This window comes from Streptomyces sp. NPDC001450, from assembly GCF_053597295.1.
This window is the reverse complement of sequence record NZ_JBSFHY010000004.1, coordinates 1-54,349: the sequence shown is the minus strand read 5'-3', so window position 1 is coordinate 54,349 and position 54,349 is coordinate 1. Positions and strand designations below refer to the sequence as shown.

55 protein-coding genes and 2 pseudogenes (1 of these 57 cut by a window edge) are annotated in these 54,349 nt (G+C 72.5%); 29 read left to right on the top strand and 28 right to left on the bottom strand.

Annotation, left to right across the window (positions count from 1 at the left end; genetic code table 11):
- Window positions 1-634 carry the 3' portion of a DUF2470 domain-containing protein gene (locus ACWC5O_RS05200; RefSeq protein ID WP_450582393.1) on the top strand. It extends 95 nt beyond the left edge of the window, so 634 of the gene's 729 nt are visible here — the last part of the coding sequence; the start codon falls outside the window, past its left edge; the stop codon is at window positions 632-634.
- Between the two features lie 64 nt (window positions 635-698).
- Here the strand turns inward: ACWC5O_RS05200 and ACWC5O_RS05195 are convergent, their stop codons facing one another.
- From ACWC5O_RS05195 to ACWC5O_RS05170, 6 genes and pseudogenes are all read right to left on the bottom strand, one after another.
- A complete protein-coding gene (locus ACWC5O_RS05195; protein ID WP_450582391.1) occupies window positions 699-1,850 on the bottom strand; it encodes a lactonase family protein in 1,152 nt (383 codons plus the stop codon).
- Window positions 1,851-2,061: 211 nt separating this feature from the next.
- Window positions 2,062-3,135 (bottom strand): hypothetical protein, encoded by a 1,074-nt coding sequence (locus ACWC5O_RS05190; RefSeq protein WP_450582389.1) that lies wholly within the window; start codon window positions 3,133-3,135, stop codon window positions 2,062-2,064.
- A 47-nt stretch (window positions 3,136-3,182) separates the two neighbouring features.
- Window positions 3,183-4,436, bottom strand: coding sequence for an FUSC family protein (locus tag ACWC5O_RS05185; protein ID WP_450582387.1), 1,254 nt, complete (start codon window positions 4,434-4,436; stop codon window positions 3,183-3,185).
- Window positions 4,437-4,527: 91 nt separating this feature from the next.
- Window positions 4,528-4,710 carry a hypothetical protein gene (locus tag ACWC5O_RS05180; protein ID WP_450582385.1) on the bottom strand — a complete coding sequence of 61 codons (183 nt, stop codon included), beginning with the start codon at window positions 4,708-4,710 and terminating at the stop codon, window positions 4,528-4,530.
- 3 nt (window positions 4,711-4,713) lie between these two features.
- On the bottom strand, window positions 4,714-5,208 hold the full coding sequence (locus ACWC5O_RS05175) for an FBP domain-containing protein (protein ID WP_450582383.1): 495 nt from the start codon (window positions 5,206-5,208) through the stop codon (window positions 4,714-4,716).
- A gap of 98 nt (window positions 5,209-5,306) precedes the next feature.
- A pseudogene (locus ACWC5O_RS05170) lies at window positions 5,307-5,459 on the bottom strand (diguanylate cyclase); the annotation flags it as partial.
- Window positions 5,460-5,646: 187 nt separating this feature from the next.
- On the opposite strand from ACWC5O_RS05170, the gene ACWC5O_RS05165 reads away from it, so the two are divergent.
- Together ACWC5O_RS05165 and ACWC5O_RS05160 are read left to right on the top strand one after the other, a co-directional pair.
- Window positions 5,647-6,618, top strand: a complete 972-nt coding sequence (locus ACWC5O_RS05165) for a phosphotransferase family protein (protein ID WP_450582381.1) — start codon at window positions 5,647-5,649, stop codon at window positions 6,616-6,618.
- A 92-nt stretch (window positions 6,619-6,710) separates the two neighbouring features.
- A complete protein-coding gene (locus tag ACWC5O_RS05160; RefSeq protein ID WP_450582379.1) occupies window positions 6,711-8,000 on the top strand; it encodes an ROK family protein in 1,290 nt (429 codons plus the stop codon).
- A gap of 102 nt (window positions 8,001-8,102) precedes the next feature.
- Here the strand turns inward: ACWC5O_RS05160 and ACWC5O_RS05155 are convergent, their stop codons facing one another.
- Window positions 8,103-9,137 carry a PHP domain-containing protein gene (locus tag ACWC5O_RS05155; RefSeq protein WP_450582377.1) on the bottom strand — a complete coding sequence of 345 codons (1,035 nt, stop codon included), beginning with the start codon at window positions 9,135-9,137 and terminating at the stop codon, window positions 8,103-8,105.
- A gap of 117 nt (window positions 9,138-9,254) precedes the next feature.
- On the opposite strand from ACWC5O_RS05155, the gene ACWC5O_RS05150 reads away from it, so the two are divergent.
- Window positions 9,255-9,500, top strand: coding sequence for a hypothetical protein (locus tag ACWC5O_RS05150; protein WP_450582375.1), 246 nt, complete (start codon window positions 9,255-9,257; stop codon window positions 9,498-9,500).
- 12 nt (window positions 9,501-9,512) lie between these two features.
- Here the strand turns inward: ACWC5O_RS05150 and ACWC5O_RS05145 are convergent, their stop codons facing one another.
- A complete protein-coding gene (locus tag ACWC5O_RS05145; protein WP_450582373.1) occupies window positions 9,513-10,745 on the bottom strand; it encodes a ricin-type beta-trefoil lectin domain protein in 1,233 nt (410 codons plus the stop codon).
- 325 nt (window positions 10,746-11,070) lie between these two features.
- Here ACWC5O_RS05145 and ACWC5O_RS05140 point away from each other — a divergent pair, with 325 nt between their 5' ends.
- The 7 genes from ACWC5O_RS05140 to ACWC5O_RS05110 are packed head-to-tail and all read left to right on the top strand — an operon-like array spanning window position 11,071 to window position 15,869.
- Window positions 11,071-11,253 (top strand): hypothetical protein, encoded by a 183-nt coding sequence (locus ACWC5O_RS05140; RefSeq protein ID WP_450582371.1) that lies wholly within the window; start codon window positions 11,071-11,073, stop codon window positions 11,251-11,253.
- Entirely contained in the window at window positions 11,250-11,702 is a 453-nt protein-coding gene (locus ACWC5O_RS05135; RefSeq protein ID WP_450582369.1) for an MrpF/PhaF family protein, read from the top strand. The genes ACWC5O_RS05140 and ACWC5O_RS05135 overlap by 4 nt, the downstream gene beginning before the upstream one ends.
- 36 nt (window positions 11,703-11,738) lie before the next feature.
- Window positions 11,739-11,999 carry a Na(+)/H(+) antiporter subunit B gene (locus ACWC5O_RS05130; protein WP_450582368.1) on the top strand — a complete coding sequence of 87 codons (261 nt, stop codon included), beginning with the start codon at window positions 11,739-11,741 and terminating at the stop codon, window positions 11,997-11,999.
- Window positions 11,996-12,736 (top strand): MnhB domain-containing protein, encoded by a 741-nt coding sequence (locus ACWC5O_RS05125; RefSeq protein ID WP_450582366.1) that lies wholly within the window; start codon window positions 11,996-11,998, stop codon window positions 12,734-12,736. Before ACWC5O_RS05130 ends, ACWC5O_RS05125 begins: the two co-directional genes overlap by 4 nt.
- A gap of 10 nt (window positions 12,737-12,746) precedes the next feature.
- Complete coding sequence (locus tag ACWC5O_RS05120) at window positions 12,747-13,094, top strand: sodium:proton antiporter (RefSeq protein WP_450582364.1); 348 nt, start codon at window positions 12,747-12,749, stop codon at window positions 13,092-13,094.
- Window positions 13,094-14,860, top strand: a complete 1,767-nt coding sequence (locus ACWC5O_RS05115) for a complex I subunit 5 family protein (protein WP_450582362.1) — start codon at window positions 13,094-13,096, stop codon at window positions 14,858-14,860. The genes ACWC5O_RS05120 and ACWC5O_RS05115 overlap by 1 nt, the downstream gene beginning before the upstream one ends.
- 55 nt (window positions 14,861-14,915) lie before the next feature.
- The gene (locus ACWC5O_RS05110; protein ID WP_450582360.1) at window positions 14,916-15,869 is read left to right on the top strand and encodes a ribose-phosphate diphosphokinase; all 954 of its coding nucleotides are present in this window, start codon (window positions 14,916-14,918) and stop codon (window positions 15,867-15,869) included.
- A 27-nt stretch (window positions 15,870-15,896) separates the two neighbouring features.
- Here the strand turns inward: ACWC5O_RS05110 and ACWC5O_RS05105 are convergent, their stop codons facing one another.
- Window positions 15,897-16,277 carry an anti-sigma factor antagonist gene (locus ACWC5O_RS05105; RefSeq protein ID WP_450582358.1) on the bottom strand — a complete coding sequence of 127 codons (381 nt, stop codon included), beginning with the start codon at window positions 16,275-16,277 and terminating at the stop codon, window positions 15,897-15,899.
- A gap of 165 nt (window positions 16,278-16,442) precedes the next feature.
- Between ACWC5O_RS05105 and ACWC5O_RS05100 the strand changes: the two genes are divergently transcribed.
- Both ACWC5O_RS05100 and ACWC5O_RS05095 read left to right on the top strand, forming a co-directional pair.
- Window positions 16,443-16,601: a hypothetical protein gene (locus ACWC5O_RS05100; protein WP_450582356.1), complete on the top strand. Its 159-nt coding sequence runs from the start codon at window positions 16,443-16,445 to the stop codon at window positions 16,599-16,601.
- A 279-nt stretch (window positions 16,602-16,880) separates the two neighbouring features.
- On the top strand, window positions 16,881-17,726 hold the full coding sequence (locus ACWC5O_RS05095; protein WP_450582355.1) for a hypothetical protein: 846 nt from the start codon (window positions 16,881-16,883) through the stop codon (window positions 17,724-17,726).
- A 4-nt stretch (window positions 17,727-17,730) separates the two neighbouring features.
- Here the strand turns inward: ACWC5O_RS05095 and ACWC5O_RS05090 are convergent, their stop codons facing one another.
- The 4 genes from ACWC5O_RS05090 to ACWC5O_RS05075 all read right to left on the bottom strand — a co-directional run bounded on the left by ACWC5O_RS05090 (window position 17,731) and on the right by ACWC5O_RS05075 (window position 22,122).
- Window positions 17,731-18,294, bottom strand: coding sequence for a TetR/AcrR family transcriptional regulator (locus tag ACWC5O_RS05090; RefSeq protein WP_450582353.1), 564 nt, complete (start codon window positions 18,292-18,294; stop codon window positions 17,731-17,733).
- Window positions 18,291-18,653, bottom strand: coding sequence for a DUF1304 domain-containing protein (locus ACWC5O_RS05085; protein WP_094218939.1), 363 nt, complete (start codon window positions 18,651-18,653; stop codon window positions 18,291-18,293). Before ACWC5O_RS05085 ends, ACWC5O_RS05090 begins: the two co-directional genes overlap by 4 nt.
- 319 nt (window positions 18,654-18,972) lie before the next feature.
- Window positions 18,973-20,601 (bottom strand): amidohydrolase, encoded by a 1,629-nt coding sequence (locus ACWC5O_RS05080; protein WP_450582351.1) that lies wholly within the window; start codon window positions 20,599-20,601, stop codon window positions 18,973-18,975.
- Between the two features lie 18 nt (window positions 20,602-20,619).
- A complete protein-coding gene (locus tag ACWC5O_RS05075) occupies window positions 20,620-22,122 on the bottom strand; it encodes an APC family permease (RefSeq protein WP_450582349.1) in 1,503 nt (500 codons plus the stop codon).
- Between the two features lie 125 nt (window positions 22,123-22,247).
- Here ACWC5O_RS05075 and ACWC5O_RS05070 point away from each other — a divergent pair, with 125 nt between their 5' ends.
- Both ACWC5O_RS05070 and ACWC5O_RS05065 read left to right on the top strand, forming a co-directional pair.
- On the top strand, window positions 22,248-22,967 hold the full coding sequence (locus tag ACWC5O_RS05070) for a TetR/AcrR family transcriptional regulator (protein WP_450582347.1): 720 nt from the start codon (window positions 22,248-22,250) through the stop codon (window positions 22,965-22,967).
- 65 nt (window positions 22,968-23,032) lie between these two features.
- Entirely contained in the window at window positions 23,033-23,497 is a 465-nt protein-coding gene (locus ACWC5O_RS05065) for a pyridoxamine 5'-phosphate oxidase family protein (protein WP_450582345.1), read from the top strand.
- Window positions 23,498-23,672: 175 nt separating this feature from the next.
- On the opposite strand, the gene ACWC5O_RS05060 is transcribed toward ACWC5O_RS05065, so the two are convergent.
- The 3 genes from ACWC5O_RS05060 to ACWC5O_RS05050 form a co-directional block, all read right to left on the bottom strand.
- A complete protein-coding gene (locus tag ACWC5O_RS05060) occupies window positions 23,673-23,975 on the bottom strand; it encodes a DUF4235 domain-containing protein (protein ID WP_450582344.1) in 303 nt (100 codons plus the stop codon).
- Between the two features lie 28 nt (window positions 23,976-24,003).
- A complete protein-coding gene (locus ACWC5O_RS05055) occupies window positions 24,004-25,020 on the bottom strand; it encodes a glutathione S-transferase family protein (protein ID WP_450582342.1) in 1,017 nt (338 codons plus the stop codon).
- A 286-nt stretch (window positions 25,021-25,306) separates the two neighbouring features.
- Window positions 25,307-25,756, bottom strand: coding sequence for a nitroreductase family deazaflavin-dependent oxidoreductase (locus tag ACWC5O_RS05050; RefSeq protein WP_450582340.1), 450 nt, complete (start codon window positions 25,754-25,756; stop codon window positions 25,307-25,309).
- A 231-nt stretch (window positions 25,757-25,987) separates the two neighbouring features.
- Here ACWC5O_RS05050 and ACWC5O_RS05045 point away from each other — a divergent pair, with 231 nt between their 5' ends.
- Window positions 25,988-26,446, top strand: coding sequence for a nuclear transport factor 2 family protein (locus ACWC5O_RS05045; protein ID WP_450582339.1), 459 nt, complete (start codon window positions 25,988-25,990; stop codon window positions 26,444-26,446).
- Between the two features lie 12 nt (window positions 26,447-26,458).
- Here the strand turns inward: ACWC5O_RS05045 and ACWC5O_RS05040 are convergent, their stop codons facing one another.
- A complete protein-coding gene (locus ACWC5O_RS05040) occupies window positions 26,459-27,091 on the bottom strand; it encodes a LysE family transporter (RefSeq protein WP_450582337.1) in 633 nt (210 codons plus the stop codon).
- Window positions 27,092-27,384: 293 nt separating this feature from the next.
- On the opposite strand from ACWC5O_RS05040, the gene ACWC5O_RS05035 reads away from it, so the two are divergent.
- Both ACWC5O_RS05035 and ACWC5O_RS05030 read left to right on the top strand, forming a co-directional pair.
- Complete coding sequence (locus ACWC5O_RS05035) at window positions 27,385-28,614, top strand: cytochrome P450 (RefSeq protein WP_450582336.1); 1,230 nt, start codon at window positions 27,385-27,387, stop codon at window positions 28,612-28,614.
- Window positions 28,615-28,626: 12 nt separating this feature from the next.
- A complete protein-coding gene (locus tag ACWC5O_RS05030; RefSeq protein ID WP_450582335.1) occupies window positions 28,627-28,827 on the top strand; it encodes a ferredoxin in 201 nt (66 codons plus the stop codon).
- Between the two features lie 68 nt (window positions 28,828-28,895).
- Here ACWC5O_RS05030 and ACWC5O_RS05025 read toward each other — a convergent pair whose 3' ends face one another.
- Window positions 28,896-29,495 carry a TetR/AcrR family transcriptional regulator gene (locus tag ACWC5O_RS05025; protein ID WP_450582333.1) on the bottom strand — a complete coding sequence of 200 codons (600 nt, stop codon included), beginning with the start codon at window positions 29,493-29,495 and terminating at the stop codon, window positions 28,896-28,898.
- Window positions 29,496-29,605: 110 nt separating this feature from the next.
- Here ACWC5O_RS05025 and ACWC5O_RS05020 point away from each other — a divergent pair, with 110 nt between their 5' ends.
- Together ACWC5O_RS05020 and ACWC5O_RS05015 are read left to right on the top strand one after the other, a co-directional pair.
- Window positions 29,606-30,064 carry a nuclear transport factor 2 family protein gene (locus tag ACWC5O_RS05020; RefSeq protein ID WP_450582332.1) on the top strand — a complete coding sequence of 153 codons (459 nt, stop codon included), beginning with the start codon at window positions 29,606-29,608 and terminating at the stop codon, window positions 30,062-30,064.
- Window positions 30,065-30,073: 9 nt separating this feature from the next.
- Window positions 30,074-30,607, top strand: a complete 534-nt coding sequence (locus ACWC5O_RS05015) for a flavoprotein (RefSeq protein ID WP_450582330.1) — start codon at window positions 30,074-30,076, stop codon at window positions 30,605-30,607.
- A gap of 25 nt (window positions 30,608-30,632) precedes the next feature.
- Here the strand turns inward: ACWC5O_RS05015 and ACWC5O_RS05010 are convergent, their stop codons facing one another.
- The gene (locus ACWC5O_RS05010) at window positions 30,633-31,484 is read right to left on the bottom strand and encodes an endo alpha-1,4 polygalactosaminidase (protein WP_450582328.1); all 852 of its coding nucleotides are present in this window, start codon (window positions 31,482-31,484) and stop codon (window positions 30,633-30,635) included.
- 121 nt (window positions 31,485-31,605) lie between these two features.
- Here ACWC5O_RS05010 and ACWC5O_RS05005 point away from each other — a divergent pair, with 121 nt between their 5' ends.
- Entirely contained in the window at window positions 31,606-32,574 is a 969-nt protein-coding gene (locus tag ACWC5O_RS05005) for an aldo/keto reductase (RefSeq protein ID WP_450582326.1), read from the top strand.
- A gap of 24 nt (window positions 32,575-32,598) precedes the next feature.
- Here ACWC5O_RS05005 and ACWC5O_RS05000 read toward each other — a convergent pair whose 3' ends face one another.
- Window positions 32,599-33,408, bottom strand: coding sequence for a phytanoyl-CoA dioxygenase family protein (locus ACWC5O_RS05000; protein ID WP_450582324.1), 810 nt, complete (start codon window positions 33,406-33,408; stop codon window positions 32,599-32,601).
- Window positions 33,409-33,478: 70 nt separating this feature from the next.
- Between ACWC5O_RS05000 and ACWC5O_RS04995 the strand changes: the two genes are divergently transcribed.
- Together ACWC5O_RS04995 and ACWC5O_RS04990 are read left to right on the top strand one after the other, a co-directional pair.
- Entirely contained in the window at window positions 33,479-34,372 is an 894-nt protein-coding gene (locus ACWC5O_RS04995; RefSeq protein WP_450582323.1) for a helix-turn-helix domain-containing protein, read from the top strand.
- Window positions 34,373-34,649: 277 nt separating this feature from the next.
- A complete protein-coding gene (locus ACWC5O_RS04990) occupies window positions 34,650-36,482 on the top strand; it encodes a ricin-type beta-trefoil lectin domain protein (RefSeq protein ID WP_450582322.1) in 1,833 nt (610 codons plus the stop codon).
- A 33-nt stretch (window positions 36,483-36,515) separates the two neighbouring features.
- Here the strand turns inward: ACWC5O_RS04990 and ACWC5O_RS04985 are convergent, their stop codons facing one another.
- From ACWC5O_RS04985 to ACWC5O_RS04965, 5 genes and pseudogenes are all read right to left on the bottom strand, one after another.
- The gene (locus ACWC5O_RS04985) at window positions 36,516-36,875 is read right to left on the bottom strand and encodes a universal stress protein (RefSeq protein ID WP_450582320.1); all 360 of its coding nucleotides are present in this window, start codon (window positions 36,873-36,875) and stop codon (window positions 36,516-36,518) included.
- 98 nt (window positions 36,876-36,973) lie between these two features.
- Window positions 36,974-37,069 (bottom strand): annotated as a pseudogene (locus ACWC5O_RS04980) (SLC13 family permease); the annotation flags it as partial.
- 16 nt (window positions 37,070-37,085) lie between these two features.
- Window positions 37,086-38,327 (bottom strand): hypothetical protein, encoded by a 1,242-nt coding sequence (locus tag ACWC5O_RS04975; protein WP_450582318.1) that lies wholly within the window; start codon window positions 38,325-38,327, stop codon window positions 37,086-37,088.
- Window positions 38,328-38,517: 190 nt separating this feature from the next.
- Window positions 38,518-39,204, bottom strand: coding sequence for a DUF4232 domain-containing protein (locus tag ACWC5O_RS04970; RefSeq protein ID WP_450582317.1), 687 nt, complete (start codon window positions 39,202-39,204; stop codon window positions 38,518-38,520).
- Window positions 39,205-39,362: 158 nt separating this feature from the next.
- Window positions 39,363-40,751, bottom strand: a complete 1,389-nt coding sequence (locus ACWC5O_RS04965; protein WP_450582315.1) for a serine/threonine-protein kinase — start codon at window positions 40,749-40,751, stop codon at window positions 39,363-39,365.
- A 59-nt stretch (window positions 40,752-40,810) separates the two neighbouring features.
- Between ACWC5O_RS04965 and ACWC5O_RS04960 the strand changes: the two genes are divergently transcribed.
- Complete coding sequence (locus ACWC5O_RS04960; protein ID WP_450582313.1) at window positions 40,811-41,347, top strand: RNA polymerase sigma factor; 537 nt, start codon at window positions 40,811-40,813, stop codon at window positions 41,345-41,347.
- Window positions 41,348-41,380: 33 nt separating this feature from the next.
- Here ACWC5O_RS04960 and ACWC5O_RS04955 read toward each other — a convergent pair whose 3' ends face one another.
- Entirely contained in the window at window positions 41,381-43,756 is a 2,376-nt protein-coding gene (locus ACWC5O_RS04955; protein WP_450582311.1) for a SpoIIE family protein phosphatase, read from the bottom strand.
- Between the two features lie 264 nt (window positions 43,757-44,020).
- Between ACWC5O_RS04955 and ACWC5O_RS04950 the strand changes: the two genes are divergently transcribed.
- Window positions 44,021-47,119, top strand: a complete 3,099-nt coding sequence (locus tag ACWC5O_RS04950) for a glycoside hydrolase family 2 TIM barrel-domain containing protein (protein WP_450582309.1) — start codon at window positions 44,021-44,023, stop codon at window positions 47,117-47,119.
- Between the two features lie 81 nt (window positions 47,120-47,200).
- On the top strand, window positions 47,201-49,099 hold the full coding sequence (locus ACWC5O_RS04945; protein ID WP_450582765.1) for a glycoside hydrolase family 9 protein: 1,899 nt from the start codon (window positions 47,201-47,203) through the stop codon (window positions 49,097-49,099).
- Between the two features lie 24 nt (window positions 49,100-49,123).
- Here ACWC5O_RS04945 and ACWC5O_RS04940 read toward each other — a convergent pair whose 3' ends face one another.
- A complete protein-coding gene (locus tag ACWC5O_RS04940; protein WP_450582307.1) occupies window positions 49,124-50,755 on the bottom strand; it encodes a multicopper oxidase family protein in 1,632 nt (543 codons plus the stop codon).
- Between the two features lie 95 nt (window positions 50,756-50,850).
- The gene (locus tag ACWC5O_RS04935; RefSeq protein WP_450582305.1) at window positions 50,851-51,567 is read right to left on the bottom strand and encodes a 2OG-Fe(II) oxygenase; all 717 of its coding nucleotides are present in this window, start codon (window positions 51,565-51,567) and stop codon (window positions 50,851-50,853) included.
- Between the two features lie 137 nt (window positions 51,568-51,704).
- Here ACWC5O_RS04935 and ACWC5O_RS04930 point away from each other — a divergent pair, with 137 nt between their 5' ends.
- The 3 genes from ACWC5O_RS04930 to ACWC5O_RS04920 form a co-directional block, all read left to right on the top strand.
- Window positions 51,705-51,944: a hypothetical protein gene (locus tag ACWC5O_RS04930; RefSeq protein ID WP_450582303.1), complete on the top strand. Its 240-nt coding sequence runs from the start codon at window positions 51,705-51,707 to the stop codon at window positions 51,942-51,944.
- A gap of 3 nt (window positions 51,945-51,947) precedes the next feature.
- Entirely contained in the window at window positions 51,948-52,325 is a 378-nt protein-coding gene (locus ACWC5O_RS04925) for a toxin Doc (protein ID WP_450582302.1), read from the top strand.
- A gap of 514 nt (window positions 52,326-52,839) precedes the next feature.
- Window positions 52,840-54,349 (top strand): RICIN domain-containing protein (locus ACWC5O_RS04920; protein WP_450780922.1); only part of this gene is annotated, 1,510 nt, incomplete at its 3' end.

Below are 54,349 nucleotides of genomic sequence, written 5' to 3'. Positions count from 1 at the left end.
CGGTGCCCGCGAGGAGTACGTAGGCGCGCACTCCGTGACCGAGGACGGCGGGGTACTGCTCGACGTGCCCGAGGACAGCGCCCTGCTCGCGGCCGCGCTGTGCGCCCCGCGCGGGGAGCCGTCGGCCGTGCTGGAGTTCGCCGACGTGGCCCCCGTCCCGGTACGGCAGCGCATCCGCGCCAGGCTGTGGCTGGCCGGCTGGTTCGCGCCCGTCGACGACGGCTCGCTGCTCTTCCGGCCCACGCGGGTGGTGCTGCGGCAGCCGTCCGGTGCCGTGCTCGTCGACCTCGACGAGTTCGCCGCCGCCCGTCCCGACCCGCTGGCACTCGCCGAGGCCCGGCTGCTGACCCACCTCGCCGACGCCCACCCGGACGCCGTCGAACGGCTCACCCGGCTCGTGCGGCCCGAGAGCCTGCACGCCGCGACCCGGGTGACGCCCCTCGCCGTGGACCGGCACGGCCTCACCCTGCGCATCGAACGCACCCGCGCCCACGGTGACGTACGCCTGACGTTCCACACCCCCGCCGACGACGTCACCCAACTCACCGAACGCATGCACGCCCTACTGGCCCAGGCGAGCGCCGCGGCCTGCCCTCGCGCGCTGCAGCGGCAGCGTGCGGAGGGTGACGGGTGATGCGAACGGCTGGTCTGTGGGGCGTAGTTCACCCCGTATGGCAGCCGCGGTCCGCCCCGGTGCGCTACAGCGGCAACGCGCAGACCGCGACGGGTGATGCGAACGGCTCGCCCGCCAGGCGTAGTTCACCGTGCTCGGGGTCCACATGGAAGACGCTGACCGTGCCGGAGCGCTGGTTCGCCGCGAACAGGAGTCGGCCGTCCGGTGAGAAGGCGATCTGACGGGGGAAGTCCCCGGCCGCCGGCACCGTGCCGAGCAGCCGTAGCCGGGCTCCGTCCGCCTCGACGGCGTACCGGGCGATGCTGTTGTGGCCGCGGTTGGCGAGGAAGGCGTACGAGCCGTTCGCGGTCACCAGGATCTGGGCCGGGTAGTTGGTGCCGGATTCCGAGCCCGTGGGCTGCGGGTCGCCGATGGTCAGGCGCCCGGTGGCCGGATCGTAGGCGCAGACGGTGACGGTGTCGTCCACCTCGTTGGCCAGGTAGGCGTACCGGCCGCCCGGATGGAAGGTCAGATGGCGCGGGCCCGCGCCCGGCCGGGTGTGCGCCTGGGCCGCCTCGGTGAGCGTGCCCTTCGCCTGGTCGAGGCGGTAGGTGTAGACGGTGTCGGTGCCGAGATCGACGGCGAGGACATGGCCGCCGTCGGGGCACGTGATGAACTGGTGGGCGTGCGGGCCCTGTTGGCCCGGGCCGGGTGCCGGCGTGCCGTGCGTGACCAGGTCGGTGCGCTCGCCGAGGGCGCCCGAGGCGTCGATGGGGTGCACGGCGACGCTGCCCGACTGGTAGTTGGCGCTCAGCAGCCAGCGGCCGCCCGGGTGGACCGACAGATGGCAGGGTCCCGCCCCGCCCGTGCTCCGGCTGCCGAGGATCCGCCGGTCGGCGAGGCGTACGGCGGTGACCGCGCCGTCCTCGCGCTCGTCGACCGCGTACAGCGTGCGGCCGTCCGGGTGCAGTGCCAGGTACGACGGGTCGGGTACTCCGGTGAGCGTTCCCGAGCCGGTGATCCGGCCCGTCGCCGGGTCGTACGTGGCCAGCCCGATCCCGGTGCCGCCGCCCTCGACGGAGGTGTAGGTGCCGAGGTGGAGCGGGTGAGGGCGGGGGTCCTTCCGGGACGGCCGAGCGGCCGGCCGCGTCGCCGGTCCCTTGGCTGCCGCCGGTGCGCTGTCCGCCGGCGGGGCCGCCGGTGAGGGCACCGCCACCACGACGGCCGTGCCCGCCACCGCTCCGACGAACCGGCGCCTGGTCCAGCTTCCCCCAGGCTCTCGGCTTCGCTCGAGCAGGGGGGACTCCCATCGCGTCGCCCGCGCGTCCCTGTCCATCCCGCACCTCAGGTCTTCGGTTGCCCCGCTCGTGACAGCCACCTTGGCGTGGATCCATCGTCAAAGGCAAGAACGGCAACGGGTGTTGCGCAGGGTGCAATGCCTGTCCCGGCTACCACTCCCCGTCGTCGACCGGCTTGCCCGGCGCGTCCTTCAGCGGTGTCACCTGGCCCGGGTGCGGCTCCTGCCAGGGGTCCAGGTCGTCCCCGAGCCAGTCGCCGACCGGCTTGACGCCCTCCAGGGTCTCCGTGGGGGCGAGGTCCTCGGCGTCCTCGTCGTAGTAGTCGAACCAGGGCAGCCCCGCGCTCGTGTAGGCCGCCCGGTCCACCGGTGACGGCGGCGGCGCCTCGCCCGTGATGCGACGCCACTCCGGGGGCGTGACCAGGTGGACGAACACCCGCCCGGAGGGAGTCCCGGACCAGTCCGTGAGCGGCCGTTCGTCCTCGTAGACCTCCTGGCGCATCGAGCCGCCGACACCCAGGCCCATGGCCGCCGCGCGCCGCGGGGGAGCCGTGGGCGGTCCGCCGGGTGCGGCCGGGGCGGAGGGAGGCGGCAGGGGCCCGCCGGGTGCGGCGGCGGCCATGGGGAGCGGCGGGCCGTAGCCGTGGACCTTCCCGGCCGCCCGCGCCCTCCGCTCCCGCTCCCGCTCCAGGCGCCGCCACTCACCCAGGGCCTCGTCCGTCAGCGGGAACGACTGCAGCTGTACGCCGCCCCACACCTCCTCGCCGGTGACCTGTCCCTCCACGGTCGCACCGAGACCGAGCGGCACGGCGACGAACTGGCGGACCGTCCCCTTGCCCGAGTTGATGCCGTCCAGCCAGGGCTGGCGGGGCAGCACCACGTAGTTCTGCGGGTCACGGGAGAGCCGGTCGCGCCACGGCTTCCCGGAGACGGCGCACACCTTGCCGACGCCGACCTGGAGGGCGGCCGGCTCCGTCGTACCGGCGAAACTCAGCCACATCGCCTCTCGCAGATACACCGGCAGCATCACGCCACCACGGGCCCGCCACTCCTCGGGGACCCGGTCGGCGTAGTCGGACACCCGCCGGACCGGGAACTCACCGAGCCCCGGCGGCAGCGGATGCGTGCCCGTCTCCGGCAGCCGCAGCGTGCGGATGAACCGCACCGCCACCCCGCCGGGCAGCCGCAGCGTGTTCCCGTCGATCCGTACCCCGGTGTCGGCCATAGGCCCGCTCCCTCGCCTTTCGGCGCCGGCCCCGCCCCGGCGCTCCCTCACCGAGAACGCCCGCTGACCCCCGTCCGGTTCCGCCACAGCTCCTCCTGGACGCCGAGGCGCTCGCGCAGCCGGTTCATCCTGGGCAGCTTGGCCCGGTGTTCCCGGGACACCCGGTCCAGCTCCTCGAGCAGGCGGCGGGCGCGGTGCTCGGTGTCGAGTTCGTCGATGATCCGGTTCACCTCGGTCAGCACGGCGCCCATCAGGTGCCAGTTGGTCGAGTCCTCGCGGATCTCCTCGCCGAGCAGCTCGGCGAGCCGGTCGCGGGTGGCGGCCGCCGTGGTCAGCTCGGCCGCCAGGCGCGCCTCAGCCGATTCGGCGTTCTCGCTCAGGTGGGTGGTCACCAGCACCGCGAAGCTGACCACGGCGTCGCCGATCTCGGACAGCAGCTGTTCCACGGTCGCCCCGACCCGGGGCGGGAACATCTCCTCTGGGCCGCGGGCCTTCGCCAGGTCCGTGAAGGAACGGGCCAGCACCCGCAGCACGACCGTGCAGATCTCCAGCGTGTCCAGTCCGGTGCGCAGCACCACCCGGTGCAGCAGGCCCTCCTTGACGCGCGGATTGAGCCGCAGGCTGTCCTCGGCCTGCCGCAGCGCCGCGTCCACCTGGACGATGTCGTGGTCCAGCCGGCGCGCTTCGTGCAGCCGCTCGGCCGCCCGCTCCCAGGGTGTACGGCCCGCGGCCTCCTCGCCCATGCGCAGCATCAACTGCCGTACCCGGCGCGCCAGGCCCTCGATCGACTGGCCCGCCTCGTCCACCCAGACCGGGGGCGGGAGCAGCAGGTTGCAGGCCATGCCGACGACCGCGCCGATCAGCGTCTCCACGATCCGCGCCCAGGCGGTGAAACCGACGGTGGTGACCCCGAGTACCAGCATGGCGCTGATCGCCACCTCGGCCACGTACTCGTCTACGCGCACCAGGTGTCCCACGGCCAGCGAGGCCACGATCAGCAGCGCGAGGCTCCACCAGGTCAGACCCACGAGCAGGCTGAAGGCGATGGCGACCAGCACCCCGGCCACCACCGAGTTCACCCGGCGGATGCCGTTGGTGAGCGTGGCGTAGAAGGTGACCTGGACGACCAGCAGGGCGGTCAGGGGCGCGGTCAGCGGGGCCGGCTCGGGGCTCAGGCGCAGCGCGACGACGTAGGCGATCGTGGCCGCGGCGGCCGACCGCAGCGTCTGGACGACCACCGGTTCCCCGCGGCGTCCCACCAGGCGCAGGAGTGGCGCGCTCCACTTGCGTACGTCGTGCATCCCTTGGCCTGTTCCCGTTCCGGAGGTGCGTCGAACGTGATCGTTCGAGGACCGGATCTGTCCGCAACGACTTCTACATTGATCTCGCCGGTCAAGGGAAGACGTGCGGAGGAACCCGGGTGCCCTGGCTTCGCTCGAGCCGGGGGACCCCCACCGGACCGCCGAACCCGGCGGGCACGATCTCCTCGCGCAGGAAGGCGCCCTGCATCTTCGGGCAGTGGGCGGGGTCCATGGTCTCGTAGGCGACATGCGCGTCGTGGGCGGACAGCAGCACCCGTCAGACGTAGAGCCTGTCGACGAAGGCGGACAGGTTGCCCGTCGTACGGGCGATCTGCTCCTCCAGGGTCAGGCTCTCCTCGAACCGGCTCCCGGACTCCGGCACCTTCTTCCCGCGCACGTACAGCGAGCACGCCAGGTCCGTGCACATGTACACCCCGACCGAGTTGCCCTCACGGCCCGCCGCGCCCGCCTTCCGGGCGGTCATCAGTGACACCCCGCCGCCGGGATGCGTGGTCAGGCACACCGAACACATGCTGCGGTGCAGGAAGCCGCGCTGCGAGGCCGGGAAGCGCAGCGCGACACCCACGAACCGGCCCTCCCGCTCGGTGACCAGATAACTGCGATCGGGCGCCCCGGGATCCCGCCAGCCGAGGAAGTCCAGGTCGTCCCACGGGCGTTCACCGAGGTCGCGCGGGACCGCCAGGCGCTTGGCCTCGCCCTTGGAGCAGTTGACGAAGGAGTCGCGGATGTCCTGCTCGGTGAGGGATTTCATGGGAGGCCTTCCGGATTCGATGCCATGAACCTAGGGTGTCTAGGTTCATGGCTAGCCTAGGCAGTTGAAGGGAGGGTGGGCGAATGGTTTTCCTCGCACTCGCCCTGGACCCGCAACGTCACCAGCAGGGCCGGTGTCTCGTCCGCGCTGTCGCTCACCGGGTCCGCCGTCAGCTCGCCGTACCGCTCGGCCCAGCCGGGGGAACACCAGCACACCGACACCTGGTGGCGCGAGCGGTGCCACTGTCGCAGACGCGACCGGTACGGAGACGGAGTGCGTGGGGCGTTCCGTACCCTGTACCGGGAACGGACTCCCGGAACGGACTCTCGGCGCCGACGAGACGGCCGCCGGGCGGGGGCTCGACTCGCTGATGGCGGACGGGCGTTACGTCGAGGACGTGTACGCGGCGGGCTGGCCGCCGCGGGAAGGGGACGCACGATGGGGGAGCCGGAGGGGCGGGCCCGGCGGGTCCTGGCCGCGGCGGGCATCGACCCCGGCCGGCTGGCGGGGGTGCGCCCGCTGGGCGGCGGTACGTACAACACGGTCGAGGAACTGCGGCTCACCGACGGCACCCGCTGCGTCCTGAAGGCCGCGCCGACGGCACCCGGCCTGCGCTACGAGGTCCGGCTGCTGCACTCCGAGGCGGTGTTCAGCCGCGCGGCCGAGGAGGCCGGCGTTCCCGCACCCCGCACACTCCACGCCGACGACGGCCCCGAGGTACGGCACCTGCTGCAGACCGCCTGCCCCGGCACCCCCTGGGGTGACTCCCTCACCGACGCCGAACAGGCCGACCTGCGCGGGGAGCTGGGCCGTCAGGTCGCCCGCCTGCACCAGGTGACCGGGCCCGCCTTCGGCTGTCCGTCCGGTGCCCTCGGCCCGCTCGTCCCCGACTGGCGGACGGCGTTCACCGCGATGTTCGACGCGGTCCTGGCCGACGCCCGCCACTACCGGGCCCGGCTGCCCCGCCCCGCCGACGAGGTGGCCCGTACCGCCCGGGCCGTGTACGACGCCCTGGACGAGGTCACCGTCCCGCGCCCGGTCCACTTCGACCTGTGGCCCGGGAACATCCTCGTCGACCGCACGGCCGACGGCCCCCGCGTCGGCGGCCTGATCGACGGCGAGCGGATGTTCTGGGGCGATCCCCTCGCCGACTTCGTCTCCCTCGCCCTGCTGGACGACATCGAGAAGGACGAGGCCTTCCTCGCGGGTTACCGGCAGGGCGGCGGCCGCGCCATGCTCGGGCGCGCGGAACGCCTCCGGCTCGCCCTCTACCGCGCCTACCTCTACCTGATCATGCTGGTCGAGACGGTCCCGCGAGCGGCCGACGAGGGCCACGCCCGCTGGGCCCAGGAGGCCGTCGCCCCGGAACTCGTGGCCGCGCTGGACGAGATCAAGGCGGCCCACGCTTAGCTCAGCACATGAAATAAGGGTTGTCCGAAAGTCGCGTGCAGCCTGTTCCGAGGGGTATGTTGCAGGTCGGGACATGGTTCGAAGGGAGCCACATGGCGGGGCGGAACGGGCGAACGGTACGCGACCTCAGACGGGGCAACCGCACGGCCGTGCTGCAGCGGCTGTACTTCGACGGCCCGCTCAGCCGCTTCGAACTGGGCCCGGTCACCGGACTGAGCTCCGGCTCGGTCAGCAACGTGGTCGCGGATCTGGTCGCCGACGGACTGGTCGAGGAGGCCGGCAGCGTCGATTCCGACGGCGGCCGCCCCCGCACCCTGCTGCGCGTCTCCCCGCACAGCGGCCAGATGATCGGCGTCGACGTCGGCGAGACCCGCGTCCGCGTCGAGCTGTTCGACCTGGGCCTGACCGAACTCGCCCGCACCGAACGCCCGCTGACCCAGCAGGGCTACGACGTCGACGTGATCGTCGGCCACATCCGCGACGGCATCGCCGAGGTGCTCCAGGCCGAGGAGGCCTCGCCCGAGCGGCTGCTCGGCGTCGGCGTCGGCGTCCCGGGCATCGTCGAGCACACGGCGGACCGGGGTGCCGTCGTGCACGGACAGACCATCGGCTGGGACGCGGTCCCGCTGGAGCGGCTGCTCCGCTCGACCTCCCGGCTGCCGGACACCGTGCGCTACTTCATCGACAACGGCGCCAAGACCCTGGGTCAGGCCGAGATGTGGTTCGGCGGCGGCCGCGGCGCCCGCAACGCGGTGGTCGTGCTCTTCGGCTCCGGTGTCGGTGCCTGCCTGGTCACCCCCGAGGTGGAGCACGGGCGGGCCGTCGAATGGGGCCATCTGACCGTACGGGTCCGGGGACGCCGCTGCCGGTGCGGTGCGCCGGGCTGCCTGGAGGCCTACGCGGGTGCCGAGTCGCTGCTCGCCCGCTGGCGCGAGGAGGGCGGACGGCCGCCCGAGGGTGCCGACGAGGAGACCGCGCTCACCGCGATGCTCGCCGCCGCCTACCCGACCGAGGGCAGGGAGCCCGACCCGGTCGCGCTCGCCGTCCTGGAGGAGACCGCCGAGTACCTGGGCGCCGGCCTGTCCGACCTGATCAACCTCTTCCAGCCCGAGCGGATCCTCATCGGCGGCTGGGCCGGGCTCCAGCTCGGCACCCGGTTCCTGCCCGCCGTACGGCGTCACGCGAGGACGTACGCCCTGCGGTACCCGGCCGACAAGGTCGGCATCGAGCTCGGCCGGCTCGGCCCCGACGCGGTCACCGTGGGCGCGGCGATCCTGCCCCTGGCCGACTTCTTCGCACGCGGCGGCCGCCGTGCCGAACAGGCCGCCGAGGACCGGCACCCCGCCTGGCGGGCCGCACTGGAGGAACGGACACCACGCTGACCGGCGTGACGCGCCTCGCGGACGCCGGCAGGAACACCACAAGGTGGTTGCCTGTTGAATCACCCGCCCCGGCCGTGATCCCCCGTCACGGCCGGGGCCTTCTCATGACGCCCGGGCCGGCGTACGGCCCTCCCGCGACCAGGCCAGAAGCTCGTCGGCCGGCCAGGTGGTCACCACCCGTTCGGCGGGCACCCCGCACTCCTCGGCCCGCGCGCAGCCGAGGATCTGCCAGTCCAGCTGGCCCGGCGCGTGCGCGTCGGTGTCGATCGAGAACAACGCCCCGGCCGCCACGGCCCGGCGCAGCAGCCGCCGCGGCGGGTCCAGCCGCTCGGGACGGCTGTTGATCTCCACGGCCGTACCCGACTCGGCGCAGGCGGCGAACACCTCGTCCGCGTCGAACTCCGACTCCGGCCGGCCACGGCCCGCGACCAGGCGTCCCGTGCAGTGGCCGAGGATGTCCGCGTGCGGATCGCGTACGGCGGCCACCATGCGGCGGGTCATCGCGCGGGCGTCCATCCGCAGCTTGGAGTGCACGGACACCACCACGACGTCCAGCAGCTCCAGCAGCTCGGGCTCCTGATCCAGCGAGCCGTCCTCCAGGATGTCGCACTCGATGCCGGTGAGCAGCCGGAACGGCGCCCACCGCGCGTTCAGCTCGGCCACCGCCTCCAGCTGCTCGCGCAGCCGCTTTGGACTGAGGCCCCGGGCCACGGTCAGCCGGGGGGAGTGGTCGGTCAGGGCCGTCCACTCGTGGCCGAGCCGGGCCGCCGCACGTCCCATCTCCTCGATCGGGCTGCCGCCGTCCGACCAGTCCGAGTGCGTGTGGCAGTCTCCGCGCAGCAGCGCCCGCAGCTCGCTGCCGCCCTCGGCGGTGAGCGGCCCGCCGCTCTCCTCCTCCACCGTGCGCAGATAGCCGGGCACCTCCCCGGCCAGGGCCTCCCGCACCACCTGCGCGGTCTTCGGCCCGACGCCCTTCAGCGACTCCAGCGTCCCGGCCGCCGCCCGCGCGGCGACCTCGTCCTCGGGCAGCGCGGACAGCACCCGGGCGGCGGTCCGGAAGGCCCGCACCCGGTAGGTGGGCGCCAGTGACCGCTCCAGCAGGAAGGCGATCCGGTCCAGGGCCGCGACGGGATCCATGGGCACCTCCAGCGCGCGATGCCCCTCCAGGGTTCCCCAGCCGGACCCACCCCGCACGCCCGCTGGCCGGCTCCGCGGACGAGTCGTCGGCCCCGGTTGCGTTCTACGCTCTATTGCATGACCGAACAAGCAGTGCCCTACATTTCCCATCCACGGGTCCTGGTGCATGGCGTGTGTCCGGGCAAGCCCGGCGAGCCGCCCTTCCGGGTGGTGGAGATCGACGGTCGGGTGGTCGGCCGGGCCACGACCGCGACCGACGTGCTGGAGGTCGCCGCCACCCACGGCATCACGATCCACGACCTGAGCGACCCGGACGCGGTCCGCTGGGTGGGCGGCGGCCAGTACCACTGGACACCCCTCTGATCCGGAGGCGGCTCAGCCGACCGTCCACTTCTGGTTGCCGCCGCCGGTGCACGTCCAGATCTGCAGCCGGGTGCCGTTGGCCGAGTTGTTCCCGGTCACGTCGAGGCACTTGTTCGCCTGCGGATTGACGATGTCGTGCGCCGCCGAGACGGCCCACTTCTGGTTGGGGCCGCCCGTGCAGTCCCACAGCTGGACGGTCGAGCCGTCCGCCGTACCGTTGCCGGTGACGTCCAGGCACTTGCCGAGCGCCCGGATCGTGCCGTCCGAACCGACCGTCCACTGCTGGGCGCCCGTGCCGTTGCAGTCGTAGAGCTGGACCGGGGTGCCGTTGGCGGAGTTCGCGCCGGCCACGTCCACGCACTTGCCCGCCAGGCCCCGGATCGGGACACCGGCCGCGCTGTCGCTCGTCGTCACCGACACCGAGTCGACCACAAGCTGCTGCGGGAACTGCGTGGAGCCGTCCGGGTCGCCCGGCCAGTAGCCGCCGACCGCCAGGTTCAGGATCAGGAAGAACGGCTTGTTGAACACCCAGGTCTTCCCGCCGAGGTCGGCGGGCGTGCGCCGCTGGTAGACGTTCCCGTCCACCGACCAGGTGATCGAGTCGGGCGCCCAGTCGACGGCGAAGGTGTGGAACGCGTCCGCGAAGGCCTGCCCGTTCGCCAGGGTGTAGCCGGCGCCTATGCCGCCCGAACCGGAGTAGCCGGGGCCGTGGATGGTGCCGTGCACGGTCGAGGGCTCGAACCCGACGTTCTCCATCACGTCGATCTCACCCGAGTCCGGCCAGTTCACCGGAGTGCCGAGCATCCAGAACGCGGGCCACATGCCCTGCCCGCGCGGGATCTTCATCCGCGCCTCGACATGTCCGTACTGCGCGTTGAACTTCCCGGCGGTGTTCAGCCGGGCCGAGGTGTACTGGCAGCTGCCGTACCAGCACTGGTAGCCCGCCGGGTTCTCCTTCCGGGCCGTGATCACCAGATGCCCCTGCCCGTCCAGGGCCGCGTTCTTCGTCTCGGACGTGTAGTACTGCCGCTCGTGGTTGTTGACGTTGTCGCCGGTCTCCAGCGTCCACTTCGAGGAGTCGGCCCCAGCACCTGCGGGCCCGTCGAAGGTGTCGGAGAAGGTGGTCACGGCCGCGGCCGCCGGGGTCGCGGTCTGCGCCCGGGCGGGACCGACGGCGGCCGAGCCGACCAGTGCGGCGGACAGAGCGGCGAACAGGCATCTGCGGAGCAGGCGTGGGGAGGCCATGGCTCTCCGTTCGGCGTGGGGGATGAGATGTCTCTTGATTTAAGAAGTGAGATAAGAGGCCGTCAATACCTTGGTACGGACCTGTCTGGCAATCGCTCGGCCGACGAGTCCGGTCAACTTCCGTGGGCCGCAGGGCGGTTACGCGGGATGACGTCATCCGGACCGTGTCGGATGCCGGCCCGCCGTTTCGGCTCGCGCTCCCGGGGCACTCGCTGCGGGCCCGCGTGCCGCCGCCGATGACGGGCCAGGCGGTGCTTGGATGCCCCGAGCGGCGCATCGGGCAAAGCCTTGCAGAGCGGTGCAGAGCGGACTGAGGAGGTGGCGGATGACCGGCCGTACGGCCCTCCTGGCCGCGGGCGAACTCCTGGCCTGGTGGGCCGGGCTGGCCCTGCTGTGGCTGGTGTTCATCAGCTCGGTCGACACCCTGGAGCGGATCGTCGGCGCGAGTGCCGCCGCCGTGGGGGCGCTGCTGGCCCGGGCCGGACGGCGGGCGGTGACCTGGCGGTGAACGGCTGGATCCTCGCGGCGACCGTCGAACTCGGCGGGGCAGGGGCGGCCGCCCTGTGGGGGACGGCCACCGGCCCGCTGCCCCGGCGGGTCATGGCCCAGAACCTGGCCACCTCCGCGGTCTGCCCGGCCCTGCTGCTGCTCGCGCAGGGCTACGGCCGCCCCGCCTACGTCGACCTCGCCCTGCTGATGGCCCTGCTGGGCCCGGTCGGCACCCTCGTCTTCGCCCGTCTGCTCGCCGACGAACCGGCGGACGACCGGCCGAGCGCCTGGGCGCTGACCTGGGCCGCCGCCGGCCTGGCCACGACGGTCGTGGTGGCGGTGTGCGTGGCCACCGGCCCGAGCCGGGCGATGGTGAAACTGCTGGTGATCGGAGCCTTGCTGATCGGCGGCAACGTCATCGCGGCGCGGGCCCTGGCGGGTGGCTTCCGGGCGGTGCGGGGTGCCTGACGGGGGGAGCGGTGCGGGGTGGGAGCGAGGTGCGGCATGGCCGATGCCGTGATCGTCGTGGCCCTGCTGCTCGTGGCCGCCTCCGCCACCGCCGCCGTGGCCCAGCGCGAACCGGCCCGGCAGGCCCTGGTGCTGTCCGTGCTCGGTGTCGTCCTGGCCGTCCTGTTCACCGTGCTCCAGGCCCCGGACGTCGGCCTGTCGCAGCTGGCCGTGGGCTCCGCGCTCACCCCGCTGCTGATCATGCTGTCGGTGCGCAAGGTCAGACGGCGGGGCCGCACGAAGGACCGCGCGCGATGACCCGGCGGCTGCGGCTGTGGCTGCTCGCCGTGGGCGGCGCGGGGGTGGCAGCCCTGCTGGTCGCCGCCGGCCTCGACCTGCCCGCCTTCGGCGGCCGGTGGCACCCGTACGGCGAGCGGGCCGTCCGCGCCTCCCTCGCCCGGCACACCGCGAACACGATCGCCTCCGTCAACTTCGACCAGCGCGCCTACGACACCCTCGGCGAGACGAGCATCCTGTTCGCCGCCGTCCTCGGCTGCCTGGTGCTCCTGCGCCAGGCCCGCGACGAGCACCCGGCACAACCCCAGCCCGCCGAAGTGGCCCGGCCCGTCCGGCGCTACGCACTGATCGTGCTGCCCGTCGCCCTCCTCACCGGCCTCTACGTCATCGCCCACGGCCAGCTCAGCCCCGGCGGCGGCTTCCAGGGCGGGGTCGTCGCCGCGACCGCGCTGCACCTGCTGTACCTCGGCGCCGACTACCGCGCCCTGGAACGCGTCCGCCCCCTCGGCGTGTTCGACGTCACCGACGCGCTCGCCGTCTGCGCCTACGTCGTCCTGGGCCTGGCCGGACTCCTCGCGGGCACCGCGTTCCTGGCCAACACGATGCTGCCGTACGGCACCTTCAACACGCTGTCCTCCGGGGGGACCGTCCCGCTGCTGAACGCGGCCGTCGGCATGGAGGTGGCGAGCGCGGTCGTCCTCCTGCTCGCGAGTTTCCTGGACCAGGCCGTCGAGATCGAGGAGGAACGCGGGAGTTGAGAACGCCGTGATGCACGTCCTTCCCTACCTGGTCGCCGCCTACGTCTTCCTGACCGGCTGCTACGGCCTCGCCACCAGCCGCAACCTGATCCACACCGTGGGCTGTCTGGCCGTGTGCCAGTCGTCCACGTACGTGTTGCTGCTGGCCGTCGGCTACCGCGACGGGGCGACCGCGCCGGTCTTCTCCGACATCGAGCCGGGGTCCCGGCCGCTCGTCGACCCGGTCGTGCAGGCGCTCACCCTCACCGACATCGTCGTCGGAGCCACCGTCACCGCGCTGCTGCTCGCCCTCGTCCTGCAGGTCGCCAAGCGGCACGGCACCCTCGACCCGGACGAGCTGAGAGAGCTGCGCGGCTGATGAGCCACCTGCTCCCGCTGCTCTTCGCGGTGCCGCTGCTCGGGGCCGCCCTGCTGGTGGCCACGGGCCGTCGGCTGTCCCGGGTCGTGGCCGAGACCACCGGGTGTGTCGTCTCCGGCGCCACGGCCGCCCTCGCGCTCGTGCTGCTGCTCAACTCCTCGCCGCCGCTGGTGGAATGGGTCGGCGGCTGGCGGCCGGTCGACGGGGAGAGCGTCGGCATCGTGGTGGTCGGGGACGGTCCGACGCTGGGCATGGCCGCGCTGGCGTCGCTGCTCACCCTGTCGGCGCTGGTGTACTCCTGGCGCTACTTCGACGAGCCGCCGCGCGGCCACTGCGGTGCGTTCCCCGCGCTGATGCTGGTCTTCCAGGGCGCGATGTGCGGCTTCGCGCTCGCGGGCGACCTGTTCAACGCGTTCGTGTTCTTCGAGCTGATGAGCGTCGTCGCCTACGCGCTGACCGGATACCGGATCGACGAGGCGAAGGCCGTGCAGGGCGCGCTGACCTTCGGAGTCGTCAACTCCCTCGGCGCTTACGCGATGCTGGCGGGCATCGGCCTGCTGTACGCCCGCACCGGCGAACTGGCCATGGCGAAGATCGGGGGCGGCCTGGACAGCGCGGCCGTGCAGGGCGGGCCGGACGCCCTCGTCCTCGCCGCGTTCGTGCTGGTCATGACCGGGCTGCTGGTGAAGGCGGCCGCCGTGCCGTTCCACTTCTGGCTCCCCGACGCACACGCAGTCGCCCCCACCCCGGTGTGCATGCTGCTGTCCGGCGTCATGGTCGAACTCGGCGCCTACGGCGTCTGGCGCGTGTACGGCACCGTCTTCGCCGGACCCGGCGGCATCCCCGCCCCCGACCTGACCCGGGCCATGCTGACCCTGGGCGTCCTCACCGCCGCGATCGGCGCCGTCATGTGCTGGTACCAGCGGCACATCAAACGGCTGCTCGCCTACTCCACGGTCGCGCACACCGGCCTGTTCCTCGTCGGCCTCGGCGTGCTCACCCCCGAAGGGGATGACGGAATCGCCCTGTACATCGTCGGGCACGCGGGGGTGAAGGCCGCACTGTTCGCCTGCACCGGCGCCCTCCTGGACCGGTTCGGCAGTGTCGACGAGCACGCCCTGCACGGCAGGGCGCGCGGGATGCGCGCGTTCGCGGTGATGTTCGCGATCGGCGGGCTCGCCCTCGCGGGCCTTCCCCCGTTCGGGACGGCCCTCGGCAAGGCGATCACCGAGGAGGCGATCGGCGGCCCGCTCACCGCGGTCTACGTGCTCGCCTCCGCGGTGACCGCGGGCGCGGTGCTGCGGGTCACCGCCCGGGTGTTCATGGGGATCGGGCCGCGTCCGAAGGACACCGAGTACGAGACCAGCGGGTCCGGCGAGCGGCCCGAGACCAGCAGGAGACTCGGCCGCATCCCGGAGTCCATGACCGCGGTGCCCGCCGTGCTGCTCGCCGGCGCCCTCGCCGTCGGCGTGGCCCCCGGCCTCGCCGCAGTGGTGGCCCGCTCGGTCAACGAGGCCGGGTCGGGCGGCGCCCACGCCTCCGTCCACTGGACGGCGCACGGCATCCTGCTGGGCCTGGCCTCCAGCCTGCTCGCCGTGGGCCTCGCCGCCCTCGCCGTGACCCGCCCGGGCTGGGTGGCCACCCCGGACTGGGCGCTGCCCCTGCGTCGCCTGCAGTCGGGCCACATCGGCGACTACGTGGCTTGGCTCCTGGTCGGCGCCACCGTGCTGGGCACGCTGACCCTGCCCGGGGTGCTGGGCGGCTGACCAGCACCAGTAGCATGATCGACGCAGCCCGTGCTGATCATGCGAGGAGCGGATCGTGCGAGACATCGCCGTCTTCAGTGGCAGTGCCCATCCCGAACTGGCTCAGGAGGTCTGCGCCCATCTGGGCGTGCCGCTCAGCCCGACCCAGGTCAGCCGGTTCGCCAACGACTGTCTGGAGGTGCAGCTTCAGGCCAACTGCCGGGAACGGGACGTCTTCCTGATCCAGCCGTTGGTCAGGCCCGTGCAGGAGCACCTGGTGGAGCTGCTGCTGATGTGCGACGCGGCCCGGGGTGCCTCGGCCGGCCGGATCACCGTCGTCATGCCCCACTACTCCTACGCCCGCTCCGACAAGAAGGACGCGCCCCGCATCTCCCTCGGCGGACGGCTGGTCGCCGACCTGCTGGTGGCGGCGGGCGCGAGCCGGGTCCTCGCCATGACCTTGCACGCACCGCAGGTGCACGGCTTCTTCTCGGTGCCGGTGGACCACCTGCACGCGCTGCGTGAACTGGCCGCGCACTTCCGGCAGTACGACCTCACGCGCACCACGGTCGTCTCCCCGGACCTCGGCAACGCCAAGGAAGCCGCCGCCTTCGCCCGGCTGATCGGCGCGCAGGTGGCGGCCGGCGCCAAGCAGCGGTTCGCGGACGACCGGGTGAGCATCAGCTCCGTGATCGGGGACGTGGCCGACCGGGACGTCATCGTCCTGGACGACGAGATCGCCAAGGGCAGCACCGTCATCGAACTCCTGGAGAAGCTACGGGAGCTGGGGCCGCGCTCGATCCGGGTGGCCTGCACGCACGGACTGTTCGCGGCCGGTGCGCTCAAGCGACTGAGCGAGCAGCCCGACGTGCTGGAGATCGTGTGCACCAACACCGTCCCGGTGCCCCTGGACGAGCACACCGACAAGCTGCGCGTCCTGTCCATCGGCCCGGCCCTCGCCGAGGCCGTACGCCGCATTCACAACGGTGAGTCCGTGAGCGCCCTGTTCGAGGAGCCGAGGGGCGCCTAGACGGGAAGCAGCCGTCGTCAGCCGTCGTCACAGCGAGCCGGACGCGGCCTCGGGCTGTTCCAGGGCCGCCTCCAGCGTCGCCTGCGGCGGCAGCAGCCGGGACAGCCCGGTGACCCGGAAGACGCGCAACGTCAGCGGGTGGGTGCACACCAGGCGCAGCCGCCCGCCCCGCTCCAGCACCCGGCTGCGGGCCCGGTAGAGCAGGCGCAGCCCCGAGCAGTCGAAGAACTCCACGGACCGCAGGTCGATCACGACCCTGACCCCGGGCCGGTCGGTGATCCGGTCCAGGGCGGGAGTGATCTCCGTGGCCGCCGCGATGTCGATCTCGCCGCGGAACTCCACCACCGTGTGCCCGCGGTCCTCGCGGATGCGCAGATGCCAAGTGAGCGGCGTGGGCCCCTCCTGCACGACGGCATCACCTCCCACGCGCGCCTGGAAATCCGTCTCTCGACCGTCAAGTTACCCTCGATAGAAGGAATTTGAGCATGTTCGATTGACATATGTCTTCGAGTTTGGCGCCGCGTGTCGTTCCGTGATGCGGACGGCAGGGTTCCAGGGTGGCTACGACAGCGCGTGCCGCGCCTTCGAGAGTGCCCGCCGGAGCTGCTCCCGCTGGTGCGCCGTGAGGTCAGGTCCTCGACCATCCGCTCCTCCAGCCGTGCAGCCCTCGAACTCGACACGCCCGGACCGCACGAGGCGCTCGTCCGCATGGTGGCGGCCTGTCGGCGGTGACTGCGGCCGCGCTCACCCCTGTCACCACGATCACCGCCGTCGACCGGGTCCCCGAACGGGCGGCTCCCGCTGCACCGCCTGACCGGTACCTGTCCCTTCGCGGACGTCGACCGGGCGGTACGGGACATGACCGCGGGCAAGGCGATCAAGCCCGTACGCACGTTCCGAGGCCTCGGTCCCGGCTGCCGGATCGTCCAGCAGGGGCTTGCTGAACGCCGAACGTTCCGGGCCGTCCCCGCGTCGGAGGAGGGCAACGACAGTCCAGGAACAGGGGCGTGCATGCGCAGAGGACTTGTGGCCGTGGCGGTACTGGCAGCCGTGACCGTGGTGGGGTGCGACGACGGCACCGGAGTGCGGGTGGTGGTCAAAGGCACGCCTCCGGCAACCCCGTACAGCGGCCCGCTGTACGTCCCCACCAAGGCCGTGGACGACGACAGCCCCCGGTCCCTGCGCCTGGCCTCCGGAGCCGCGGGCCGGGCGCTGGAGTGCGACGGGGAGATCTTCGAGGGCGGCGGCCCCGACGGATGGGCCAGGTCGGACGGAGGTGACACACCGGAAGAGGGGCTCGAGCTCTACTTCGACATGTTCCAGCCGGTGCAGCCCGACCACGGCTACCGCGTGGAGCGCCGGGAGACCGGCCGGGTGCTCTACTCCTTCGACGTGCAGGGCCGTACCAGGGTGGCCGTCGTGGTGGCCGAGGACCAGAAGGACCGGCCCGGCTGGGGCCCGGAGACGAACGCCTCCTGCGATCCCGCCGAGCTCCCCGCGAAGTTCGCTGCCGCCCAGGGCTGGGAGGTCTGGACGGACCGGAACGGCCGGCGGGTGCCGGTGACCCGGCTCAGCAGATCCAGCGGCCCGGAACACTGCGACTGGCAGTCGGCCCACCTCCTCGACCTGGACGGCCGCCAGTACGCCCGCGATCCCGAGGGGGTCCTTCGCCGTGCCGGCCTGCTCACGACGCCGTACCGCGAGGACGCGAGCATGCCCGCGGGCGCTCGTGACACCGGGTACCACTACCGCTCCTGGCGCCTGTGGCTCACCGGCGACGAGGACACGGCCTACGTCCGCACCTCCGACGGAGTGGAGGCCTGGCCGCGGACGGAGAACCGTGCCGCCTGCCGGTGACCCGTCACCGGCTGCGGTGCAGCGCGACCAGCAACTGCCAGACCTGGTCCGCGACTTCCTCCGGGCCGGCCTCCAGCAACCCGTGCAGCCAGTCCGCGAGGACCCCCGCGAAGGTCGCCGCCACCGCCGAGGCGACCAGCGGGGCGTCCGCCGCGCCCGCCAGCTCGCGCTCGGCGAGGCTGCGGGCCCGCAGATCCCGGTGCAGCACCCGGCCGAGCGGCCCGCCCCCGCCCGGCGCGAGCAGCGACCGGTACAGGGCCGCGTGCGGGGTGAGGCTCGTGAAGAACTCCCGCAGCGCGGATGGTGAGTTGACCGGGTCGGGCCGTCCCCGCCAGGCGTGCAGCGCGTCCACCGCCTGCCGCACGACGTCCGCGCACGCGTCGACCGCCAGCGCCTCCAGCCCGTCGTAGTGGACGTAGAACGTGGCCCGGCCCACGCCGGCCCGGCGCACCAGCGCTGCCACGCCGACCTCCTCCAGCGGGCGCTCGGCGCACTCCGCGAGCAGGGCCGCACGCAGCCGGGCGCGGGTGCGCGCGGCCCGCGGGTCCTCCTGGGGCGCCCGGGTCATCGTGCGGCGAGCACGGCCGCCAGAGCCAGCGCGCCGGGCAGCGCCTGGGCGAACAGGATGCGGCGGTTGGCCGTGACGGCGCCGAACACGCCTGCCACCACGACACACGACAGGAAGAAGACCTGTACCCGGAACCCGGTCGGGTCGGCCGCGATCAGCCCCCACACCAGGCCCGCGGCCAGAAAGCCGTTGTAGAGGCCCTGGTTGGCGGCCATCGGCGCGGTCGCCCGGGCCATCTCCGGATCGAACCCGTGCAGCCCCCGCCCCGGCTTCTTCTGCCACAGGAACATCTCCAGCACCAGGATGTACGCGTGCAGCGCGGCCACCAGGCCGACCAGCACGTTCGCCACGATCTCCACGACCAGCGGCCCCCTCATCTACTTGGACAGGTGTCCAGGATACCCGGACACCTGTCCAAGAATTCACCCGGGGGGGTGCGGTCCCGGCTGCGGCACCCCTGCGCAGCTCCCGGACCTCCTCGGTGGTCCCGGGGGCATACGGTCCGAGGCGGGCCGGCAGACCTGGGGGCAACGCCTTGAACTTGCCGCCCGTGTCCCCGCCCACCGCTGCGGCTCTCTCGGCGCCCCGGTGACGACACCCGCGGGTAACGCCCGCGGGCTCATCACTCAGGGACAGTCGCGTGTGCGGTCCCTGCGTACCGGTGACAAACGAAGCACCTCACGCCCCGGCCGCGTACACCCGCTCGCCTCCCACGTAGGTGAGCGCCACGCTGGTCTCCGCGATCGCCTCCGGCGGCCCGGCGAAGGGATCCCGGTCCAGCACCACCAGGTCGGCGAGCGCCCCGACGGCCACCCGGCCGGTGTCGTCCAGGTGGTTCACGTATGCCGACCCGGCCGTGTACGCCGTGAGCGCGTCCGCCAGGCTCAGCCGCTCGTCCGGCAGGAACACCGGGCCGGTGCCGCCCGGTTCCACGCGGTTGACCGCGACATGGATGCCCTGGAGCGGATCGGGACTGCTCACCGGCCAGTCGCTGCCCGCCGCCAGCCGTGCCCCGGAGCGCAGCAGTGCCCCGAACGGGTACTGCCACGCGGCCCGTTCGGGCCCGAGGAACGGGATCGTCAGCTCGTCCATCTGCGGCTCGTGCGCGGCCCACAGCGGCTGGATGTTGGCGGTGGCGCCGAGTCGGGCGAAGCGCGGCACGTCGTCCGGGTGCACCACCTGCAGGTGCGCCAGGTGCGGCCGGGTGTCGCTCGGCCCGTTGGCCGTCCGCGCCGCCTCGACGGCGTCCAGCGCGTCCCGTACGGCCCGGTCGCCCAGCGCGTGGAAGTGGCACTGGAAGCCGAGCGCGTCCAACTCGGTCACGTACTTGGGCAGTTGAGCCGGATCGATGAAGCTCTTGCCGCGGTTGGCGGTGGCGCAGCCACACCGGTCGAGGTAGGGGTCGAGCAGCGCGGCCGTGTGGTTCTCGGCGACCCCGTCCAGCATCAGCTTCACGGTGCCGGCTCGGAACCGGCCGTGGCTCGACGCGGCCCGCTTCTCGGCGAGTTCGGGGATCTGCTCGGCCCCGCGCTCCCGGTCCCACCACAGGGCGCCGGTCACCCGCGCCGTGAGCGAGCCGTCCCGGGCCGCCGACAGATACGCCTCGGCCGGGTCGTCCATGCCGAGGAAGTCCCCGACCAGCGCGTCCTGCCAGGCGGTGATGCCGAGCGCGTGCAGATGCCGCTGGGCGTGCAGCAGCGCGGCCAGCCGGTCCGCCGCGGTGGCGGGCGGGGTCAGCCGGCCGACCAGCTGCATCGCCCCCTCCTGCAGCGTGCCGCTCGGCTCGCCCGAGGCGTCGCGCTCGATCCGTCCGTCGGCCGGGTCGGGCGTGTTCCTGTCGACGCCGGCCAGCTCCAGCGCGCGGCTGTTCACCCAGGCGCCGTGGTGGTCCCGGTTGGGCAGGTACACCGGCCGGTCCGGGACGACCGCGTCCAGCAGCTCCTTCGTCGGCGTACCGCCCTCGAACGCCTCCATCGACCAGCCGCCGCCGAGGATCCACTCCCGCTCGGGGTAGGTCTCGGCGTACGCGCGCACGGCGGCCACGGTGTCCTCGGCGGTCGTTCTCCCGCTCAGGTCGCACTGGGTCAGCTCGAGGCCGGCCGGCACCGGATGGACGTGCGCGTCCTGGAAGCCCGGCAGCAGCAGCCGCCCGGCCAGGTCGACCACCTCCGTGCGCGGCCCGGCGAGTTCGCGCACCTCGTCGCGCCCGACGGCGGTGATGCGGCCCCCGATGACCGCCACGGCGGTCGCGCTCCGGGCGTCCGGAGTGAGGACGGGGCCGCCGGTGAAGAGCAGATCAGCGTGCATGATGCCTTTCCTGGCAGGTCAGTTGGCGGTGGTCAGAAGATGCTGGGAGTCGGCGTCGGCGCCGACGCCGGTGCGGAAGTACGGTGATCGGCGCGCCCACTTCGCCCATGCGGCCACGACGAACCCGGACGCGATCATCACCAGCGGCATGAGCAGCAGGAACCAGCCGTTGCCCGCGCTGACCTCGAAGTGGTCGGCGGAGCTGTAGAAGGACCAGCCGAGGTAGCCGCCGAGACCCAGCAGGGCGAGGGCGCTCAGTGTCGGCAGCACAACCGCCCGCACGCCCTGCCGCCAGTCCTCGCGCAGCAGGGACCGGAAGCGCGCGGCCGCGGCGAGCGCGGTGAGCGCGTAGGACAGGGCGACGACGATCCCGACGGCGTTCACCGTCGCATTGATCATGTCGGAGAGGCGAGGGATCACCAGCGCGAGCGCCGCCACAGCCGTGGCCAGGGCCCCGATCAGCAGGGTTCCGGCCGCCGGCGTCCCGTACCGGGGGCTGACCTTGGACCACACCGGTCCGAGGGTACGGTCCCGGCTCATCGCGAACATGCCGCGGGCCGTCGGGATGACCCCGGCCTGCAGCGAGGCAACCGCCGAGAACATCAGCGCCACCAGGGGCAGTGCGGCCAGCGGCTGAGAGGCCAGCCGGTCGCCGAAGTACGCCAGCCCCTGTGCCCCGTGCCCGGCCAACTCGCCCTCGGACAGTACCCGTTGGAACGCGATCGAGCCGAGCAGGAAGAGCCCGAGCATGGTCACCAGGGTGATCGTCCCGGCCTTGGAGGCGTCCCGAGGGTCACGCACCTCCTCGTTGACGGTGAACGCGGCATCGAAGCCCCAGTAGCAGAACACCGACAGCAGCATCCCCTGCGCCAGCGCGCTCGCCGAGGGGATCGCGAACGGGTCGAACCAGGAGAGGCGGAAGGGGTGCGAGCCGGCCACGATGCCGTATCCGCAGAAGCCCAGCAGGACGGCGTACTCGAAGACCAGCAGCCAGGTCTGCAGCCGGGCCGCGGTGCGGACGCCGGTCACGGCGGTGAGGGTCACCGCGACGAGGACGAGGATGCCCACGGCCGTGGTCTGCGCGGTCGAGTCCGGATCCAGGGCGAGCGAGCCGATCCGGTGCAGGCCCGTGTCCCCGGCCAGTTGCAGCATCGCGGAACCGGTGACCGCCGTGGTGTACGCGAGGAACGCCACGCTCGCCACGAAGTTCACCCAGCCCACCATGAAACCGAGCCAGGGGCTGAGCGAACGGCCCACCCACACATAGCCGTTGCCCGCGTTGGGCTCCACCCGGTTCAGCCGGGAGTAGGAACCGGCGATGCCGAGGATCGGCAGGAAGGCCAGCAGCATGATGGCCGGCAGATGCAGGCCGACCACGCCGGCCGTCACACCGAGGCCGATGCCGATGCTCGTGGTCGCGGCGGTACTGGACGCGGCGACGGCGACGCCGTCCAGCACGCTCAGGGACTTGCGCAGCTCGGGCTGCGCGGGTGGATCCACACCGAAGGGGGTCTCGCTCATCGCCGGCTCTCCGCTCGCACCGGGGGGCCTGGTCGGCCCCGGTGACCGCAGATGAAACCGCCCGCGCACTTCACAGGTCAACGGTGTTGTCATAAGGTGCCGGGCACACACCAGGGAGGGCTCTCATGACCGACCGTGTCGTCCCGGCCGCCGACCGGCAGCGCAGGCGCCCCACCAAACAGGGCGTCGTGCTTTCCGCGGAGCTGATCGTCGAGACCGCGCTGCGGCTGATCGAGGAGCACGGCGCCGACGCCCTCTCCGTCCGCCGCCTCGGCCGCGCCCTGGGCGCCGACCCCAGCTCCCTGTACCGGTACTTCCGGCACACCGACGACCTGATGCTCGCCATCGCCGACGAGCTGATCGGCCGTACCCTGCGGGTCTGGCGGCCCACCGGCGACTGGCGCGCCGACCTGCGCGACCTCGGCCTGCGCATGCACGCGGGTGCCCTCGCCCACCCCCGGGCCGCGATGCTCAGCGCCCACCGCGTCACCGGCCGCGTGCACGAGATCCAGGCCGTCGAGAGCATGATCGGCGTGCTGCGCCGGGCCGGCTTCCCGGATCCGGAGGCGGTACGGATCTACCACGCCTTCGTCGACCAGGCCCTCGCCTTCGGTGCCCTGGACTCCGCCGTCACAGCCCTGCCCCGGGCCGCCCAGCAGGCCGAGGCCGAGGTGTGGCGGGACACCTACGCCCGGCTGCCCGCCGCCACCCACCCGAACATCGCGGCCACCGCCCGCCACCTCGTGGCCTCCATGCGGACCAGCTCGTACCCGGCCGCACTCGAGCTGCTGCTGACGGCGGCCCAGACACGCCTTGATCACATCCGTGCACAGACGGAAGGCTGACGGTCACACTGGACGCCGTTCACACGTCATACGAGTACAAGCCCGTCCCGAGGAGGCCGTACGACATGACCCCGCCGCCCGCCCGCACTGCCGAACAGCGCAAGAAGGACACCCTCCACCGGCTGGAGCACGACGAGGACGCCTGGGTCGCCACCGCGGGCGAGGACGGCGGTGCGCCCTACCTCGTCCCCCTGTCGTTCGTCTGGGACGGCGCCACCCTGCTGATCGCGACCCCGGCCGCGAGCCCCACCGGCCGCAACCTCCTGGCCACCGGCAAGGCCCGCATCGGCATCGGACCGACCCGGGACGTCGTCATCATCGAGGGCGTCGTCCGGGCCGTGACCCCCGAGGACCTGCCCGAGGAGGACGCCGAGATCTTCGCCGGCAAGACCGGCTTCGACCCGCGGCAACTCACCACCCGCTACCTGTACTTCAACGTCCTCCCGCAGCGCGTCCAGGCCTGGCGCGAGGCGAACGAGCTGGAGGGGCGGGAGCTGATGCGCGACGGAGAGTGGCTGGTGGCCGACTGAAACCGGCGTCCCGGGATGTTCCAGGGGAGAGGACATCCCCTGGAAGAAGACATGACACTGGTCGAGGGACCCGGCGGGGCCGCACGAGAATCGCGGCTACGCCGACCCCGCCCGCCACGCCTTCACCGGGCGTCTCGTCCCGCCGACGGGGCTGAGCGCGCCGCCCGGCCCCGGCTCAGTCCCGGCCGCCCTTCTCAGCGACCGGCCACACACCCGTCGTCCGTTCGATGGCCTTGGCGCCGGTGCGGTCGACGGCGCTGCGCACCACCGCGAAGATGGCGCCCTGGACCGCCGCCGCGAGCAGGATCTCGCCCCAGCCGCGGTCCTCGTCCAGCGCGTCGGGGGCGTCCTCCTCGTGCCGGATCGCCATCCACGCCCTGCGGAAGGCCAGCCCCGCAAGCGCCCCGCCCGCCCAGCTGAGCACGAAGCCGAGCGGTTGGTAGACGAGCGGGAGCTTCTTCTTCTTGTGCTTCGTCATGTGTGACTCCTTCCTCGCGCCGCGGCCCTCATGCGGGGCGTCCTCGCGGCGCCACCCGTTCACCCCGGGGCACCGGACCTGGCGGCGTCCCGTCCCCGAACGGCCGGCCGCCGAGCTGCTCACGGTGGTGCGGGGTCAGCCAGCCGGCGAGATCCGGGCCGAGCGGCACGATGCCGGTGGGGTTGATGCCGGTGTGGACCTGGTAGTAGTGCCGCTTGATGTGGTCGAAGTCGACGGTGTCGCCGAACCCCGGCGTCTGGAAGAGGTCCCGGGCGTACGCCCACAGCACCGGGTTCTCCGCCAGCTTCCAGCGGTTGCACTTGAAGTGGCCGTGGTAGACGGCGTCGAACCGGACCAGTGTGGTGAACAGCCGGATGTCCGCCTCCGTGACGGTGTCGCCGACCAGATAGCGCTGCCCGGCCAGCCGCGCGGCGAGCAGTTCCAGCCGCCGGAACAGCGCCGCGCACGCCTCCTCGTACGCCACCTGGCGTGTGGCGAACCCGGCGCGGTAGACGCCGTTGTTCACGTCCTCGTACACCGCCGCCATCACCTCGTCGATCTCCTCGCGCCGGCCGACCGGGTACAGGTCCGGCGCGCCCGCGCGGTGCAGGGCCGTCCACTCGGTGGCCAGGTCCAGGGTGATGCGCTGGTAGTCGTTGGTGACCAGCTGCCCGCTGGGCACGTCCACGACGGCGGGAACGCTCACCCCGCCAGGAGCGTCCGTCTCTCGCCTGTCGTAGGCCTCGCTGAGCAACCGGATGCCGAGCACCGGGTCGCGGCCGCCGGGGTCCAGGGTGAACCGCCAGCTGCGGTCGTCCTGGATCGGGTCGGCGACAGCCATCGACAGCGCGTCCTCCAGACCCAGCAGCCGGCGCGAGATCACCGCCCGGCTCGCCCATGGGCAGGCACGGGAGACCACCAGGCGGTACCGTCCCGCTTCCACCGGCCATCCGTCCCGGCCGTCGGCGGTGATCCGGTCCGTGAAGTGGCTCTTGGACCGGGTGAACGTTCTGTGGCCGTACGACCTGTTGCCGTCGCCACGCATGTCTCCTCCTCGCCGCGCCGGCTCGTCCTCCTCAGACGCGTTCCCCGTTTTCGTCCGTCGGCACGGTGTGATCCGCCCGGGCAGGGGTACGGCTATGGGGCGGCCCTGGTCGTGCTGGGCGTGGTGTGCGTCGCCGAGGGCACCGACCGGCCGGCGGGCAGGCACAGAAGGGCCCCGCCGCGACGGGGGAACGCGGCGGGGCCCTGACGCACGACTGCCCGCCCGGAAGCCGGTTCATGCTTCCCGGGCACAGATTTTTCTAGAACGAGCCGTTTCCCGGCCTGAATCAGCTCCCGTCGAGCTGCTCCAGGACGAACACGGGGATCTCCCGCGAGGTCTTCTTCTGGTAGTCGGCGTACGGCGGGTACGCGGCCACGGCCCGCTCCCACCACTCGGCCTTCTCCGCGCCGGTGATCTCACGGGCCCTCATGTCCCGCTTGGCCGGACCGTCCTGCAGTTCCACATGGGGATCGGACTTCACGTTGAAGTACCAGACGGGGTGCTTGGGGGCACCGCCGAGGGAGGCGACCGCGGCGTACCGTCCCTCGTGCTCCACCCGCATCAGCGGCGTCTTGCGGATCTTCCCGCTCTTGCCGCCCCGGGTGGTCAGGATGATGACCGGCATCCCGGTGTCCAGCAGAGTCGTCCCCCTCGTCCCGCCCGAACTCTCGTACAGCTCGACCTGCTCGCGCACCCACTGCGTCGGGCTGGGTTCGTACTCGCCCTCAAGCGGCATGGCAACCGTCTCCTTGGTCGGTCCAACGACTGGCGTGCGGCCAGGTACAACACCCGCGGCCGCCCGAATCATCCGTACCGCACGTCACTTCGCCCAGGCGGGTGATTACCCCGCGGGTCATCGCGCCGCTCCGGACGCCTCGGGCACAGTGATCCCGGGCGATCACCACGCGCCCGCTGCGGACGGCCGAGAGACGAGAAGACGAGAAGACGAGAAAGGGGCAAGGCGCTCATGCTTCCCGCCTGCACCACCCCGACCCGCTCCGTCGTGGAGGAACTGCTCCGCCGGATCGGTCAGGGCGACCCCGATCGGATCGGCGAGCTGTACGCGGAGCACGGCGACTGGAAGCTGAGCTGGCCGCAGGACGAGCACGGCCGCGCCGACACCCCGTGGATCCGGCACCGCACCACCCGCGCCGACGCCGTCGCCCACTACCGAGAGCTGGCCGCCCACCACATCCCGGAGAAGGCGGACACCCGGATCGAGCGCGTCCTGGTCGACGGAGACGACGCGGTCGTCCTCGGAGCCATCCGGCAGACGGCCGAGCCGACCGGCCGCTCCTACACCGCCCGGTTCGCCCTGCACCTCACCGTCCGGGACGGCCTGGTAGTGCGCCACCACGTCTACGAGGACAGCCTCGCCGTCGCCCGCGCCTTCGCACCCGGTCCCGAGGGCACTCGGGCGCCCTGACCGCCCGCCGGGTCACCCGGCTGTCACGGTCATCCGCACCGCCAGCACCAGGATCACCCCGCTGGAGACCAGCGCCGTCGTCAACCGTCCCCGGCGGCCGGTGAGGAGTCGGCCGAGCAGGGCGCCGCCGCCGGCCAGCAGCAGCTGCCAGCTCGCGGAGGCGGCGAAGGCCGCCACGACGAACACGGCCCGCTCCAGTGGTCGTACGGCGTCCGCGGCACTGGTGCCGAGCACCAGCGCGACGAAGTAGATCACCGTGACGGGGTTGAGGAGGGTGATCCCGAGCAGGCCGAGATACGCGCGTCCGGCGCCGGGAACCGGCCGCTCGGGGCGAGTGGCCGGCCTGTGGGCGCGGTACTGGCGCAGGGCCATGGCCGCTCCCCAGACCGCGAGGGCGACGAGGACCAGGGCCGAGGCCCAGCGCAGCGGGGGCAGGACTGGTCGCAGTGCCGCCGCCAGGGCCGAGCCGCCCGCCGCGGCGAGCAGCGCGTACAGGCCGTCGGCCGTGGCGATACCGAGGGCGGCGCAGGCGCCGGTGCGCAGCGAGGTGCGGGCGGTGAGGGAGACCAGGTAGGTCCCGACCGCGCCGACGGGAATCGCGATGCCGTAGCCGGCCAGCAGGCCGGCGAGGAGCGCGGCCGTCACGGGCGCGCGGGCTCGGGCCTCCGACGACGGCCGGGCTGCTGCTGGCCCCGCACCGGAAGGACGGTGACGGCGGTCGGCGGCAGAATGGTGTCCATAAGCAACATGGGCAGATCCTCGGGCCGCCGGCTCCGCGGCGGCAAGCGATTTTCGGCGCGTTCCCCCCCCGGTGACCACACTCTTCGGCCAGATCGCACCGATCACCGATCTGGCCGAACTTGTCGTCGTCCCATAGGTGCCTGGGGCATCTAATGAAGATCGGCACGACGCACTTCTTTCGTCTGCGAGGTCTTTCCATGACGGAACTGACGGACATCACCGGCCCGGCGAACCCGGCCGAACCCCTCGCCTTCCCCCAGGACCGCACCTGCCCCTACCACCCGCCCGCCGGATACCAGCCGCTGCGCGACGGGCGAGCCCTGTCCCACGCCACCCTCTTCGACGGCCGCGAGGTCTGGCTGGTCACCGGCCATGCCACCGCCCGCGCGCTGCTCGCCGACAGTCGCCTGTCCACCGACCGGAGCCGCCCCGACTTCCCCATGCCCACGGCCCGCTTCGCGGCCGTCCGTGACCGCCGGGTCGCGCTGCTCGGCGTCGACGACCCCGTGCACCAGCGGCAGCGGCGGATGATGATCCCGTCGTTCACCCTCAAACGCGCGACCGAGCTGCGGCCCACCATCCAGCGGATCGTGGACGGGCTCCTGGACGCGATGATCGAGAAGGGCCCGCCCGCCGAACTGGTCTCCGCCTTCGCCCTGCCCGTGCCGTCCATGGTGATCTGCGGTCTGCTCGGGGTGCCGTACGCCGACCACGAGTTCTTCGAGGAGCAGTCCCGCAGGCTGCTGCGCGGTCCGTCGGCCGCCGACACCCAGGAGGCGCGCGAGCGGCTGGAGGCCTACCTCGGCGACCTGATCGACCGCAAGGCTCAGCAGGCCGAGCCCGGTGACGGGGTCCTGGACGACCTCGTCCACCAGCAGCCGAGCGAGGGCGCGCCGGACCGGGCCGAACTGCTCGCGCTGGCCGTCATCCTGCTGGTCGCCGGGCACGAGACGACCGCCAACATGATCTCCCTCGGCACCTACACGCTGCTCCAGCACCCCGACCGGCTGGCCGAGCTGCGCGCCGACCCGGCGCTGCTGCCCGCGGCCGTCGAGGAACTGATGCGGATGCTGTCCATCGCGGAGGGCATGCTGCGGGTGGCCCTGGAGGACATCGACGTCGCCGGCATCACGATCCGGGCCGGCGAGGGCGTGCTCTTCGCGACCTCGATCATCAACCGCGACGCGTCCCTGTACGACGACCCCGACGCTCTGGACTTCCACCGCCCCGCCCGCCACCACGTGGCCTTCGGTTTCGGCATCCACCAGTGCCTGGGCCAGAACCTGGCCCGTGCGGAGCTGGAGATCGCCCTCGGCGCCCTGCTCCGGCGGCTGCCCGGCCTCCGGCTGGCCGCGCCCGCCGAGGAGATCCCCTTCAAACCCGGCGACACGATCCAGGGGATGCTGGAGCTCCCCGTGACCTGGTAAGAGGCTCAGCCCATGCACATCGAGATCGACAAGGACGTCTGCATCGGCGCGGGCCAGTGTGCGCTGACCGCGCCGGGCGTGTTCGCCCAGGACGACGACGGCTACAGCATGCTGATCCCCGGCCGTGAGGACGGCGCGGGCGACCCGATGGTCCGCGAGGCTGCCCGCGCCTGCCCGGTGAGCGCGATCAAGGTGACGGAGCCGGCCGGCTGAGACGACTGCCCACCTCTGCCGGTGAGGCACCGTCTCCCGGGAGCCGGCCTGATCCGCCGGACAAGGCCCTAGCTGTGCTGACCGGACGAGTTGGTCACGCGGCCGGCTGGGGTTTGGCCGGCGGCTGCCATCAGCACCCGTGCCGCCTCGCGGGCCTCGGCCGCCGGCCGGGTGCTCCCGGTGACGCCCGCCGTGACCATGGCGCCCTCGGCCAGCAGGAACAGGGGGCCGGTGAGTGCGGCGGGCAGTCCCGCGTCGGTCACGAGCGAGGCGAGGTAGCCCCGGAACGCCTCCTTGTGCGCGCGCACCTGCTCCGCCACCCGGGCCGACGTGGCGCCCAGTTCGCCGTACGCGTTGATCCAGGCGCAGCCGCGGAAGCCGTCCTCGCCGAACCACCCCTCCAGCCAGTCGAAGACGGCCGGGATCCGCTCCCGCGGGTCCGGCTGCCGTGCCACGTGCTCGGCGAGCCGTCCGCGCCAGCGCTCGTCCCGCCGGGCCAGATACGCCTCGACGAGTTGGTCCTTGGCGGGGAAGAGCTGGTAGAGGCGCTTGAGCGACACGCCCGAGGCGCCGCGCAGCTCGTCCATGCCCACGGACTGTATGCCCCGGGCGTAGAACAGCTTCTCCGCGGCGTCGAGCGCCTGGTCCCGGGCGACCGCGCTGTCCATCTGCGACCCACTCCTTGACGAGAGAACGAACGTTCTCCTACGGTAGCAGTCAGAGTGGAGAACGATCGTTCTCCGATGCTGTTAGAAGCCGTACGAGCCGAGGAGCCACCATGGCCGACCGACCGCCCCTGCCTCCCTTCACCCACGAGACCGCCGCGCAGAAGGTCCAGGCCGCCGAGGACGCCTGGAACACCCGTGACCCGCACAAGGTGGCGCTCGCCTACTCGGAGGACTCCGTCTGGCGCAACCGCGACACCTTCGTCACCGGCCGCGCCGAGATCGTCGAGTTCCTCACCGCCAAGTGGCGGCGCGAGCGGGACTACGCGCTGCGCAAGGACTTGTGGGCTTTCGACGGCAACCGCATCGCCGTCCGCTTCCAGTACGAGTGCCGGGACGCCGACGGGCAGTGGTGGCGTTCCTACGGCAACGAACTCTGGGAGTTCGACGAGCACGGTCTGATGACCCGGCGGGAGGCGAGCATCAACGACGTCCGCATCGGGGAGGACCAGCGCCGCATCCACGGACCACGGCCCGAGGCCGAGCGAGGGCGGACCTTCCCGCTTCAGTAGGGTGCCCGGATGACCCCACAGGACCGGAAGCCCTTCCTCTACGTCGTCGTCTGCGCGGCCGGGATCGCCGCCGGCGTCAGCAAGCTGATCACTGCCGCCCAGGAACGGAGCTGGGAGGTCGGGGTCATCGCCACACCGGTCGCCATGGGCGGCTTCTTCGACACCGCCGCCGTCGAGGCGCAGACGGGCCGGCCGATACGGTCCGCGTGGCGCTCCCCGGCCGACCCGCGCCCGTTCCCGCCGCCGGACGCCGTGGTGGTGGCCCCCGCCACCTTCAACACCGTCAACAAGTGGGCGGCCGGACTGGCCGACACCCTCGCCGTCGGCACCCTGTGCGAGGCCGCCGGGCTGGGCGTGCCGATCGCCGTCCTGCCCTGCGTGGCGGACGCGCTGGCCGCCCACCCGGCCTACCAGGACAGCCTGATCCGGCTGCGCGGGATGGGCGTCCGCTTCGGCGAGCCGTACTCCGGCATGCCCGAGGAGGGCGGCGGGCGGCCCGAGTTCCCCTGGGAGAGCGCGCTCGACCTGCTGGAGCGGTCCTGAGGGACGGCAGGGCCGTTCCGGTGAGTCACCGCACCTTTCGGACGTATTCCGGCTTGCCCGGTGTGGAGACGTCCACGTCCCGGCGGACGATGCTCAGCCGGTCGCCCCAGCGGGCGAGGGCCTTGCGCAGGCCGCTGTCGGTGTACTCGATGTCCACGACGCGGTCGTCGAACGCCTTGGCGTACACCTCGCACTCGTCGTACTGCCCGCACTCCTCCGCGACCGCGAAGTCCAGCCCGGCCTGCCGTCGTTGCCCGGCCAGTTCGGCGGTGTTCTTCTGCCCGACGGCCAGGTGCCGGGCGTGCGCGTGCCGGGAGATCAGGCGCATGAACGCGGTCGCGTCGGCGGCCGTGAGCAGGTGACGGGAGCGGGTGTAGCTGTCGTAGTTGTCGGGCTCGACGGCGTCGTAGCCCTTCTTCGCGCAGCCGTCGATCCACCGGTCGACCCGCTCCGCCACGCGCTCACGCTTGGCCGGGGTGCGCAGGTCGAGCAGCGGCTCGTTCCAGTCCTCGTCGATGACGACCCTGCCGTGGGCGTCGCGCAGCAGCAGGTCGGCGGGCCAGGAGGAGCGCTCCTCCGGCTGGGCCTGGAAGGCGTTGACGTAGCAGACGTTGTACAGGCCCGGCGCGGGGGAGTCGGAGCGGTCGCGGCTGACGATCCGGACACCGGCGGGCGGGGGATAGGCGCCGCCGATCTGGTAGTCGAAACCGGCGTGGCGCGGCGGCAGGCGTACGGCGGCGGGCTTCTCGGACGGCTTCCCGGACGTGCTGCCCGATGCGCAACCGGTCAGTGCCGACACCGCGACGGCCAGGGCGAGCAGCGCGGTGCCGACGGTCGTCCCAGGACCTGAGACACGGGAGACACCCTTGGTGGGCACGTGCGCTCCATTGATCACGTGTCAGGATCCAATCGTCCGCGCGACGTCGCAGTCAAGTCGGCGCCGGGCCACGACGTACGCTCCTGGGTGACCATCGTCCCGGAAGGCAGGAGCAGCAACGATGCAGTACGTGAAGCTCGGTTCGACGGGTCTGGACGTGTCGCGGATCTGTCTGGGCTGCATGACCTACGGCCTGCCCGACCGCGGCGTCCACGAGTGGACCCTCGACGAGGAGGCGTCCCGGCCGCTGATCCGGCAGGCGCTGGAGGCGGGCGTCAACTTCTTCGACACCGCCAACGTCTACTCCGACGGCACCAGCGAGGAGATCGTCGGCAAGGCCCTGCGCGAGTTCGCCGACCGCGACGAGATCGTGCTGGCCACCAAGGTGCACGGCCGGATGCGGCCGGGCCCCAACGGGGCCGGGCTGTCCCGCAAGGTCATCATGTCCGAGCTCGACCACAGCCTGCGCCGCCTCGGCACCGACTACGTCGACCTCTACCAGATCCACCGTTACGACCACTCCACTCCGATCGAGGAGACGATGGAGGCGCTGCACGACGTGGTCAAGGCGGGCAAGGTGCGCTACATCGGGGCGAGTTCGATGTACGCCTGGGAGTTCTCCAAGGCCCAGTACACGGCCGAGCGGCACGGCTGGACCAGGTTCGTGTCCATGCAGAACCACTACAACCTGCTCTACCGCGAGGAGGAGCGGGAGATGCTGCCGCTCTGCGCGGACCAGGGTGTGGGCGTGCTGCCCTGGAGCCCGCTCGCCCGCGGCCGGCTCACCCGCGACTGGGGCACCGTCACCGAGCGCAGCGCCCAGGACAACTTCGGCAGCCGCCTCTACCTGGAGAGCGACCGCTCCATCGTCGAGGCCGTCACCCGTATCGCCGCCGACCGCGGTGTCCCGCGCGCCCAGGTCGCGCTCGCCTGGCTGCTGCACCAGGACACGGTGGCCGCACCGATCGTCGGCGCGGCCAAGCCGCAGCACATCGAGGACGCGGTGGCCGCCGTCGGACTGGAGCTGAGCGACAAGGAGATCAAGGAGCTGGAGGAGGCCTACACCCCGCGCGGGATCAGCGGCCACTGACACTCAAAGGGGTCCGGGCGACCCTCAATGGGGACCGTGCGGTGCGAACTCCGTGCCGCACGGACCGGCATCCTCGCTCTCCGGCAGCGGGACGCGCACACCGGACATGGTCAGCGTCCGGTAGTAGCCGCCGATGCGCTCGGCCGAACGGCCCACGTAGTGCCCGACGAAGGAGCGCCGGAAGCGGTCGGCGCTGCGGTTGGGTCCCGAGCCGTGCACCAGGCTGCCGTTGAAGAACAGCACGTCGCCCGGTGCCATGTCCACGGGCACCGCAGTCAGACCGGGCGGCGGCGGGACGTACTCGCGGGCGAACGACACCTCCTCGTCCGCCACTTCGGGACAGAACAGGTCCATCCGGTGCGTGCCCGGGACGACTTCGAGGCCGCCGTTGTCCCGGTCGATGTCGTCACAGGCGACCCAAGCGGCCACACAGGTGCCCGGCTCGACCCGCAGATAGAAGTTGTCCTGGTGCAGCGCCTGACCCCGGGCGCCCGGCGGCTTGAAGTAGAACATGCTCTGCGCGGCCAGCACCTCCTCGCCGAACAGCACTTCCAGCACCGCCCGAAGCCGGGCGTCCAGCAGGAAGTCCCGCGCCTGCGCGCTGAACTCGTGCGGATGCATCACCCGGGGATGCCTGCGCAGCGGGTCGGGGTCCGCGGGCCGCGGCTCGAAGTGCCCGCGGACCGGACCGGCCGCGTGCAGCGCCGCGAAGCCCTCGCACAGCCGCTCGATCTCGTCGTACCCGAACAGCCCGCGTACGACGGTGGATCCCGTCTCCTCGAACTGCTGCCGGAGTGCGCCCGGCAGGATGCCGCCGATGTCCGTGGCTGTCATGTGTCCGCTCCTCGGTCCAATGGCCACCTGCCTGCCACGCTAGGCCGACACACGTTCGGGGAGGATGCCCATGCATGCTGACGGACTGCCCGGGACTGCTGCCGGCGACCCGTCCCCGCCGCCGGGTCTGGTGGTGACCGGGCGCTACGACCAGGGGCCGGGGTACGGCGTCAACCGGCCGCGGGGGTCGGACAGCTGGCTGTTCACCTTCACCACGGGCGGGCGCGGCGCCATCCGGCAGGGCGGCGCCCGTGCCGAGGCGGTCGCGGGGCATCTGGTGGTGCTCGCTCCGGGGGTGGCCCACCGCTATGCCGTGGCACCGGGCGCCGCGCACTGGCGGTTCTGGTGGGTGCACTGCCAGGCCCGCCCGTCCTGGGCGCCCTGGCTCGGCCCGTACGCCGTCGCCGACGGCCTGTACGTCGTGGCACCCGTCCCCGAGGACCCGCACGGCCGCATCGAGGCCGCGTTCGGCCGGATGCTCGCCGACGCCCGTCGGCCCGCGCCGGGCACACCGCCCGAGGCGGAGGACCCGGTGGCCGTGGCCCACGGGAGCCTGGCGCGGGAGCTGGCCCTGTGCGCGCTGGAGGAGGTCGTGCTGCTCGCCGCCTCAGGCGCCCGGGCACGGGCATCCGAGCCGGGCGACGACGCCCGCGTGCGGCACGCCGAGGAGTTGATCGCCGCCGACCCGGGCGCCCCGCACACCGTCGCCTCGCTCGCCGAGAGCGTGGCGCTCTCCCCGTCCCGGTTCGCCCACCTGTTCACGCAGCGGACCGGCAGGCCGCCCATGCGCGCCCTGCGCGAGGCCCGGCTGCGGCACGCGGCCCGGCTGCTGGAGGCCACCGGCCTGACGGTGGAGCGGGTGGCGGCGGCGTCCGGATTCCTGAGCCCCTTCCATTTCAGCCGCGTCTTCCGTGAGCGTTACGGAGTGCCGCCCGGTGTCTATCGGGCGGGTGGACGGCCGTAATGCATGGCAAAGGCTTTTATTGACGAACAGTCAAAGAGCGGCTTGTCGACGCAATGTTTAAAAGTGGGAGATCTCTTGTTCAATGGCGTCGGGCTGTGCAAAAGTGTGCGCTGTCGGCGTGCGGACAATTACATTTTCCACTGCATGCCCCAGGCCGCTCCCGTTCGCCCCCCCACGCTTCAAAAGAGCTGCCCAGGCGGACGTCCGAGATGCCCAATCCCATTCCGTGCCTATTGGTATGGACTAATTCCCGTGTCGGGCCCGGAGGAACGCAGCCGTGAATGACGCAGGCCGGTCGGATTCCGCCCCAACCGCCCGCCGCTTCGATGCCTCGGACGAGCAACTGAGTGCCGAACTGAAGAAGTGGACGGGATCGACGCCCGCGCTCCACCCGGTCGGTGAACTCCTGGACCGGCACTGGGAAGCGGCCTTCGCCTACGCCCGGCTGTGCACCGACGGACCGCGTGCCGCCGGCATGCTCACCACGGCCGCCTTCACCCGGCTGTTCGGCGAGTCCCTCCGCCAGACGGGCCCGTCCGCCGCCTGGCGCCCGCACCTGCTGGTCACCGTCCGCCGGATCGCGGCCGAATGGGACGGCGACGGCCGCCAGGAACTCCTCCACCCCGCCCTGCGGCCGGGCACCGGCAGCGGCGAGCGCGCGGCCGCCCGGCTGCTCCCGCCGTCCGGCCGGCGACTGCTGTCCCGCGCGTTCCAGCGGCTGCCCCAGTCGGCCCGCGCGGTGCTGTGGCACATCGAGGTCGAGGCCGAACCCCTCGCCGTCCCCGCCGCTCTGCTCGGCCTGGACGAGGAGGAGACCCGGGTCGAACTGGGCCGCGCCCGCGAACGGCTGCGCGAGGAATGCCTCCAGGCCCACCGCGAACTCGCCCCCGAGGCCGAGTGCCGGCGCTACCTGCGCATGCTCGACGTGACCTTCCGCCGCGGCGGCGTCGACGTCGACCCCGATCTGCAGCAGCACCTGTCCGGCTGCCGGCACTGCAGCCAGACCGCCGACCAACTGGTCCGGTTCAACGAGGGGCTCGGTCTCGCACTCGCCGAGGCGGTCCTCGGCTGGGGCGCCCACGCCTACGCGGAGTCCCGGGCGGCCCGCACCGAGCGGACCACGGCCCCGGACCCGGTACCGGCCCCCGAAGTTCCCTTGGGCGGCGAGTCCTTCAGCCCCGCGGCACCCGCGCCCGCCACCCCCGCCCCTGCCGCCACGCCCGGCCGCTCCCGCCGTTCCGCGCACCGGGCGGCCCGCCGTGCCCGTCGCCGCAATCTCGCCGTGGCCGTCGTCACGGTCAGCGGCCTGGTCGTCCTCCCGCTGGTCGTGTGGTCGGTGCTCGGCTCGGGCGACGACCCGGCCCCGGCCCCCAGCGGCACGCCCTCCCGGACCCCGGGCAAGGACTCAGCGAAACCGGGTCCGTCCTGGGCCGGTGCCAGCGGCACCACCAAGGGCGCGCTGCGCGGCCGGCTGCACAACCTCGCCTCGGGTCTGTGCGTGGGCGTCGTCGGCAAGAAGGCCGTCAAGGGAGCGGAGACCGAACTCACCGCCTGCTCCACGGAGGCGAGCCAGCAGTGGTCGTACGAGACCGACGGACTGCTGCGCAACACCTCCGCCCCGGACCTGTGCCTGGACTCCCACCTCGGCTATTCGGTCCGGCTCGCCCCCTGTTCGGTCACCGGTGAGGCGGCCAAGGACATCCGCTACGACTTCACGCCGCAGGGCGCACTGGTGCCCCGCTCGGACCAGGATCTGGCGCTGACCCCCGCCGCGACCGACGGCTCCGGCGCCCTCGTCCTGAAGAACCGCGCCGCGAACTCGGCCCAGCGCTGGACCGTCGACACCGCCAAGCCGGACCTGCAGATGGAAGTCGTCAACTGGGACACCGACAACACCCCCGCACCGTCGCCGTCGGTCAAGGCCACCCCCAGGGCCTCGAAGACCCCGGCCGCGACCTCCGCCCCGACCGCATCCAAGTCCACCCCCGCGCCGTCGAGTTCCCCTACGCGCGACTTCTGCTCGGTCCACCCGGACTACTGCGGCTGGGGCGGTGGCGGTGGCTACAACGGCGGTGGCTACGGCGGCGGTACGGGGGGCCGCCACCGCTGAGCGTCGCCCGGCCGGGCCGGTCAGGGGCGTGACTCAGTGGTGATGGCGCGGCGGCGGGGGAGGGATCATCCCGAGGTGCGGGGCCGGTTCGGGCCACACCGGCGGCACCGGGCAGGGCGCGTGGTCGACGGCGAACCGTACGGCCGGGCCCAGGCGGTGCGGCCCGAGCCGGGAACGGTCGCCGTCCCGGGCCGGCACCAGCAGATCGGCCCCGTCGGCCGCGGCCACCATCTCCCGCTCGGCGCGCCCCGCGTACGCGCCGTGCGCCACCCCGGGCACGTCCGGACCGGTCACATGCGGCAGCACCACCTCGAAGGCGGGCGGGGCGTGGGTGCGTACGGCGTCCACGCAGGCGGGCCAGGTGTCCTCGACGAGCCGGGCGATCACACGCATCCGGCCGGCTTCCCCCGGCTCTCGGAACCCTCGCAGGAGGGGAACCCTCAGAGAATCTGCAGCGACCCCCACAGTGCCACCACCGACCCGGCCATCGACACCACGACCGTGGCGTCCAGGCTGAGCACCGCCGTGATCGCCGACGCCAGCGCGAACACCGCCGTCAGCAGCCGCACCGGACGGCCCGCCGCCCACCCGCCGGCGCGCGGCCTACGAGGACCGGGTGCCCGCCGTGCCCAGGAACTCCTCCCAGCCGCCCACCGGGGCCTGGCCCGGTGACAGCGTGCGCAGCTTGCGCAGCACCGCCGGGTCCTGCGCCTCCAGCCAGGCCACGAGCTGCTTGAAGGACACGAACCGGACTTCGTCGTGCTCGGCCATCCGGCCGATCGCCTCCTCGACGGCGTCCATGTAGATGCCGCCGTTCCAGCGTTCGAAGTGGTTGCCGATGAAGAAGGGGGCGCGGTTGGTCTCGTACGCGCGCCGGAACCCGGCCAGGTAGGTGTCTCTGGCCTGTGTGCGCCAGGCGTCGAACCGGGTGCGATCGCCGAGGGGGTTTCCGCCGGACTGGTTGAACATCATGTTGTAGTCCATCGACAGCACTTGGAAGGAGTGGCCGGCGAAGGGTATGGACTGCAGCGGGAAGTCCCAGATCCGGCCGCCCTGCACCTTGCCCGGCCAGATCTGCAGCCCGCCCGGGGAGCTGGCGTCGTACTTCCAGCCGAGCGCGGCCGCGGTGGGCAGCAGGTTGGTCTGGCCCTCCAGGCAGGGGGTGCGGCCGCCGATCAGCTCCTTGCGGTAGTCGAAGGGCAGCGGTTCGAGGTCGGAGAAGCCGGTGTTCGTCTTCCACTTCGTGACGAAGTCGATCGCCTGCTCGATCTCGCTGCGCCACTCGGCGGGCGACCAGTTGCGCACCCCGGTCGCGCCGCAGAAGTGTCCGTTGAAGTGGGTGCCGATCTCGTGGCCCTCCAGCCAGGCGGCCCGCACCTGCTGAATGGTGGCGTGGATGTGCCGGTCGGCGAGGTAACCGATGTCGGACGCGCCGACCGCGTGCTGCGGCGGGCGGTACAGGTCCTTCTTGGCCTCCGGCAGGGTGTAGATGCCGCTGAGGAAGAAGGTCATCTTGGCCCCGTGGTCGGACGCGACCTTGCGGAACCGGGAGAAGAGCTTGTTGCTCAGCTCGCCGGCGCCGTCCCAGGAGAACACCACGAACTGCGGGGGCTTCTGGCCCGGCTTCAGCCGGACCGGCTTCGGCTGGTGCGGCTGCGCGCCGGTGTCGGCGGTGGACCCGTCACCGATGAGCTTGGCCGGCCGGGCCTGCTTGGTGCCCTTGCCGTACGCCGGGTCCTTCCCGCCGACGGACAGCCCGCCGCCGGTGGAGCAGGCGGACAGGGCCCCGAGGGCGCCCGCGGCCGCCCCCGCCGTCAGCACACGCCTGCGTGAAATGCCGCTCATGTTCTTCCCCGGTTTCCTCGTCGCGGCTCCCTGCGGAGCCTTCTCGCTGTGCGGTCGACGGGTTCGATGAGGGGTCCCCGCGGAAAGATCGCGGCGGCTGGGACGTGTTGCCGTCCTGTGACACTTGTGGCGCGCACATGACGAACCCCGCTGCCCGGGAGCGGGCAGCGGGGTTCTCAGGGGACTTCGGTCAGGCGCCGGTACCGGAGTTGAAGACGGTCAGGAAGACGGAGGAGGAGTTCCCGGACACCGGGACCGCTCCGGCCGTCCACGCCACCCTCAGCGGGTCCCGCTCGTCCGGCGGGGTGACCACCAGCGTGGCCGGCGTGGCCGTCTTGGCGCCGCTGATCTCCGGGTTGGAGAAGGTCAGGCCCGCCCAGGCGCTCTGTCCGGGCCGGAGTGTCACCGTCACCGGCGAACCCCCGGACCGCTTGGGGTCCGGGCCGAGCTGGGTGCCGGAGGCGTTCACGAAGGCCGCGCCCGGATAGCCGCGCACGGTGCAGGTCCGGGCGGACCTGTTGGTGAGCACGATGGGGAAGTTCTCCTGGCCGGCGCCCGGGTTGTTGCGGCCGACGGCGGCGCGCAGTTCGGAGGTGTGGCACCGGGTGCTGCTGCTCTCGGTCCTGGTGCCGGTGCCGGAGGATGTGGCCTTGCCCGGGACGGAGGACGACGTCCCGCCGTCCGGTGTCGAGGCGGCGGCGGACGTGCCGGAGGAGGGCGAGCCGTCCGTGGCCTCGGTCGCCGGACCGGCGGTGCCCGGCACCGACTGGGGCGTGGAGTGGACGTCGTGGCTGCCGCAGGCGGTCAGGAGGCCCAGTACGGCCGCCGTGCCCGCGAGCAGGGCTCCGCGCTGCAATGACCGGGATGAGTACGCCATGTCGCTCAACACTCCTGGATGCTCACGGCACGCGGCTGACGCGTGCCTTCGGCGCCGGGTGCGCCGTCATCACACTCCGATGCCCGGGCCACCGGAAAGGTTCGGGACTCGCAGAGTTCTTTTCCCCGATTTGACCCTGCTCGACCTCGTGCGTCGTGTCAGGTGACCCGCAGGGAGCGGAGTATGGCCTCGGTCGCGTCCTTGTCACCCTGCTGGCGTACCTGCACATACACCTGTGGCCGAGCGGAGCCGTCCGCCGGGCCGAGCGCGGACTCGGTGACGGATCCGCCGTCCGGACAGGCGTTCCAGGTCCGGATCAGGCCGCGCCACCGGGCGCCGGTGAAGGTGCGGCTGCCGGTTTCGCGGCAGCCGGAGTGGGCGAGGGCCTTCACCCGGGCGGTGACGTCGCCGTGCTCGCTGACCCCGAGGAACACACCGTCGACCGCGGTCTTCAGGTCGGACCAGTGCGCCACGTCGTCGGCGACCACCAGGCCCGGCTGGTGCCCCGCCGGCAGCCCGAGCGCGTGCGGATCCCAGCCGGAGCCGCGCACCTGCCGGGCCCAGTCGGCCGGCACCTGCACGGCGACCCGGCCGGTGGCGTCCTTCACCGTGGACTGCTCGGCGGCGCCCGGCTGGTGGAGCACCACCGTGACGGTGACGGCGGCGGCCCCGGCGGCGAGCACCGCGGCCAGCACCAGCGTCCCGGTGCCGAGCCGGCCCCGGACGCCGTCGAGCCGCCTGCCCGGCCGGACGCCGGAGGCCGCCGCCAGCCGCTCCAGTTCGTCCGCGAACGCGTGCGCCGTCGGCCAGCGCCGCTCGCGGTCCGGCTCCAGGGCGCGCAGCAACGCCCGCTCGACGTCCTCGCCGAGGTCCGGCCGCAGCCGCCGGGGCGGTACGACCCTCCCCGGCGGCCCGGGCACGGTCCCGGTGACCAGCTCGTAGCCCACCGCGCCGAGGCTGTAGACGTCGGCGCGGGCGTCGATGCCCTCCCCGGGCTCGGCCTGTTCCGGCGGCTGATAGCCCGCCGAGCCCGCCGCGAGCGTGAGCACCGAGGCCTGCGCGAGGCTCTTGGCCAGGCCCAGGTCGGCCAGCAGCAGGCGCCGCTCGCCGTCCGGGGTGGTGTGCAGCAGCACGTTGGTCGGCTTGATGTCGCGGTGCACGATGCCCGCCTCGTGCAGCGCGGCGGCGCTGCGTGTGGTCTGCGCGGTCAGCGCGAGCGCCTGGGGAACCGGCAGCGGGCCGGCCGCCAGCAGATCGGCGAGGGTGCCGCCGTCGGCGTACTGCATCACGAAGTACGGCCTGCCGTCCGGCAGTTCACCGATGTCGTAGACCTGCACCACCCGGCTGGAGCCGGCCCGGCGCAGCAGCCGGGCCTCGGACAGGAAGCGCTCCCGGATGTCGAGCCGGTGGGCCCAGTTCTCGGCGAGGACCTTCACCGCCACCAGGGCGTCCAGCTCGTCGTCGTGAGCGAGCCACACCGTGGCGAAGGCGCCGGTGCCCAGGGTTCGTTCGAGGCGGTAGCGGCCGATCCGCTCCAGGGAGTGCATACGACTATCATGCCTGCCCTGAGATCGACTTCGAGGGGGACCCTGACGTGCAGGATGGGGTGACGGCCGAAGACCTTGCCCGGCGTGCCGCGGCGGGCGACCGAGCGGCCCTGGACCGGCTGCTGACCGAGCTGCGGCCCGATGTGGTGCGCCGCTGCGGGCGCTTCCTGCCCTGCCGGGAGGACGCCGAGGAGGCCGCCCAGGACGTGTTGCTCCAGGTGGCCCGGCACATCTCCGCCTTCGAGGGCCGCAGCCGCTTCAGCACCTGGCTGTACACGGTCGTCGCCAACTGCTGCCGGCAGAAGTACCGCGAGCTGAAGCGGCGGGCGGCCGAACAGCCCGTGGCCATCGAGCCCGCCGAGCGCATCGACCCGCGCACCACCAGCGTCATCGCGGGTTCCCGGATCGATCTGCTGGAGGCCCTGGACCGGCTGGAGCGCGAGCATCCGCACCTGGTCGCGCCGCTGGTCTACCGGGACATCTGCCAGCTGGAGTACGCCGAGGTCGCCGAGCGCGTCGGCATCCCCCTCGGCACGCTCAAGTCCCGGCTGCACGAGGCCCGCAAACTGGTACGGCCCTGGCTGCGGGGCTACTGACCCCCGTTACCGGTCCCCGTTACCGGTCCCCTGTCACTGGTCCTCCCCCAGCAGCGACAGCTCCGCCCAGATCGTCTTGCCCTCCGTGGTGTGCCTGCTGCCCCAGCGCTGGGTGAGCTGGGCGACCAGCAGCAGCCCGCGGCCGCCCTCGTCGAACGTCTTGGCGCGCCTGAGGTGCGGGGCGGTGTGGCTGGTGTCGGACACCTCGACGATCAGTGTGACCGGGTCGTGGATCAGCCGCAGCCGTATCGGGTGGGCGCCGTACCGGATGGCGTTGGTGACCAGCTCGCTCACCACCAGCTCCGTCGTGAACCCGATCTCGCTCAGCGACCAGCGCTCCAGCTGGTCCAGGGCCTGCTTGCGGATCGGTGCGACCAGCGCCGGATCGGCGGGGATGTCCCAGGTCGCCACCTGGGAGGGGGCCAGTCCCCGGGTGCGGGCCAGCAGCAGCGCCACGTCGTCGGCGGTGCCGCCCGGCGGCAGCAGCGCGTGCAGGATCTGGTCGCAGGTCTCGTCCAGGGAGTCCGCGTAGGCCCGCAGCGCCTGCAACAGCAGCTGCCTGCCGGAGTCCCCGGCACGCTCCCGGGACACCACCAGACCGTCCGTGTACAGGGCGAGGACGGTGCCCTCGGGCAGCCCCACCTCGGCCGATTCGAACGGCAGCCCGCCCAGGCCCAGTGGGGGACCGGCGGGCAGGTCCAGCTGGTGGGGCTCGCCGCCCGGCATCAGCACCACCGGTGGCGGATGCCCGGCCCGGGCCAGCGTGCAGCGCCGCGACACCGGGTCGTACACGGCGTACAGACAGGTGGCGCCGACCTCGCCGGGGCTGCCCTCGCCGCCGGACTCCTCCGACAGCCGGACCACGAGGTCGTCGAGGTGGGTGAGCAGTTCGTCCGGGGCCAGGTCGATGTCGGCGAGGGTGCGGACGGCGGTCCGCAGCCGGCCCATGGTGGCCGAGGCCTGGATGCCGTGCCCGACGACGTCCCCGACGACCATCGCGACCCGCATCCCGGACAGCGGGATCACGTCGAACCAGTCGCCGCCCACCCCGGCCCGGGCTGCCGGCAGATAGCGGGAGGAGGCCTCCAGGGCGGCCGTGCACGGGAGCGAGCGGGGCAGCAGGCTGCGCTGCAGCGCGAGGGCGGTCTCGCGCTCACGGGAGTAGCGGCGCGCGTTGTCGATGCAGACGGCGGCCCGGCCGGTGATCTCCTCGGCCAGCAGCATGTCGTCGTCGGTGAACGGCTCCGGGCGCCGGTGCCGGGTGAGGACCGCGACCCCGAGGGTCAGCCCACGGGCCTGGATCGGCACGGACATCGAGGAGTGGATCCCGAACTCCCGCACCCGCTCGCCGCGCACGCTGCTCCAGGTCAGCCACTGGGCCATGTCGCCCCCGGCCACCGTGGCCCGGATGGTGCGGCCGGCGGTCAGCGAGTCGGCCTGCGGGGAGAAGTCCGGGTACACCTCGATCTGCCCGGGCTTGGCGACCGCCTCCGGAATGCCCCTGAGGATCGACTGGTGGGCGACCCGGCGCAGGTTCACCGGGGCGGTGATGCGGGCCGGGGGCTCGCCGCCGTACTCCTGCGGGTCCAGCAGGTCGATGGTGACGAAGTCGGCGAGCGCGGGCACGCACACGTCCGCCAGCTCCTGCGCCGTACGGGTGACGTCGAGGGTGGAGCCGATGCGCACGCTGGCCTCGTTCAGCAGCTGCAGCCGCTGCCGGGCCCGGTAGTTGTCGGTGACGTCGTGTGCCGCCAGGCACACGCCCCGCACCCGGCCCTCGGCGTCGGTGACCGGCGCCAGCCGGGCCAGCCAGGCGTGCGACCGGTCCTCGCCGCTGGTGCGCATGAAGGTCTGGATGTCCAGCGGCCGGCCGGTGGTGAGGACCTGGAGCATGTTCTGCTCCAGCTCCTCGCTCTGCTGCTTGCCGCCGATCTCCGCGATCCTGAGGCCCCGCACGCGCTCCTCGGGCAGGCCGATCACCTCGGCCATGGCCCCGTTCATCCGGCGCAGCCGCAGCGCGTCGTCGTACACGGCGACCGCGCAGGGCGACTGGATCAGCTCGGCCCGGGCGAGCGGATCGTCGGCGGCGCCGGGGTCGCGGCCGGTCAGCGGGGTGACCACGAGCCAGTCGCCACGGTGGCCGTCGCCCGGCGGCCGACGGTGGGCGAGCAGCCACACGTCGACCGTGCGGCCGTCGCGGTGGCGCAATCCGACCGTGCCCTCCCAGCGCACGCCGGAGGGCACGACCACGGGGTCGGCCAGCAGCCGGGCCGCGGGGCGGCCCAGGACGTCGTCCGCCGGGTGGCCGAGCAGACGTCGCGCGCCCTCGTTCCACTCCACCAGCGTTCCGTCGTCGTCGATGACAGCCCGGGCCGTCGCCGCGTCGTCGAACGGATAGACCCGGCTCATCGTCGCCGCTCCCAAGCGCACACTCACAGTGAACAGGTGGCACCACTTGCGTTCCAGCGTAGTGCGTCGCGCACTCCCGTGAACCGCACCCCCCGGTGACCGGCCGATCCGTCGAACACGGTCAAGGGGGAATTCCGGCCGAAGCGCCGGCCGGGACAGGCGCAGGGTCCCGCGCCCTTGACGACCGCGTGTGGCAGTCCGTCAGAATCTGTTTGTTCACGTTCAGTTGTGAGTACTTCTGGGTCCTGATGAGGGAGAGCCGCCATGACGGTCACTCGCAGATCGGTTCTGGTCGCAGCCACGGCAGCGCCCGCGGCCGGAGCACTCCTGGGCGGCCAGGACGCCGCGGCGGCACCGGCCGCCGGGGCGTCCGGTGCCGCGCCGGGACGCCACACCGTCCCGCTGCGCGACGGCTGGCGCTTCGCGCTGGTCAACGCGGGCGGCATCACCGACCCGACCGGCGCCTACGCACAGGCCGCCGAGCCGGGATACGACGACTCGGCCTGGCGCGAGGTCGCCGTACCGCACGACTGGAGCATCGAGCAGACCCCCACGACGGATGACGGCACCACCAGCGGCACCGGCTTCTTCCCGGGCGGCCTCGGCTGGTACCGGCTGACCTTCACCCTGCCGCCCGCCCATGCCGGCAAGCGGATCGCGGTGGAGTTCGACGGCGTCTACATGGACTCGTACGTCTACTGCAACGGCACCGAGGTAGGCCGCCACCCCTACGGCTACACCGGCTTCGCCCTCGACCTCACCGACCTGGTGCACACCGACGGCAGCACCCCGGACGTCCTCGCGGTGAAGGTCCAGAACCAGCTGCCGAGCAGCCGCTGGTACTCGGGCAGCGGCATCTACCGCGAGGCCCGCCTGGTGATCACCGAGCCCGTGCACGTGGCCCGCTGGGGCACCTGCGTCACCACACCCGAGGCCGGTGCCGAACAGGCCGTGGTGCGGGTCGCCACCACCGTCCTCAACGAGTCCGGCACCGGCACGGACGTCGAGGTCCTGTCCCGGATCACCGGCCCCGACGGCCGCACGGTCGCCCGTACGTCCACCACGGTCGCCGTCTCCGAGCAGGCCACCGAGACCCACGAACTGACCGTCCCCGAGCCCCTCCTGTGGGACTTCACCAGCCCGGACCACCGCTACACCCTGCACACCGAACTCCGCGCCGGCGGCCGCACCACCGACACGTACCGCACCCCCTTCGGTATCCGCGCCTACCGCTTCGACCCGGACGAGGGCTTCTCCCTCAACGGCACCCCCGCCAAGATCAAGGGCGTCGACCTCCACCACGACCAGGGCGCCCTCGGCGCGGCGATCAGCGTCGACGCGGTGCGCCGACAGATGACGATCATGAAGTCGATGGGCGTCAACGCCTTCCGCACCTCGCACAACCCGCCGTCGCCGCAGATGATCCAGGTCTGCGAGGACCTGGGCATCGTGATGATGGTCGAGGCCTTCGACTGCTGGAAGACCGGCAAGACCAGGTACGACTACGGCCGGTTCTTCGACGAGTGGTGCGAGAAGGACGCCACGGAGATGGTGCTGGCCGCCCGCAACTCGCCGGCCGTCGTCCTGTGGTCCATCGGCAACGAGATCCCCGACTCCACCTCGACCGCCGGGCTCGCCATGGCCGACCGGATCATCGGCGCGATCAAGGCCGCCGACGACACCCGTCCGGTCGTCATCGGCTCGAACAAGTACCACGGCGTGCCCGCCACCGGTTCCGCGGCCGACCGCATGCTCGCCAAGCTCGACGGCCTGGGCCTGAACTACAACACGGCCAGGTCGGTCGACGCCCTGCACGCCAAGTACCCCCACCTGTTCCTCTTCGAGTCCGAGTCCTCCTCGGAGACGTCGACCCGGGGCTCGTACCAGGAGCCGGAGCACCTCAACACCGGCGAGAACCACACGCCGGGCAGGCGGGAGACCTCCTCCTACGACAACAACCTCGCCTCCTGGACGATGAGCGGCGAGTACGGGCACAAGAAGGACCGGGACCGGAAGTGGTTCGCGGGGCAGTTCCTGTGGTCGGGCATCGACTACATCGGCGAGCCGACCCCGTACGACGTCTTCCCGGTGAAGGCGTCCTTCTTCGGCGCCGTCGACACGGCCGGTTTCCCGAAGGACATGTACCACCTGTTCCGGAGCCAGTGGACGACCGGGCCGATGGTCCACCTGCTGCCGATGACCTGGAACCACGAGGAGGGCGAAACGGTCGAGGTCTGGGCGTACGCCAACGTCCCGTCCGTCGAGCTCTTCCTCAACGGGCGGTCCCTCGGGGTACGGGAGTTCGACGTCAAGAAGACCACCGACGGCCGCGGTTACCTGGAGACCACCGAGGCCACCGGCGACGACAAGACCTTCACCGACGGCCCCTACCCGGGCAGTTACACCAGCCCCAACGGCAGCGCGGGCAAGCTGCACCTGACCTGGAAGGTGCCGTACCGGCCCGGTGAGCTGAAGGCGGTGGCCCGGCGGGACGGCAAGGTGGTCGCCACCGACGTGCTGCGCACCGCAGGCGCCCCGCACGCCGTGCGCCTGACCGCCGACCGCACGTCCCTGTCCGCCGACGGCCGTTCACTGGTCTTCGTGACCGCCGACATCGTGGACGCGCACGGAGTGGTCGTGCCCGACGCCGAGCACCTCATCGCCTTCGACGTGACCGGCGGCTCCCTGGCCGGCCTCGACAACGGCCGCGAGGAGAGCGCCGAGCGCTACCAGGCCAGTACCCGCACCGCCTTCCACGGGAAGGCCCTCGCCATCGTCCGCTCCGGCGGCGAGCCGGGCACGCTGAAGGTCACGGCGCGGGCGGACGGCCTGCGCAAGGGCACGGTGAGCGTGCGCGCCACACCGGCCCGCGGCGCAGCCACCACCGCGGCGCCCGCCTTCGAGCCCGACTATCCGGCTGCCCCCAACTATCCTTGTGCGGATTCCAGTTACTCCGGCCGCCCGGACAGCCTGCCCGCCGCGATGCTGGACGGCGACCCGGCCACGGGCTGGTCCAACGCCTTCGTCAAGTCGGCCACGGCCCTGCTGCCCGCCTTCAGCGGGGCCCGCGCCGAGGACTGGGTGTCGGTCGACTTCGGGCGGGCCCGGACCGTCGACCGGGTGGCGGTCTCCTTCACGGTCGACGGCACGCACGCCCTGCCCGTCAAGGCCGAGGTGGCGGTGTGGGACGGGAGCGCCTACACGCCGGTGACGGGCGCGAAGGTGGACTGGGCCACCGCCTCGGACAGCCCGACGGTGATCACCTTCGACGCCGTACGCGGTGCACGGGTGCGCCTCATGCTCGCCAGTGCGTACCCGGGCGAGGCCAGGGGTGCGGTGCGCATCAGCCGGCTCGACGTCTAGCCGGTCGAGGACCCGGACGGGGACGGCGCTCGCAGCCGTCCCCGTCCGAACCGTTGACGGAGTGTCATGTCTGGAACAAGCATGGTGTGCGTCCGCATCTGGGAGCGCTCCCATCGCAGGGCGCGTCACCCCACACCTCCTCCGAGGAGCCCAGACGTGAAACGACGCAGCGCCGCCCTACTGTCCCTCACCGCCGTGCTCACGGTGGCTTTCACCGCTCTGCCGGCCGGCCCGGCCGGGGCCGGGCAGAGCGCCGTGCGGGAGGTGTACGAGCCCGACACCGGCCCCCGGGTCCGCGTCAACCAGGTGGCCTACCTGCCCGCCGGACCGAAGAACGCCACCCTCGTCACCGACGCCACCGCCCCGCTGCCCTGGCAGCTGGAGAACGCCGACGGGAGGACGGTCGCCCACGGCTGGACCGTGCCGCGCGGCACCGACGTCTCCTCCGGGCAGAACGTCCACTCGATCGACTTCGGTGCCTTCCGTGGCCGCGGCACGGACTTCACACTGGTCGCCGACGGGGAGACGAGCCGCCCGTTCGACATCGGGGCGAGCGCCTACGGGCAACTGAGCCTCGACTCGCTGAAGTACTACTACACGCAGCGCAGCGGCATCGCGATCCGCGACGACCTGCGGCCCGGCTACGGCCGCCCGGCCGGCCACCTGAACACGGCCCCCAACCAGGGCGACGCGAACGTTCCCTGCCGGCCGGGCCTGTGCGACTACACGCTGGACGTCACCGGCGGCTGGTACGACGCCGGCGACCACGGCAAGTACGTCGTCAACGGCGGCATCTCCACCTGGGAGCTGCTGAGCACCTACGAGCGTTCCCTGCTCGCCCGTACCGGACGGCCCGGACGGCTCGGTGACGGGAGCCTGGCCCTCCCCGAGAGCGGCAACAAGGTGCCGGACATCCTCGACGAGGCGCGCTGGGAGCTTGAGTTCCTGCTGAAGATGCAGGTCCCGGACGGGCGGCCGCTCGCAGGCATGGCTCACGGCAAGGTGCACGACGCCCAGTGGACCGGGCTGCCCCTGCTGCCCGGCGACGACCCGCAGCAGCGGGAGCTGCACGCACCGACCACCCAGGCCACGCTCAACCTGGCGGCGACCGCCGCCCAGGCCGCCCGTCTGTACCGGCCCTACGACCGGGCGTTCGCGACGCGGGCGCTCACGGCCGCCCGCAAGGCCTGGCAGGCCGCGCTCGCGCACCCGGAGACCTATCCCGACCCGAACGACGGCATCGGCGGCGGTGCCTACCCCGACGACAACGCCTCCGACGAGTTCTACTGGGCGGCGGCGGAGCTGTATCTCACCACCGGGGAGCGGGAGTTCGCGGACTTCGTACTGAAGTCGCCCGTCCACACCGCCGACGTCTTCGGCCCGCTCGGCTTCGACTGGGGCCGCACGGCGGCGGCCGGCCGCCTCGACCTCGCCACCGTGCCCAACAAGCTGCCGGGCCGGGACCAGGTCCGCCGGTCGGTGATCAAGGGCGCCGACACCTACCTGGCGACCGCCGCGTCCCAGCCGTACGGCATGCCCTACGCACCCGACGGCAACCTCTACGACTGGGGCTCCAACGCCCAGGTCCTCAACAACGCGCATGTCGTCGCCACCGCCTACGACCTCACGGGCGCGGCGAAGTACCGGGACGGAGCGCTGGAGAGCATGGACTACGTCCTCGGCCGCAACGCGCTGAACATCTCCTACGTCACCGGTTACGGCGAGGTCAGCTCCCACCGCCAGCACAGCCGTTGGTACGCCCGCGAACTCGACCCGAACCTCCCGGATCCGCCCCGGGGCACCCTCGCCGGAGGCGCCAACTCGAGCATCCAGGACCCGTACGCGCAGAGCAGGCTGAAGGGCTGCACGGGCCAGTTCTGCTACATCGACGACATCCAGTCCTGGTCCACCAACGAAACGGCCGTCAACTGGAACGCGGCGCTGGCCTGGATGGCCTCGTTCGTGGCGGACCAGGGGTAGGGGTGTCTCCTCCGGATCACCCGGTCACTTGCGGTACCCGAGGATGGTCATCATGCCGCTCTCCGAGTGGTACTGGTTGTGGCAGTGGAACATCCAGAGGCCGGGGTTGTCGGCGTCGAACTCGACGACCAGCTTGCGGTGGGGGAGGACGATCGCGGTGTCCTTGCGTGCGCCGACGGCGTCCAGGCCGGTCATGGCGAACGTGTGGCCGTGCAGGTGCATCGGGTGCCACATGTCGGTGGCGTTGATGAGCGTGAGCCGCACTCGCTCGCCGGCGCGGACCGGGTGGCGCTGGCGGTCGTCGTACTGCTGGTGGTCGAAGCCCCAGTCGTACTTCGCCATGGTGCCGGTCACTCTGATGCGCATCTCACGGTCGGGTTCGCGGTCGTCGAGGGCCACGGAGTCGTGCGGTACGAGACGGCGGGCCGGGACGACCTCCCTGTCGAGCTCGTCCGGGCGGACATTGACCGGGGGGACGGTTCTCCCCTTGTCGGTGCGCAGGACGGCGAGGGCCCGGCCCTTCTTGCCCTCGGCCAGCGCGACCAGGGGGAAGACGCCGTCCTTGGCGGTGACGAGCACGTCGTAGCGCTCGGCCATGCCGATGAGGAGGGCGTCGGTCGTCCTGTGCTCCACCGGGTAGCCGTCGGTGTGCGTGACGGTCAGCCGGTGGCCCCCCAGTGCGACGCGGAAGGCGGTTTCGGAGCCGGCGTTGATGAGGCGCAGCCGGATGCGGTCACCGGGGCGGCACCGGAACATCGAGGGCTGGGTGGGCATGCGGCCGTTGGCGAGGTAGAGGGGATAGTTCACGCTGCCGGCCTCGCTGCGGAGCATCTGGCTGTGCGAGCCGTGCAACACGCGGCTCGGGCCGGAGGACCTGTGCGAGGGCGAGGCGTGCGGGCTCGCCGGCTTGCCGGGACCGTGACCGCCCTGACCGGGACCCATGGCCATGCTGCCCGTCTTCATGCCCGTGCCCGGCTTGAGCTGGGCGAGCACCCCGTCGGGGGTGGAGCCGTCCACGCCGTCGAGCCAGTCGTCCAGGATGACGATCCATTCCTTGTCGTACTTGAGGGGCTCCTTGGGGTCGTCGACGATGAGCGGGGCGTACAGACCGCGGTCGGGCTGGAGCCCGACGTGGGAGTGGAGGAAATAGGTGCCCGGATGGGAGACGGTGAAGCGGTAGGTGAAGTCGGTTCCCGCAGCGATGGCCCGCTGGGTCAGGCTCGGAACGCCGTCCATGTCGCAGCGCATGCGCACGCCGTGGGAGTGGAGCGTGGTGGTCTCCGGCAGCCGGTTGGCGAGCGTGAGGCTGAGGACGTCGCCGGCGGTGACGCGCACCAGTGGACCGGGCAGCTGATCGTGGTAGGCCCAGGTCCGCACGTGCCGCCCGCCCAGGTCCAGCGTCGTTTCGGCGGCGGTCAGCTTCAGCATGCGCACCGGGCCGGAGCCGCGCTTGCGTTCCGCGGCGCGGACCTCCGGACCCGACGGGTCGACATATCCCTTGGGCCCCGGGGGGACGAAGTCCCCTTCGCCGGCCGCCGTGCCCCGTCGGGGGCCGGAGCGGGTTTGGGAGCCGGAGTCGGTGCAGGCAGCCAGGAGTCCCGCGCCGGCGGCAGCGAACGGGGCTCGGAGCAGGGTACGCCGCGAAGGTGTGTGCATAAATGAAATAAGACACGTTTTGCGCTGATATGTGAGGGAACCTCGGCGGCGCGTCTGGTGATGTCGGGTCTCGGAAAGCGCAGAGCCCGGCCGTCTCAGGCGGCGTCGTGGAACACCAGACCCAGGGTGCGCCGGTGGCCGGACCGCACGGTGCTCACCCCGTGCCGCACCGCTTTGGCCGACCAGCCGCGGCGGGTGCGCACGGGTCGGTCGCGGGTCGTGAACGCCAGCCCGTGCCCCTGCCGCAGGACGCCCGTGGTGCCCCGGGACTGGGCGCGCGGCCGTTGCTCCACCAGCAGGAACTCGCCGCCGGTGTAGTCGGTGCCGGACACGTCCAGGGCGATGACGACCTGGAGCGGGAAGACCAGCTCGCCGAACACGTCCCGGTGCAGGGCGTTCCAGTCGCCCGGACCGTAGCTCAGCAGGATCTGCGCCGACCGGTCCTGGCCGGCGGCATGGCAGCGCTCCAGCCACTCGGCCAGGGAGTCCGGCCAGGGCGCCGGACGGTCCAGACGGGCCGCCCATTCCCGGGCGACGGGGAGCAGGCGCGGGTAGAGGGTGGCCCGCAGCGCGGCCACGGGGGCGGGCAGGTCGTGCGTGAAATAGCGGTACTCGCCGGAGCCGAACCGGTGCCGGGCCAGATCGACGGTGGTGCGGAACAGCTCCGGCCTCTCGTACAAGGCGGCCGGGCCGGCGCACTCCTCGGGGGTCAGCAGCGGGCCCGTGGGCGCGCAGCCGTGCTCGTCCGACTCGGCCGCGGCCCAGTCGGTGCCGGCCACGCGACGGCGGGCCTCGGCCGGGGTGAACTCCATGGGTCCAGTCTGCTGCGCCCGGCGCCGTGTCACCGGCGGAAGTCGGACATGGCGCTGACACTCCGCAGGTACCGCGGGAAAGGGTGCCTGACCTGGGTGTATTTACGGGTGAGTACCCGCGCGGTACCGTGAGGGGCATGCCAGCTCTCAACGTGGAGTTCAGCGAACGCGAACTAGAGGACCTGCGGCAGATCGCCAAGGAACGGGGTACGTCGATGAAGGCCCTCGTACGCGAGGCGGCCGCCGCCGACATCGCCCGGCACCGGGCGCTGCAGGAGGGCGCGCAGGCCTTCCGGAGCTTCTTCACCGCCCATGCCGAGGAGTTCGCGGCCGCGTTTCCCGACGACGAGGCCCCCGCCAGGGGCGAGGCCGCCTGAGCGATGTCCTCCGTCATCCATATCGACGTCCCGTGGCTGCTCCAGCGCCACGAGGAGGTCCTGCCCGACCAGCCCACGGTCGACGACTTCTCCGCGCTGGTCGCCGCCGTCGCCCGGCACCGTGTCGACCCGCCCCGGCTCGGCGTGGACTCCGACCCGGCCTGGCGGGCCGCCGCCCTGCTGCACACCCTCGCCGTGCTCAAGCCGCTGCCCGCGGCCAACGCCCGCTTCGCCTGCGCGACCGCCGTGGCCTACATGTTCGTCAGCGGCGTCGGCATCGACCCGCCCTACGGCGCCCTGGTCGACCTCGCCCGCGACCTGATGTCAGGCAAGACCGACGCGTACGGCGCGGCCGACCGGCTCCGTTCCTGGCAGATCTGATCCGGGCAGGATCTGGCACCGCCGCGGCCGCCGGGGGAAGCCGCCGGGGCCGGCGGCCGCGGGCGGGAGGAACGGGGCCGGCGGCCGGTTTCGCGCAGGAGGGCTTCCCCCGGCTCTCGGCCTCGCTCGAGCCGGGGCCCCCACCCCGCGCGGGGCCTTGCGAGAGGCCTGGCCTCAGTCCACTACCGGGCCGCGCACCCCGGGAGCGTGCGCGGCCGGCCGCTGTGTGCGCACCCTTCGCACGGGGCACACGGAAAACCGAAAGCCGGCGCGGCGGACTGCGACCTCTGCCGAATTCTGACTTTCCTTCAAACCGGCCGATGTCGTACGTGCGCCTTGTTGCATGTGTGGAAGTTGTGCAAGGGTTGAAACGACCGTGCGGGGGGTAATCGCCGGAGTCCTTTCGGCAGTTGGGGAACCGGGCCGGCAGAGCCGCACCGGAGAATTCCCGCTCCCCGCGCGCACATCCCCGAGATGGGCGCCAACTCGCCATACGCACAAAGGAATCCGCTCAGTGCCCACCCCCCACCCTCCTCGTCCTCCCTATCCGCCCCCAGGGGGCGATACCGGGGAGTCGGACGAGTCCCTCGCCGCGCCGCTGCGCGCCGGCTCCGACGCGGAGGCCTCCCGGTCCGCCGCCCTGCTGATGGCCCGGCACTGGCAGCCGGTCCACGACTACGCGGTCATCTGCCTGGCCGCACCCGGGCCCCTCGCCCACATGGTCTCCGCCGCCGCCTTCCACCAGGTTCTCGACCGGCTCGCGCTCGGCGAACCCGCCGAGGCGATACGGCCGCGCCTGCTGGTGGCCGTCCGGGACAACGTCGTGAACTGGGCCGCCACGGACCGGATAGCCGCCGTACTGCCGGGTCTTCTGAAACCCGCCGGAGGCCGCGGTATGCGTACCGCGAAGTCCCTGATACCGGAAAACCGTGCGCTTTCCGAACGTTCTTTCCAGGGCCTTCCTCGGCTCGAACAGGCGTTGTTGTGGCACACCGAGGTCGAGGCCGAGCCGATAAACGTCCCCGCGGGACTGCTCGGCATGGACATCGACCGTGCGGCGGCCGCACTCGAACAGGCCCGCGACACATTCCGGGAAGGCTGTGTCCGCGCGCACCGGGACCTCGCGCCGAGCACCGACTGCCGCCACTACAACCGCCTTCTCGACGTACCGATCCGTCGGGGCGGAGCACTGCTGCCGGACGTCCAGCAGCATCTCGCCGCCTGCCCCTACTGCCGGCACGCCGCCGAGCAACTCGGCCAGATCGAGGCCGGACTCGGCGTGCTGCTCGCCGAGGCGGTCCTCGGCTGGGGCGCCCGCCGGTACCTGGAGTCCCGCCCCGGCCGCCGACGGCCCGGCCCCGCCCGTACCCGCAGCACCTCCCGGCGCTCCGGTGGCCGCAGACGCGGCGGCGGCAAACCCGGACTGCTCGACCGGGTCGCGGTGCCCGGCGGCCGCCGACGGGGTGAGGGGGACCCCGGAACGCGCCCCCGGACCCGCGGGCGCCGGGCGAGCGGCGACGGTTGGTCGTCCAGGACGCTGCTCACCGGAGTCGGGGTCGCCTCGGCCGGGCTGCTCGCGACCGTCCTCGCGATCAGCGTGTGGCCGGACGGCGGCGACGGCACCGACCCGGTCGCCTCCACGGGCGCCGCCCCCGGCACCGACGCCCAGTCCCCGCCCGCCTCGGCCACCACGCCCGGCACGGCGGGCCTGCCCGCATCCGGACGGCCGACCCGGCTGCACAACGCCGCCGCCGACCTGTGCCTGGACATCAGGGGCAGGCCCACGGCCGGCGCGAGCGCCACGCTCGCCGTCTGCTCCTCCGCGTCCACGCAGCAGTGGACGTACGAGACCGACGGGCTGCTGCGCAGCGCGGCCGGCTCCGGCCTTTGCCTGGACTCGCACGCCGACGCGGGCGTCGTCATCCTCGGCACCTCCGCCAGGCGCCGCGGCGGGGCCGCGCCCTCGCAGTACACCTCGACGTACGCCTCCGTGCGCCAGCCGAGCGCGGCGGGCTTCACGGTCG

Excerpts from the sequence above, each read along its gene's own strand:
- ACWC5O_RS04950 (WP_450582309.1), top strand. The coding sequence starts at position 44,021 with ATGACGGTCACTCGCAGATCGGTTCTGGTCGCAGCCACGGCAGCGCCC.
- ACWC5O_RS05070 (WP_450582347.1), top strand. The coding sequence starts at position 22,248 with ATGACCGACCGTGTCGTCCCGGCCGCCGACCGGCAGCGCAGGCGCCCC.
- ACWC5O_RS04940 (WP_450582307.1), bottom strand. The coding sequence starts at position 50,755 with ATGCACACACCTTCGCGGCGTACCCTGCTCCGAGCCCCGTTCGCTGCC.
- ACWC5O_RS05020 (WP_450582332.1), top strand. The coding sequence starts at position 29,606 with ATGGCCGACCGACCGCCCCTGCCTCCCTTCACCCACGAGACCGCCGCG.
- ACWC5O_RS04925 (WP_450582302.1), top strand. The coding sequence starts at position 51,948 with ATGTCCTCCGTCATCCATATCGACGTCCCGTGGCTGCTCCAGCGCCAC.
- ACWC5O_RS05185 (WP_450582387.1), bottom strand. The coding sequence starts at position 4,436 with ATGCACGACGTACGCAAGTGGAGCGCGCCACTCCTGCGCCTGGTGGGA.
- ACWC5O_RS05045 (WP_450582339.1), top strand. The coding sequence starts at position 25,988 with ATGCTTCCCGCCTGCACCACCCCGACCCGCTCCGTCGTGGAGGAACTG.
- ACWC5O_RS05025 (WP_450582333.1), bottom strand. The coding sequence starts at position 29,495 with ATGGACAGCGCGGTCGCCCGGGACCAGGCGCTCGACGCCGCGGAGAAG.
- ACWC5O_RS05175 (WP_450582383.1), bottom strand. The coding sequence starts at position 5,208 with ATGAAATCCCTCACCGAGCAGGACATCCGCGACTCCTTCGTCAACTGC.
- ACWC5O_RS05190 (WP_450582389.1), bottom strand. The coding sequence starts at position 3,135 with ATGGCCGACACCGGGGTACGGATCGACGGGAACACGCTGCGGCTGCCC.
- ACWC5O_RS05165 (WP_450582381.1), top strand. The coding sequence starts at position 5,647 with ATGGGGGAGCCGGAGGGGCGGGCCCGGCGGGTCCTGGCCGCGGCGGGC.
- ACWC5O_RS05115 (WP_450582362.1), top strand. The coding sequence starts at position 13,094 with ATGAGCCACCTGCTCCCGCTGCTCTTCGCGGTGCCGCTGCTCGGGGCC.
- ACWC5O_RS05140 (WP_450582371.1), top strand. The coding sequence starts at position 11,071 with ATGACCGGCCGTACGGCCCTCCTGGCCGCGGGCGAACTCCTGGCCTGG.
- ACWC5O_RS05095 (WP_450582355.1), top strand. The coding sequence starts at position 16,881 with ATGCGCAGAGGACTTGTGGCCGTGGCGGTACTGGCAGCCGTGACCGTG.
- ACWC5O_RS05155 (WP_450582377.1), bottom strand. The coding sequence starts at position 9,137 with ATGGATCCCGTCGCGGCCCTGGACCGGATCGCCTTCCTGCTGGAGCGG.
- ACWC5O_RS05065 (WP_450582345.1), top strand. The coding sequence starts at position 23,033 with ATGACCCCGCCGCCCGCCCGCACTGCCGAACAGCGCAAGAAGGACACC.
- ACWC5O_RS05130 (WP_450582368.1), top strand. The coding sequence starts at position 11,739 with ATGGCCGATGCCGTGATCGTCGTGGCCCTGCTGCTCGTGGCCGCCTCC.
- ACWC5O_RS04935 (WP_450582305.1), bottom strand. The coding sequence starts at position 51,567 with ATGGAGTTCACCCCGGCCGAGGCCCGCCGTCGCGTGGCCGGCACCGAC.
- ACWC5O_RS05050 (WP_450582340.1), bottom strand. The coding sequence starts at position 25,756 with ATGCCGCTTGAGGGCGAGTACGAACCCAGCCCGACGCAGTGGGTGCGC.
- ACWC5O_RS05030 (WP_450582335.1), top strand. The coding sequence starts at position 28,627 with ATGCACATCGAGATCGACAAGGACGTCTGCATCGGCGCGGGCCAGTGT.
- ACWC5O_RS04970 (WP_450582317.1), bottom strand. The coding sequence starts at position 39,204 with ATGGCGTACTCATCCCGGTCATTGCAGCGCGGAGCCCTGCTCGCGGGC.
- ACWC5O_RS04985 (WP_450582320.1), bottom strand. The coding sequence starts at position 36,875 with ATGCGTGTGATCGCCCGGCTCGTCGAGGACACCTGGCCCGCCTGCGTG.
- ACWC5O_RS04930 (WP_450582303.1), top strand. The coding sequence starts at position 51,705 with ATGCCAGCTCTCAACGTGGAGTTCAGCGAACGCGAACTAGAGGACCTG.
- ACWC5O_RS05150 (WP_450582375.1), top strand. The coding sequence starts at position 9,255 with ATGACCGAACAAGCAGTGCCCTACATTTCCCATCCACGGGTCCTGGTG.
- ACWC5O_RS05090 (WP_450582353.1), bottom strand. The coding sequence starts at position 18,294 with ATGACCCGGGCGCCCCAGGAGGACCCGCGGGCCGCGCGCACCCGCGCC.
- ACWC5O_RS05125 (WP_450582366.1), top strand. The coding sequence starts at position 11,996 with ATGACCCGGCGGCTGCGGCTGTGGCTGCTCGCCGTGGGCGGCGCGGGG.
- ACWC5O_RS04955 (WP_450582311.1), bottom strand. The coding sequence starts at position 43,756 with ATGAGCCGGGTCTATCCGTTCGACGACGCGGCGACGGCCCGGGCTGTC.
- ACWC5O_RS05055 (WP_450582342.1), bottom strand. The coding sequence starts at position 25,020 with ATGCGTGGCGACGGCAACAGGTCGTACGGCCACAGAACGTTCACCCGG.
- ACWC5O_RS05160 (WP_450582379.1), top strand. The coding sequence starts at position 6,711 with ATGGCGGGGCGGAACGGGCGAACGGTACGCGACCTCAGACGGGGCAAC.
- ACWC5O_RS04975 (WP_450582318.1), bottom strand. The coding sequence starts at position 38,327 with ATGAGCGGCATTTCACGCAGGCGTGTGCTGACGGCGGGGGCGGCCGCG.
- ACWC5O_RS04945 (WP_450582765.1), top strand. The coding sequence starts at position 47,201 with ATGGTGTGCGTCCGCATCTGGGAGCGCTCCCATCGCAGGGCGCGTCAC.
- ACWC5O_RS05015 (WP_450582330.1), top strand. The coding sequence starts at position 30,074 with ATGACCCCACAGGACCGGAAGCCCTTCCTCTACGTCGTCGTCTGCGCG.
- ACWC5O_RS05005 (WP_450582326.1), top strand. The coding sequence starts at position 31,606 with ATGCAGTACGTGAAGCTCGGTTCGACGGGTCTGGACGTGTCGCGGATC.
- ACWC5O_RS05000 (WP_450582324.1), bottom strand. The coding sequence starts at position 33,408 with ATGACAGCCACGGACATCGGCGGCATCCTGCCGGGCGCACTCCGGCAG.
- ACWC5O_RS05120 (WP_450582364.1), top strand. The coding sequence starts at position 12,747 with ATGCACGTCCTTCCCTACCTGGTCGCCGCCTACGTCTTCCTGACCGGC.
- ACWC5O_RS05145 (WP_450582373.1), bottom strand. The coding sequence starts at position 10,745 with ATGGCCTCCCCACGCCTGCTCCGCAGATGCCTGTTCGCCGCTCTGTCC.
- ACWC5O_RS04965 (WP_450582315.1), bottom strand. The coding sequence starts at position 40,751 with ATGCACTCCCTGGAGCGGATCGGCCGCTACCGCCTCGAACGAACCCTG.
- ACWC5O_RS05060 (WP_450582344.1), bottom strand. The coding sequence starts at position 23,975 with ATGACGAAGCACAAGAAGAAGAAGCTCCCGCTCGTCTACCAACCGCTC.
- ACWC5O_RS04995 (WP_450582323.1), top strand. The coding sequence starts at position 33,479 with ATGCATGCTGACGGACTGCCCGGGACTGCTGCCGGCGACCCGTCCCCG.
- ACWC5O_RS05075 (WP_450582349.1), bottom strand. The coding sequence starts at position 22,122 with ATGAGCGAGACCCCCTTCGGTGTGGATCCACCCGCGCAGCCCGAGCTG.
- ACWC5O_RS05080 (WP_450582351.1), bottom strand. The coding sequence starts at position 20,601 with ATGCACGCTGATCTGCTCTTCACCGGCGGCCCCGTCCTCACTCCGGAC.
- ACWC5O_RS05035 (WP_450582336.1), top strand. The coding sequence starts at position 27,385 with ATGACGGAACTGACGGACATCACCGGCCCGGCGAACCCGGCCGAACCC.